This window comes from Actinomadura sp. CNU-125, from assembly GCF_001942465.1.
GTDB lineage: Bacteria > Actinomycetota > Actinomycetes > Streptosporangiales > Streptosporangiaceae > Spirillospora.
Genome location: NZ_MKJY01000566.1, coordinates 1 through 41502, shown reverse-complemented (window position 1 = coordinate 41502; position 41502 = coordinate 1). Strand labels below are relative to the sequence as shown.

Annotated in this window: 43 protein-coding genes, 1 tRNA gene and 1 pseudogene; 29 read left to right on the top strand and 16 right to left on the bottom strand. The window is 73.0% G+C overall.

The features are described from left to right. The 8 genes from BJF79_RS42450 to BJF79_RS42420 form a co-directional block, all read left to right on the top strand. A partial coding sequence (locus BJF79_RS42450; RefSeq protein ID WP_262403414.1) for an alpha/beta fold hydrolase occupies nucleotides 1-1420 on the top strand: 1420 nt, incomplete at its 5' end. 30 nt (nucleotides 1421-1450) lie between these two features. Further along, nucleotides 1451-2623 (top strand): ABC transporter substrate-binding protein, encoded by a 1173-nt coding sequence (locus BJF79_RS42445; protein ID WP_075905948.1) that lies wholly within the window; start codon nucleotides 1451-1453, stop codon nucleotides 2621-2623. Between the two features lie 15 nt (nucleotides 2624-2638). Beyond that, nucleotides 2639-3526 (top strand): branched-chain amino acid ABC transporter permease, encoded by an 888-nt coding sequence (locus BJF79_RS42440; protein ID WP_075905946.1) that lies wholly within the window; start codon nucleotides 2639-2641, stop codon nucleotides 3524-3526. Beyond that, the gene (locus BJF79_RS42435) at nucleotides 3523-4422 is read left to right on the top strand and encodes a branched-chain amino acid ABC transporter permease (protein ID WP_075905944.1); all 900 of its coding nucleotides are present in this window, start codon (nucleotides 3523-3525) and stop codon (nucleotides 4420-4422) included. Before BJF79_RS42440 ends, BJF79_RS42435 begins: the two co-directional genes overlap by 4 nt. Further along, on the top strand, nucleotides 4419-5180 hold the full coding sequence (locus BJF79_RS42430) for an ABC transporter ATP-binding protein (protein WP_075905942.1): 762 nt from the start codon (nucleotides 4419-4421) through the stop codon (nucleotides 5178-5180). The genes BJF79_RS42435 and BJF79_RS42430 overlap by 4 nt, the downstream gene beginning before the upstream one ends. Nucleotides 5181-5202: 22 nt before the next feature. Beyond that, a complete protein-coding gene (locus BJF79_RS42425) occupies nucleotides 5203-5949 on the top strand; it encodes an ABC transporter ATP-binding protein (RefSeq protein WP_075905940.1) in 747 nt (248 codons plus the stop codon). Then, nucleotides 5946-6245, top strand: coding sequence for a hypothetical protein (locus BJF79_RS64290; RefSeq protein WP_262403417.1), 300 nt, complete (start codon nucleotides 5946-5948; stop codon nucleotides 6243-6245). The genes BJF79_RS42425 and BJF79_RS64290 overlap by 4 nt, the downstream gene beginning before the upstream one ends. After that, the gene (locus BJF79_RS42420; protein WP_262403416.1) at nucleotides 6167-7549 is read left to right on the top strand and encodes a class I adenylate-forming enzyme family protein; all 1383 of its coding nucleotides are present in this window, start codon (nucleotides 6167-6169) and stop codon (nucleotides 7547-7549) included. The genes BJF79_RS64290 and BJF79_RS42420 overlap by 79 nt, the downstream gene beginning before the upstream one ends. 31 nt (nucleotides 7550-7580) lie before the next feature. Here BJF79_RS42420 and BJF79_RS42415 read toward each other — a convergent pair whose 3' ends face one another. From BJF79_RS42415 to BJF79_RS42405, 3 genes are all read right to left on the bottom strand, one after another. Then, complete coding sequence (locus tag BJF79_RS42415) at nucleotides 7581-7979, bottom strand: hypothetical protein (protein WP_143220863.1); 399 nt, start codon at nucleotides 7977-7979, stop codon at nucleotides 7581-7583. Beyond that, entirely contained in the window at nucleotides 7976-8356 is a 381-nt protein-coding gene (locus BJF79_RS54660) for a hypothetical protein (RefSeq protein ID WP_143220862.1), read from the bottom strand. Before BJF79_RS54660 ends, BJF79_RS42415 begins: the two co-directional genes overlap by 4 nt. A gap of 535 nt (nucleotides 8357-8891) precedes the next feature. Continuing rightward, nucleotides 8892-9281 carry a VOC family protein gene (locus BJF79_RS42405; protein WP_075905934.1) on the bottom strand — a complete coding sequence of 130 codons (390 nt, stop codon included), beginning with the start codon at nucleotides 9279-9281 and terminating at the stop codon, nucleotides 8892-8894. A gap of 85 nt (nucleotides 9282-9366) precedes the next feature. Here BJF79_RS42405 and BJF79_RS42400 point away from each other — a divergent pair, with 85 nt between their 5' ends. Next, nucleotides 9367-9972: a TetR/AcrR family transcriptional regulator gene (locus BJF79_RS42400; protein ID WP_143220861.1), complete on the top strand. Its 606-nt coding sequence runs from the start codon at nucleotides 9367-9369 to the stop codon at nucleotides 9970-9972. A 298-nt stretch (nucleotides 9973-10270) separates the two neighbouring features. Here the strand turns inward: BJF79_RS42400 and BJF79_RS42395 are convergent. Together BJF79_RS42395 and BJF79_RS42390 are read right to left on the bottom strand one after the other, a co-directional pair. Next, nucleotides 10271-10345, bottom strand: a tRNA-Glu gene (locus BJF79_RS42395). A gap of 71 nt (nucleotides 10346-10416) precedes the next feature. After that, nucleotides 10417-11976, bottom strand: coding sequence for a metallophosphoesterase (locus tag BJF79_RS42390; RefSeq protein WP_083734650.1), 1560 nt, complete (start codon nucleotides 11974-11976; stop codon nucleotides 10417-10419). Nucleotides 11977-12141: 165 nt separating this feature from the next. On the opposite strand from BJF79_RS42390, the gene BJF79_RS42385 reads away from it, so the two are divergent. Both BJF79_RS42385 and BJF79_RS42380 read left to right on the top strand, forming a co-directional pair. Further along, on the top strand, nucleotides 12142-12492 hold the full coding sequence (locus BJF79_RS42385) for a metallopeptidase family protein (protein WP_262403413.1): 351 nt from the start codon (nucleotides 12142-12144) through the stop codon (nucleotides 12490-12492). Nucleotides 12493-12652: 160 nt separating this feature from the next. After that, entirely contained in the window at nucleotides 12653-13891 is a 1239-nt protein-coding gene (locus BJF79_RS42380; protein ID WP_075905930.1) for an MFS transporter, read from the top strand. Here BJF79_RS42380 and BJF79_RS42375 read toward each other — a convergent pair. Beyond that, entirely contained in the window at nucleotides 13888-14205 is a 318-nt protein-coding gene (locus BJF79_RS42375) for a PspC domain-containing protein (RefSeq protein WP_075905928.1), read from the bottom strand. The two genes, BJF79_RS42380 and BJF79_RS42375, sit on opposite strands and share 4 nt — an antisense overlap. Before the next feature lie 171 nt (nucleotides 14206-14376). On the opposite strand from BJF79_RS42375, the gene BJF79_RS42370 reads away from it, so the two are divergent. Then, nucleotides 14377-15402: an aspartate-semialdehyde dehydrogenase gene (locus tag BJF79_RS42370; RefSeq protein ID WP_075905926.1), complete on the top strand. Its 1026-nt coding sequence runs from the start codon at nucleotides 14377-14379 to the stop codon at nucleotides 15400-15402. 36 nt (nucleotides 15403-15438) lie between these two features. Here BJF79_RS42370 and BJF79_RS42365 read toward each other — a convergent pair whose 3' ends face one another. Then, complete coding sequence (locus tag BJF79_RS42365; protein WP_075905924.1) at nucleotides 15439-15657, bottom strand: DUF2277 domain-containing protein; 219 nt, start codon at nucleotides 15655-15657, stop codon at nucleotides 15439-15441. 528 nt (nucleotides 15658-16185) lie between these two features. Here BJF79_RS42365 and BJF79_RS42360 point away from each other — a divergent pair. After that, nucleotides 16186-16959, top strand: coding sequence for a hypothetical protein (locus BJF79_RS42360; protein ID WP_143220860.1), 774 nt, complete (start codon nucleotides 16186-16188; stop codon nucleotides 16957-16959). On the opposite strand, the gene BJF79_RS42355 is transcribed toward BJF79_RS42360, so the two are convergent. From BJF79_RS42355 to BJF79_RS42340, 4 genes are all read right to left on the bottom strand, one after another. After that, nucleotides 16948-18990 (bottom strand): tetratricopeptide repeat protein, encoded by a 2043-nt coding sequence (locus BJF79_RS42355; protein ID WP_075905920.1) that lies wholly within the window; start codon nucleotides 18988-18990, stop codon nucleotides 16948-16950. The two genes, BJF79_RS42360 and BJF79_RS42355, sit on opposite strands and share 12 nt — an antisense overlap. Further along, on the bottom strand, nucleotides 18987-19889 hold the full coding sequence (locus BJF79_RS42350) for an SIR2 family NAD-dependent protein deacylase (protein ID WP_075905918.1): 903 nt from the start codon (nucleotides 19887-19889) through the stop codon (nucleotides 18987-18989). The genes BJF79_RS42355 and BJF79_RS42350 overlap by 4 nt, the downstream gene beginning before the upstream one ends. An 83-nt stretch (nucleotides 19890-19972) precedes the next feature. After that, nucleotides 19973-20149, bottom strand: coding sequence for an FxSxx-COOH cyclophane-containing RiPP peptide (gene fxsA, locus BJF79_RS42345; protein ID WP_158079454.1), 177 nt, complete (start codon nucleotides 20147-20149; stop codon nucleotides 19973-19975). Nucleotides 20150-20154: 5 nt separating this feature from the next. Next, nucleotides 20155-21771, bottom strand: a complete 1617-nt coding sequence (locus BJF79_RS42340; RefSeq protein ID WP_075905914.1) for a chloride channel protein — start codon at nucleotides 21769-21771, stop codon at nucleotides 20155-20157. A gap of 556 nt (nucleotides 21772-22327) precedes the next feature. Between BJF79_RS42340 and fxsT the strand changes: the two genes are divergently transcribed. After that, entirely contained in the window at nucleotides 22328-24844 is a 2517-nt protein-coding gene (fxsT, locus tag BJF79_RS42335) for an FxSxx-COOH system tetratricopeptide repeat protein (RefSeq protein WP_075905912.1), read from the top strand. Between the two features lie 142 nt (nucleotides 24845-24986). Here the strand turns inward: fxsT and BJF79_RS42330 are convergent, their stop codons facing one another. Beyond that, the gene (locus BJF79_RS42330) at nucleotides 24987-26015 is read right to left on the bottom strand and encodes an alpha/beta hydrolase (protein ID WP_075905910.1); all 1029 of its coding nucleotides are present in this window, start codon (nucleotides 26013-26015) and stop codon (nucleotides 24987-24989) included. Nucleotides 26016-26132: 117 nt separating this feature from the next. Between BJF79_RS42330 and BJF79_RS42325 the strand changes: the two genes are divergently transcribed. Together BJF79_RS42325 and BJF79_RS42320 are read left to right on the top strand one after the other, a co-directional pair. Next, nucleotides 26133-26861, top strand: a complete 729-nt coding sequence (locus tag BJF79_RS42325) for an isocitrate lyase/phosphoenolpyruvate mutase family protein (protein ID WP_075905908.1) — start codon at nucleotides 26133-26135, stop codon at nucleotides 26859-26861. A 112-nt stretch (nucleotides 26862-26973) separates the two neighbouring features. Beyond that, nucleotides 26974-27795 carry an oxygenase MpaB family protein gene (locus tag BJF79_RS42320; protein ID WP_075905906.1) on the top strand — a complete coding sequence of 274 codons (822 nt, stop codon included), beginning with the start codon at nucleotides 26974-26976 and terminating at the stop codon, nucleotides 27793-27795. 109 nt (nucleotides 27796-27904) lie between these two features. Here BJF79_RS42320 and BJF79_RS64285 read toward each other — a convergent pair whose 3' ends face one another. Both BJF79_RS64285 and BJF79_RS64280 read right to left on the bottom strand, forming a co-directional pair. Beyond that, nucleotides 27905-28588, bottom strand: coding sequence for a BCCT family transporter (locus tag BJF79_RS64285; protein WP_262403415.1), 684 nt, complete (start codon nucleotides 28586-28588; stop codon nucleotides 27905-27907). Next, a complete protein-coding gene (locus BJF79_RS64280; RefSeq protein ID WP_262403412.1) occupies nucleotides 28507-29622 on the bottom strand; it encodes a BCCT family transporter in 1116 nt (371 codons plus the stop codon). Before BJF79_RS64280 ends, BJF79_RS64285 begins: the two co-directional genes overlap by 82 nt. Nucleotides 29623-29828: 206 nt before the next feature. On the opposite strand from BJF79_RS64280, the gene BJF79_RS42310 reads away from it, so the two are divergent. The 6 genes from BJF79_RS42310 to BJF79_RS42290 are packed head-to-tail and all read left to right on the top strand — an operon-like array spanning nucleotide 29829 to nucleotide 33179. Continuing rightward, nucleotides 29829-30212 carry a hypothetical protein gene (locus BJF79_RS42310; protein WP_075905904.1) on the top strand — a complete coding sequence of 128 codons (384 nt, stop codon included), beginning with the start codon at nucleotides 29829-29831 and terminating at the stop codon, nucleotides 30210-30212. Next, a complete protein-coding gene (locus BJF79_RS42305; RefSeq protein WP_187357140.1) occupies nucleotides 30209-30448 on the top strand; it encodes a hypothetical protein in 240 nt (79 codons plus the stop codon). Before BJF79_RS42310 ends, BJF79_RS42305 begins: the two co-directional genes overlap by 4 nt. 25 nt (nucleotides 30449-30473) lie before the next feature. Then, the gene (locus BJF79_RS42300) at nucleotides 30474-30956 is read left to right on the top strand and encodes an ATP-binding protein (protein WP_075905902.1); all 483 of its coding nucleotides are present in this window, start codon (nucleotides 30474-30476) and stop codon (nucleotides 30954-30956) included. Further along, on the top strand, nucleotides 30937-31686 hold the full coding sequence (locus BJF79_RS42295; RefSeq protein ID WP_075905900.1) for a tRNA(His) guanylyltransferase Thg1 family protein: 750 nt from the start codon (nucleotides 30937-30939) through the stop codon (nucleotides 31684-31686). The genes BJF79_RS42300 and BJF79_RS42295 overlap by 20 nt, the downstream gene beginning before the upstream one ends. 9 nt (nucleotides 31687-31695) lie before the next feature. Then, nucleotides 31696-31830 carry a hypothetical protein gene (locus BJF79_RS64275; protein WP_262403411.1) on the top strand — a complete coding sequence of 45 codons (135 nt, stop codon included), beginning with the start codon at nucleotides 31696-31698 and terminating at the stop codon, nucleotides 31828-31830. Beyond that, nucleotides 31827-33179 carry a hypothetical protein gene (locus BJF79_RS42290; protein WP_075905898.1) on the top strand — a complete coding sequence of 451 codons (1353 nt, stop codon included), beginning with the start codon at nucleotides 31827-31829 and terminating at the stop codon, nucleotides 33177-33179. Before BJF79_RS64275 ends, BJF79_RS42290 begins: the two co-directional genes overlap by 4 nt. On the opposite strand, the gene BJF79_RS42285 is transcribed toward BJF79_RS42290, so the two are convergent. Continuing rightward, nucleotides 33102-34457 carry a hypothetical protein gene (locus BJF79_RS42285; RefSeq protein WP_143220859.1) on the bottom strand — a complete coding sequence of 452 codons (1356 nt, stop codon included), beginning with the start codon at nucleotides 34455-34457 and terminating at the stop codon, nucleotides 33102-33104. The genes BJF79_RS42290 and BJF79_RS42285 overlap by 78 nt on opposite strands. A gap of 45 nt (nucleotides 34458-34502) precedes the next feature. Between BJF79_RS42285 and BJF79_RS42280 the strand changes: the two genes are divergently transcribed. Further along, nucleotides 34503-35138 carry a hypothetical protein gene (locus BJF79_RS42280; protein WP_143220858.1) on the top strand — a complete coding sequence of 212 codons (636 nt, stop codon included), beginning with the start codon at nucleotides 34503-34505 and terminating at the stop codon, nucleotides 35136-35138. A 60-nt stretch (nucleotides 35139-35198) separates the two neighbouring features. Next, a complete protein-coding gene (locus tag BJF79_RS64270) occupies nucleotides 35199-35612 on the top strand; it encodes an AsnC family transcriptional regulator (protein WP_262403410.1) in 414 nt (137 codons plus the stop codon). Nucleotides 35613-35692: 80 nt separating this feature from the next. Here BJF79_RS64270 and BJF79_RS42270 read toward each other — a convergent pair. After that, nucleotides 35693-36193 (bottom strand): annotated as a pseudogene (locus tag BJF79_RS42270) (TetR/AcrR family transcriptional regulator); the annotation flags it as partial. Between the two features lie 218 nt (nucleotides 36194-36411). Between BJF79_RS42270 and BJF79_RS64265 the strand changes: the two are divergent. The 5 genes from BJF79_RS64265 to BJF79_RS42250 all read left to right on the top strand — a co-directional run bounded on the left by BJF79_RS64265 (nucleotide 36412) and on the right by BJF79_RS42250 (nucleotide 41379). After that, nucleotides 36412-37167, top strand: coding sequence for an MFS transporter (locus tag BJF79_RS64265; protein ID WP_262403409.1), 756 nt, complete (start codon nucleotides 36412-36414; stop codon nucleotides 37165-37167). Then, nucleotides 37065-37766 carry an MFS transporter gene (locus BJF79_RS64260; RefSeq protein ID WP_410050215.1) on the top strand — a complete coding sequence of 234 codons (702 nt, stop codon included), beginning with the start codon at nucleotides 37065-37067 and terminating at the stop codon, nucleotides 37764-37766. Before BJF79_RS64265 ends, BJF79_RS64260 begins: the two co-directional genes overlap by 103 nt. 26 nt (nucleotides 37767-37792) lie before the next feature. Next, nucleotides 37793-38302, top strand: a complete 510-nt coding sequence (locus BJF79_RS42260) for a SigE family RNA polymerase sigma factor (protein ID WP_075905892.1) — start codon at nucleotides 37793-37795, stop codon at nucleotides 38300-38302. 223 nt (nucleotides 38303-38525) lie between these two features. Beyond that, nucleotides 38526-39314, top strand: a complete 789-nt coding sequence (locus tag BJF79_RS42255) for a hypothetical protein (RefSeq protein WP_075905890.1) — start codon at nucleotides 38526-38528, stop codon at nucleotides 39312-39314. 88 nt (nucleotides 39315-39402) lie between these two features. Next, the gene (locus BJF79_RS42250; protein ID WP_075905888.1) at nucleotides 39403-41379 is read left to right on the top strand and encodes a phosphopantetheine-binding protein; all 1977 of its coding nucleotides are present in this window, start codon (nucleotides 39403-39405) and stop codon (nucleotides 41377-41379) included. Nucleotides 41380-41502: the final 123 nt, after the last annotated feature.

Sequence of the window (41502 nt, the reverse complement as noted above, 5' to 3'; positions counted from 1 at the left end):
CTCGCGGAGGTCGCGGCGGCGCTGCGGACCACACCGTCGTCGGCCTCGACATGGGCTGCGCGCTCGCCGCCGCCGTCGAGGCCGCGTGCCGGGCTGCCGCGAACTCGTCCAGGTCGACCCCGGCTACCTGGCCGCCGCCCGCGAGACGCCGCCGCCCGACGCGACGCCCCGCGCGGACGGCTCGCACCTGCAGCGGCTGTGGCAGTTCGTCCGCGACGCGCACCTGTTCCCGCCCGGCGCGCCGCGCTCGTCCGTCCCTGGACGGGCGGAACCGCCGACGCCCGCCGCGCTCGACCGGACGGTCGTCGCGTTCGCCGAGCACCCCGAGAGCTTCGCGGCCCTGTGGCAGACGTGGTGCCGCGCGTCCGAGGACCCGTTCGCCGGGGCGATGCCCCCCACCACGACGATCGACCCCGGCACGACCGGCCCGTCCCCGGTCGCCGCATGGCTCGGCCGGACGTCGCGCGCCCACGGACGTCCGGCGGCACCCGCCGTCCCGGCGGACCCGCCCGCGTCGCGGCGCGCGCTGCCGCTCGCGGACGCACCGTCCGGTGCGCCGACGCGGGCTACGCGGGTGCGGCGCGAGTTCGTCACGACGTCCGCCGGGCGGATCCACCTGCGCACGGCCGGGGACCCGGCGGCGCCGCCGCTGATCGCGCTGCACTCGGCGCCCGGGTCGGCGGGGTTGCTCGAACCGCTGATGCGCGGCCTGTCGGGCGACTTCCAGGTGATCGCGCCCGACTACCCGGGCAACGGGGAATCGGACAAGCCGTGGCGCGACCCGATCGACATCGGACGCCTCGCCGACGTGATCGCCGAGATCGCCGAGCGGCGCGCCGCCGGGCCCGTGCACCTGTGGGGCACCCACACCGGGGCCGTCATCGCGCTCGAAACGGCCGTCCGCCGCCCCGACCTGGTGCGGCGGGCCGTCCTGGAGGCGCCGCCGCTGCTGCCGCCCGAGCTCACCGCCGACATCCTGGAGCACTACCTGCCGCCGCTGCGCGCCGACCGGTTCGGCTCCCACCTCGTCCGGGCGTGGGGGATGCGGCGCGACATGTTCCTGTTCTGGCCGTGGTACCGCGACCGCGTCGCCGCGTCCCGCCCGCTGCGCGTCCCGCGCGCCCGCGAACTGCACGACTGGACGGTCGGGCTGCTGCAGAGCGGCCCCACGTACCACCTCAGCTACGCCGCCGCCTTCCGCTACCCCACGCGCGAACGGCTGCCGGAACTCGCCGTCCCCGCGCTGATCTGCGCCGGGCCCGACGACATGCTCGCCGACAACCTCCCGGCGCTGCGCGCGGCCGCACCGGCCGGCGTCCGCATCGAGTCCACCCCCGCGACCTGCTGGTACCCCGACCAGGACCCCGCCGCGGTCAACGCGACCGTCCGGCGCTACATCGAGTTCCTCGCCGCCCGCTGAGGACGCGCGAGCACTGTCCGAGGAGACGCCATGGCACTGACACTCCGCCGCCGGTCGCTGGCCGCGCTGGCCGCGGCCATCGCCGCCGCCACGCCGGCGAGCGCGTGCACCGGCGGGACCAAGGAGGGCGAGGTGAAGATCGGCTTCATCACCGCGCTCACCGGGCCGGTCGCCTTCGCCGGGCGGACCTTCGCCAACGGCATCGAGCTCGCGGTCGACCAGGCCAACCGCGAGGGGTACCTGGGCGGCGGCCGCAAGATCAAGCTGGTGAAGAAGGAGGGCGCGGAGAAGCCGTCGCAGGCCGTCGACCAGGCGCGGCAGCTCGCCGTCGACCAGAGCGTCGTCGGCGCCCTCTGCTGCATCCTGTCGCCGGTGGCCGGCGCGGTGAAGGTCATCACGACCGACGCGAAGCTGCCGCTGAACATCTACGGCGCCACCGACCTCGGCCTCCAGGACCCGCCGTACGTCGTCCGGACGACCACCCTGCCGCAGGTCGCCAACAAGCACCTCGCGCGGTCCGTGGCGGCGGACGCCAAGCCCGCGTCGGTCGCCTACGTGGTCACCCAGGACAACTCCGGGTGGGTCTCGCAGTACGAGTCCTTCAAGGAGGGCTTCGCCGGGACGGGCGTCCGCGACCTCGGGACGGTCAACACGCTCGCCGCGCAGACCGACTTCAGCGGCGCCGCGGGCGAACTCATGGCGAAGAACCCCGAGGCCATCGTCATCTCGACGCTCCAGCAGTCGACGATCTCGCTGGTCAAGGCGCTGCGCGCGCGGGGCTACCAGGGGTTGCTCATCACCACCGAGGTGGTCGGCAGCCCCGGCGCGTTCAAGGCCGCGGGCGCCACGCTCGCGGGCGTCCCGTTCCCCGTGTACTTCTTCGCGGGCAAAGCCGGGCCCACCGGACAGGAGTTCGCGCGCAGCTACAAGGCCGAGTACGGGACGGACCCCGACGCCTACGCCGCGCAGGGCTACATGGCCGCGTACATGATGGCCACCGCCGTCAAGAACGCGGGCGCGGACCCCACCCGCGAGAGCGTCACGAAGGCGCTCTCGGACATCGAACGGCTCGACGACACGATCTACGGCACCGTCCGGTTCCGGGACGGCCAGCTGTACGCGCCCGACAGCATCGTCCACATCGCCTGGACGAAGGACGGGCGGCAGCGCGAATGGGCACCCGCGGGCGCGGGCGCCGCGTGACGGGCAGGTGAAGTGATGCTGTTCCTCCAGCAACTCGTCAACGGGATCTCGCTCGGCGCCGTGTACGCGCTGTTCGCGGTCGGCTTCGGCGTGGTGTTCTCCACGATGCGGATCCTCAACCTGGCCCAGGGCGTCTACGCCACCTGGGGCGCGCTGTTCGCCTACTGGACGATCACCGAGGCGGGGCTGCCGTTCGCGGTGGCCGTCCTCGCGGGCGCGGCGGCCGGTGCGGTCACCGCCGTCGCGGTCGACCAGATCGCCTTCCAGCCGCTGCGCTCGCGCGGCGGCGGCGAGCAGCTCCTCGGCACCATCATCACCAGCGTCGCGCTGTGGATCTCGCTGCGGGAGGCGGCGAGCCTCGCCACCGGCGCCGCGCCGCTCGGGTTCCCGCCGGGCACGGTCCCGAACGACCTCCTGCAGGTCGGCGGCGTCCGGGTGCTGATGACGCAGCTCCTCGCGATCGTGTGCGCGGTCGCGGTGACCGCCGCGATCCACCTGATCCTGCACCGGACGAGGCTCGGTTCGGCGATCCGCGCCGTCGGGCACGACCGGGGCGCCGCGATGCTCGGCGGGGTCGACCCGCGCGTCGCGATCCTCACCGCGGCGGCGCTGGCCGGTGCCGCCACCGGGCTGGCGGGCGTGTTCTTCGCCGCCGGGCAGACGTTCACGTTCGGCCTCGGCGACGGGCTGCTCCTGCACGGCTTCGCGGCCGTCGTCATCGGCGGCATGGGCGACGTCCGGGGCGCCGCGTTCGGCGGGTTCCTGATCGGCGTCGTCCAGGTGCTGTCGGCGCAGTACATCTCCGCCTCGTTCCAGGACGCCATCACGTTCGGCCTCCTGCTCGCCGTCCTCGTCGCCCGTCCGCGCGGCCTGTTCCGCACCGTCGAGCTAGGGAGAGCATGATGTTGGCGACGCAACTCGCCCTGCTTTTCAGCGCCCTCGAATTCGCGCTCGTCGGCGCGATCCTCGCCCTGAGCACGTACGTGACGCTGTGGGCGGGCCTGCTCAGCTTCGCCTCGGTCAGTTTCGCCGCGACCGGCGCGTTCACCGCGACGTACCTGATGACGGAGGCCGGGTTCGGGCTGTGGGCCGCGCTCGTGGCGGGCGGTCTCGGCGGCGGCGTCCTCGCCGCCGCGGCCGGGCTGCTGCTCATCCGCCTCGACAGCCACTGGCTGGCCCTCGCGACCGTCGCGCTCATCCTCGTCACCAGGGTCATCGTGGTGAACCTCGGCGACCTCACCGGCGGCTCCGAAGGGCAGATCGTCCCCGTCAAGGTGGAGCTGTGGCAGCTCCTGCTGGTGCTCGCGCTCGTCTGCCTGTTCCTCGCCCGGCTCGCCCGGTCCCGGTTCGGGACGGCCGCCGTCGCGACCCGCGAGGACCCGACGGCCGCCGCGACGATGGGCGTCCCGGTCCGCCGCGTCCAGATGGCCGCGTTCGCGATCAGCGGCGTGATCGGCGGGATCGGCGGCGTCCTGCAGGCCGGGCTGCTGCGCTACATCGACCCCGACAGCTTCTACATCGACCTGGCCGTCACCGTCATCGCCTGCGTCGTCCTCGGCGGCGCCTACCACTGGTTCGGTTCCGTCATCGGCGCGATCGTCTTCACCGGCCTGCCGGTGTACGTGAACCAGTTCATCGGCCAGGGACAGTCCATCATCAACGGCGTTCTGCTGCTGGTCATCATGATCTGGGTGCCCGGCGGCCTGATCGACCCGCTGCGCTGGCGGCGGCTGCGGGAGCGGCGGGCCGCCGCGCCCCCGGCCGGGACGGCGCGCGAGGTCGCGGAGGTGCGGTCATGAGCGGCGACGCGCTCGTCATCGACGGGCTGGCCAAGCGGTTCGGCGGGCTGAGCGTCCTCGAATCGGTGGCGCTGACCGTCCCGCGCGACACCATCTTCGGCGTCGCCGGGCCGAACGGGGCGGGCAAGACCACCCTGCTCAACATCATCAGCGGGCTGCTGCCCGCCGACGGCGGCACCATCACCCTGTTCGGCGAACCCTGCCACCACCTGCGCGCCACCGCCCTCGCCCGGCTGGGCGTCGCCCGCACCTTCCAGAACATCCGCCTGCTGCGCGGCCTCACCGTCGCCGAGCAGGTCCTCGCGGGCGGCTACCGGCTCCGGCGCGTCGGCGCCGCCCGCGGCCTGGCCGCCACCCCCCGCGCCCGCGCCGAACTTCGCGACCTGCGGGAACAGGCCCTGGACGTGCTGGACGCCGTCGGCCTGCGCGACCGCGCCGACCGGCTCGCCGAGACGCTGCCCTACGGCGACCAGCGGCGGCTGGAGATCGCGCGGGCGCTCATGTCCAAGCCGCGGCTGCTGCTCCTCGACGAGCCGACCGCCGGGATGAACGCCGCCGACTGGGCCGGGATCGGCGAGCTCGTCGCCGGGCTCCGGCACACCGGCACCGCCGTGGTCGTCGTCGAGCACAACATGCGGCTCATCCAGGAGATCTGCGACCAGGTCGCCGTGCTCGCCTCCGGCGAGGTCATCGCCTGCGACGAACCGGCGCGCTGCCTGCGCCGCCCCGAGGTCCGCAAGGCGTACTTCGGCAAGTGAGCCCGACAGGAAGGGAATCGGCATGCTGACCGTCGAGTCGCTCGAAGTGACCTACGGGTCGATCCGCGCCGTGGCCCGCCTCGACCTCGCCCTCGGCGCGGGACGGGTCGCCGCGCTGCTCGGCGCCAACGGCGCGGGCAAATCGAGCACGATGAAAGCCGTCGGCGGGCTGCTCCGCCCGTCCGGCGGCCGCGTCCTGTTCGACGGCGCCGACATCACCGGGATGCCCGCGCACCGCGTCGCGCGCCGCGGCCTCGCGCTCGTCCCCGAGGGCCGGATGGTCGTCGGGTGCCTCACCGTCCAGGAGAACCTCGACCTGTCCGCGTACGCGCGCGGCCGCCGCCGCAAAGCCCTGGCCGACGACGTGTACGACCTGTTCCCCCGGCTCGCCGAACGCCGCCGGCAGACCGCCGCGCTCATGTCGGGCGGCGAGCAGCAGATGCTCGCCATCGGCCGCGCCCTGATGACCGCCCCGTCCCTGCTGCTGCTGGACGAACCGTCGATGGGCCTGTCCCCGGCGCTCGTCGACACGGTCTTCGGGGCGATCGCCGAGATCCGCGCCGCCGGAATGACGATGCTCCTCGTCGAGCAGAACGCCGCGCTCGCGTTCCCCCTCGCCGATCACGCCTGCCTGATCCAGCGCGGCGCTATCGTGGCCGAGGGCACACCGGACGAACTGGAGAAAGACCCCGCGACGATCGCCCGCCACCTGGGCATCGACGAGGAACCCGCGCAGGACGACGGTGCCCGGAGAGGGGTCGGCACGTGAACTGGCGGAACCTGTACGGCGCCGGGGTGCCCGGCGAGATCGAACCCGACGCGGGAAGCGTCCTGCAGATGTTCCGGATCCGCGCCGGCAGGCGTCCGGACGCGCCGCAGCTGCACTACTTCGGCACCACCCTCGACCGCGCGGCCGTCGACCGGCTCAGCGACGCCCTCGCCGCCGGGCTCGAACGGCGCGGCGTCGGCCCGGCGACCGCGTCGCGATCGCCCTGCAGAACACGCCCGTCTGCGTCCTCGCCGTCCTCGCCGTGTGGAAGCTGCGCGCGACGGTCGTCCCGGTGAACCCGATGTACAAGGAGCGGGAACTCGGCCACCTGCTCGCCGACTCCGGCGCCCGCGTCCTCATCGCGCACCCCGCCGCCGCCCCGACCGTCGCCGCGCTGCCCTCGGGCGCCCTCGACCACGTCCTGTACTCCCGCACCGGCGCGCTCGCCGCCGACGCCGCCGGCCCCTGGCCGGACGAGGACCGCGACGACGTCCAGGCGATCCTCGACGAGGGCGGCGCGCCGCGGAAGGCGACGCTCAACCGGCCCGACGAGCCCGCGCTGCTCAGCTACACCTCCGGCACCACCGGCCCCGCCAAGGGCGCCATCAACACCCACCGCAACCTCGCCTACCAGGTCGCCGCGTGCCGCGCCTGGATCGGGCTCGGCGAAACCGACTCGATCCTCACGATCGCGCCGCTGTTCCACATCACCGGCCTCGCCATGCACCTCGCGCTCGGCCTCGGCGCCGGGCTGCCGCTCGTCCTGACCTGCCGGTTCGAGCCCGCGACGGCCGCCGCGCTCGTCGAGCGCTACCGCCCCACCTTCACCATCGGCTCCATCACCGCGTTCATCGCCCTGCTGGACGAGCCGAGCACCCGCGACCGCGACCTCACCTCCCTGACGAAGGTGCTCAGCGGCGGCGCGCCCGTGCCGTCCGCGACCGTCCGCCGCTTCGCCGACGCCTTCGGCGTCTACGTCCACAACGCCTACGGGCTCACCGAGACGACGTCCGCCGCCGTCGCCGTGCCGCTCGGGACGCCCGCGCCGGTCGACGAGGCGTCCGGGACGCTCGCGATCGGCGTGCCGCTCCCGAGCGTCCGCGTCGAGATCCGCGGCGAGACCGGCGAGCCGCTCCCGCCGGGCGAGGTCGGCGAGCTCGCCATCGCGGGCCCGCAGGTCGCCGCGGGCTACTGGCGGAACCCGGAGCAGACGAACGCGTCCTTCCCCGACCGCACGCTCCTCACCGGCGACGTCGGGTTCATGGACGCCGACGGCTGGGTCTACCTCGTCGACCGGAAGAAGGACATGATCGTCGCCGCCGGGTACAAGATCTGGCCGCGCGAGGTCGAGGACGTCCTGTACGAACACCCCGCCGTGCGCGAGGCCGCGGTCGTCGGCGTCCCCGACCCCTACCGCGGCGAGACCGTCCGCGCCCACGTCAGCCTCCGCCCGGGCGCCGCCGCCACCGGCGACGACCTGCGCGACCACTGCCGCGGCCGCCTGGCCGTCTACAAGGCGCCCGCGCAGGTGGTGATCGAGGACGAGCTGCCGAAGAGCGTGTCCGGCAAGATCCTCCGCCGCGAACTGCGAGGCCATTGACCTTTCTCCACCACCGACCGCTGCCGACCGATCACTGGTAGCACGTCCAGAGGAAGCCGTTCTGGCGTGCCGCCAGGTCGCGTTTCTGGTACTGCCAGCCGCACGCCAGGCTCTTGTCGATGGTCGTCTGGCATGCCCATGTCGTGCCGTTGGCCAGAGCGACCTCGACGTCGGCGCTCATGGGGAAGCGGTGATGGCAGTAGCCGTTCATGTCGCGGATTCCGCCGACGGGCTGCCCCTTGGGGTTGACGCAGCTCGTGCTGTAGGGACCGGACTCCTGGACGGCCCGGTGCCCGGGTGCCCGATGCTGCCAGTTGCAGGCTTCGGCCAGCGAGATCCGCTGAGAGCAGCGGTCCGCGTCGTTCGACTCGTATCCGTACGACTTGCAGTAGGCCGCCAGGTCGAGTCCGCCTATCTCTGAATTCTTCACGAGTTTTCCGATATCGGCCACCTGTGCCATCGCGATGGCGACGGCCACGAAGAACACGGCGGCGGCGACGATCCGGGCCGGCCGTCCGCGCAGCATCGCCATGCGGTCTCGCAGCGGGCGCGTGCAAGCAGGCGGGTGATCCGGTCGAGGAATCCCGTGAGGACGGTCGTGGCGGCGAAGATCACCGTGAACAGGGCCATCGCCAGCAGGAACGCCGCCCAGCTCCGGGCGTCCTGCGGGGGGAGCGTCCGGGGGACGAGGGCTTCACCGACCACGCTGCACAGACCGATGATCACGGCCGCCAGGGCGACGATCGCGGCGGCGTACCGCCTGCTCCGCCGATCCCGCTCGTCCCCGCCGTTCTCCTGGTCGCTCATGCCGCACCGTCCCGCGAAGGCCGGGGAGATCGATTCGTGAGAGGCACATATCCCGCAAAAGGGAGTAGCCGAAAAAAAGGGGGTGATCTCACCGGCATGTGTTAGATGTCACATCATGCATACCACGGCCATGGTCGCCAGTGAGTTCAATAATGGCCGCCGAGTGGTGGAATGCCGCCCGGATCAGTGGTAGTGCTCAATGGCCTAATGAGGTCAGCCGACGCGGCGACCAAGGAACTACTCGCCCAAGCGGCGGCTCCCTTCGGGTTGATGGGGCCCGCCTGGGCGCGGCCTTGTCGGGATCGCCCGGTTGTTCGCCGTGGCTGTCGAGGTCGGCCTGCCAGACGGGGGCGATGAGCCGTTCGTACACCCGGCCTGGATCACGCCGCGCACCCCGGCTCGGCGTAGCGCGGCCACCACCAGTTCGTCCAACGGCTCGTGCGCCGCGATGACCACCTCGTGCCCCGCCTCTTGCAGGCGAGCGCCCAGGCCCGTGTACGGTGCCACGTCAGGCGCCCTCGGCGTGGGCGGCGGGTCAGTGTGCGGGGCGATCCCCGTAGGGCACGGTCATGATCTCCATGCTGTGGCCGTCGGGGTCGTCGAAGTACACGCCCCGTCCGCCGTAGTTGTGGTTGATCTCGTTCGGCCGGTCGTGCACCGGCCCGGCGTAGTAGTCGAGGCCGGCCGCGCGGATCCGGGCGAACGCCGCGTCGAACTCGGCGTCGCCCATGAGGAAGGCGTAGTGCTGCGGCTGGATCTGTACGGGCGCGTCCAGGTAGTCGAGCGTGATGCCGTTGGCCAGCGGCAACGGCACGAACGGGCCCCAGCGGTCCTTGACCGGCATTCCCAGGATGCCGCCCAGAAACGCCGCCGAGGCGCCCGCGTCGCGCGCGTGGACGATGGTGTGGTTCAGTTCGATGCCCATGCTGACGGTCCTCTCTCGGGATGTCGTCGTCCACCATGCTAGAACGTCCATCCATAAAATGGAACAACGTTCCAACGGAGTTAGCGTGACCGAAGACCTGCCGGGCATCGTCCGGCTCCGCGACCGGCGCGAGGCGCTGACGCTGCGCACGATCCTCACCGCCGCGCGCCGTCTCTTCGCCGAGAACGGCTACGCCCGCACCCCGATACGCCTCATCGCCAAGGAAGCCGGCGTCTCACCGCAGACGATCTACGCGCACTTCGGCTCCAAAGCGGGCGTCCTGAACGGCCTGGTCGACCTGATGGACGACGAGGCCGGCGTCCCCGACCTCATGGCCGAGGCCGCGGGCCCGCACGACCCGGCCGATCTCCTGGGCCTGGTCGCCAAAGCGAGCCGCCAGATCAGGGAGCGCTGCGGCGACATCGTCGCGATCCTCGGCTCCGGCGCCGCCGTCGATCCGGACATCGCCGCCACCCGCGCGGAGACCGAACGACGCACCCGCCTGGGCATCGAAATGATCGTCGACCGCATCCGCGACACCGGCCGCCCGGTAGACCCCCGGGCCTCCGACATCGCGGTCGCCCTGATGAGCCACGGCGTCCACGACTCCCTCGTCGTGGACGCCGGCTGGTCCCACGACGATTACGAGGACTGGCTCAAACGCACCCTCATCACCGCCCTGCTGCCGTGAGTCGAGCGGCAGGAGAAGGACTCCGCAGCCGAACTGCTCGACGCTGGGCACCATCAGAGCCAAGACGGCCGGGACCCTCGACGACCTGGCGCGGCTCGCCGGTCGGCTGCGAACCGGGCTCGAAGGCCGAGGCGTTCACACGGAGATCATGGTCTTCCATGCCGTCTTCGAAGCAACCCAGGGCCTGGCCGGACGCATACGCCGACCTGCTCAAGGGAGTCTTCGGCCGCACGGGTCATCTACCGGGGACGGCACGAGGGGCGACGGGACGGCGCCGGCGATCGTGCAGCCGTGCGCTTGGTACCCCCTACCGGATTCGAACCGGCGCTACCGCCTTGAAAGGGCGCGTCCTAGGCCGCTAGACGAAGGGGGCCCGGTGCCGTGGCGCGTGCGCCACTCAACCGTGACAAGTGTAGGGGACAACCCGGGTCGCCGCACAAACGGTTAACGCCGTCCGGACGGCGACGGGGTCGGGGGCGAGCCGAAGCCGGACGGCGACGGCGGCGGCGACGGGGTCCGGGACGGCCAGTCCGACGGCCATTCGGACGGGAACGGGGAGGTCGGGGAGGACGGCGGCGCGATCGCGGGCGGCCGCGGCTCGATCGGGTGGTCGGGGTCGGGTTCGAGTTGCCGCTCGATGTGCGCGGAGGTGAGCCCGAGGCCGCCGAGGCGCAGATCGTCCCAGCCCTGCAGGCGTTTCGTGGAGCGGTTGAAGTACAGGACGGACAGTTCGAACGGGGTCGGCTCGTCGTGTTCGAGTCCGCGCAGGCCCGCGGCGCCGGTGGAGCCCTGGACGAACAGCCGCGTGCCGGTCGGGAGGAGTTCGGTCGACCGGGTGTGGGTGTGGCCGGACAGGACGAGCGGGGTCAGCCCGGAGAACGCCTTGCCCTCGGTGGGGTCGTGGACGACGGCGATGTCGGGGTTCGCGCGGTCCGCGCGGAGCTTCTCGGCGAGGACGGCGCCCTGCGCGTAGAGCTGGTCGCCGCCGACGGCGTCGTCGCGGGTGGACTTGTCGGGGGTGAACCGGGGGTCGCCGACGCCGTAGATCCGCAGGCCCTCGACCGTGCGGGTCTCGTCGTCCAGGACGATCGCGTTCTCCTGGTCGGCGACGGCCTCGGCGGTCGCCTCGGAGTCGTGGTTGCCGCGGACGTACACGTAGTGGACGCCGAGGTCCTCGATGGAGTCGGCGAACTCGTTCTCGGCCTCGCTGCCGTGGTCCATCAGGTCGCCGCTGTCGATGATCAGGTCGACCTGGAACTGCGTGGCGACCGACTTGATCACGTTCCACGCCGCCGGGTTCAGGTGGACGTCCGAGACGTGCAGCACCCGGATCGTGGACGGGTCGGGCTCGTAGACGGGCAGGGTGGACGTCGCGGCGTACAGCTCGGAGACGTTGCCGACGAGGCGGGCGAGCTGCTCGCGGTAGGCGGAGAACCGGTCGACGAGGTTCTGCGCGTCGCCGACGACCTGCGGCGCGTTCGCGAGCAGGCCGGTGTAGCGGGGCTCGCTGATGGCGCGCGGGTTGAACGTCGACAGCGTCAGCACCAGGACGGCCGCGATGCCGGTGGCCGCCGACCCCATGCCGAGGAGGGCGCGCCGCCACGACCGGAACAGGACGAGCGTCGCGACGAAGCTCGCGGCGAGCGCGAGGAGCGTGGCGCGGATCAGCAGGTCCTTGACGCCGTCGCGGAGCTCGCCCGCGATCCGGTCGGTCAGCCGGGTGAGTTCGACGTCGTTCTCGATGAGCCGCTGCGCCTCCTCGGGGCGCACCTCGGTGAGCCGGGCCTCCAGGGCCAGCGGCCCCCAGTGCGTGTCGAGCCGCAGCGCCCCGATGGGCGGCAGCTCCAGGGCCGTCCCGCCGTGCAGGGACGGCTGCAGGGACAGCTGGACGCTCGTGGGGCCGACGGGGGTGACGACGCGGCCGCCGAGCAGCAGGCCGACGTACCCGGCGGCGAGCCCGGCGAGGACGATGTACAGCACGCGGGACGGGCGGCTGCGCAGCACCGTCCGGTGCGCCGGCGCCCGCGGCGGTGCGGCGGGCGGCGGGGGCGAGGGCGGTGCGGGTGCGGCGGACGGCGGGGGAGCCGCCGAGGGCGGAGGCGAATTTGGAACGGGTCTGGGCCATCGAGGCGCGGACCTTGCGCACGGGTCCCCTTCCGGTCGAGCAGAATGGCCGGTGTGATCGAGTTGTCGCGAGACGAGTTCGAGGACCTGGTGGGCGAGGCCCTCGACGGCATCCCGTCCGAGCTGACCGCCCACATGCGCAACGTCGTCATCGTCGTCGAGGATGACGCGCCCGAGCGCGGACTGCTCGGTCTTTACCAAGGCGTACCCCTAACCGAACGCGGCGACTGGTACGGCGGTGTACTGCCCGATCACATTTCGATCTACCGTCGGGAGATCCTCCGGATCTGCGAGACGCAGGAGGACGTGGTCGAAGAGGTGCGGATCACCGTGGTCCATGAGATCGCCCATCATTTCGGCATCGACGATGACAGACTGCACGAGCTGGGCTACTGATCGCGAATAAGTCACGTCAATCGCGCACTGTAGGTCACATAACTGCCACGCAGCGTGAGTTAATAGGAGGGTCGCCCAACCCGGGGCGGCCCGACCTGGAGAGTGCGTGGCGGGAAGGCGGAACGGCAGGGAGACCGGCAGGCACCGGCGCCCTCCGGAGATGCAGGCGACCTACCGCGAGGTGTTCGCGGTACGGGAGTTCCGCGCGCTCTGGCTCGCGCAGGCCCTGTCGTTCATCGGCGACCAGCTCGCGCAGGTGGCGCTTGCCGTCCTGGTGTACGACCGCACCGGGAACGCGCTGCTCACCGCCGCCACCTACGCGCTGACGTACCTGCCGCCGATCGTGGGCGGCCCCCTCCTGGCGGGCCTCGCCGACGTGTTCCCGCGCCGCACCGTGATGATCGTCTGCGACGTGCTGCGGGCGGTGCTGGTAGCGCTGATGGCCGTGCTGGCGCTGCCGTTAGGGGCGCTGTGCGTCCTGGTGTTCCTCACGGTGCTGCTGGGGACGCCGTTCACGGCGGCGCGCGCGGCCGTCATGCCGGACGTCCTGGAGGGCGACCGGTTCGTCGCCGGGACGGCGATCAACAACATCACGCACCAGGTCACGCAGATGCTGGGGTTCCTGGCGGGCGGCGCGATGGTCGCGATGGTCGGCGCCCGCGGGGCCCTCGCCCTGGACGCCCTGACGTTCGGCGCGTCCGCGCTGATCCTCGTCGGGGGGCTGCGGCGGCGCCCCGCCCCGAAGGACCGCCAAGCGCAGTCCCTCGGCCTGTGGCGCGGTATGCGGGACGGCGCGCGCCTCGTGTTCGGCGACCCGACGCTGCGCTCGCTCGTCCTGTTCGCGTGGCTGTGCGCCTTCTACACCATTCCGGAGGGCCTCGCGGCCCCGTACGCGGCCGAGTTCGACAACAGCGCGGTGACGGTCGGGCTGCTGATGGCGTCGATGCCGACGGGAATGGTGATCGGCGCGTTCCTGTTCAGCCGGTTCGTCCGTCCGGCGCGCCGGCTGCGCTCGATGGGGTGGATGGCGATGCTGGCGTGCCTGCCCCTCGTCGGCGCCGGGCTGCACCCGCCGCTGTGGGGCGTGGTCCTGCTGTGGGCGCTGTCCGGGGTGGGCAGCGCGTACCAGCTCGCGGCGAACGCCGAGTTCGTCGCGCTGGTGCCGCCCAGCGGACGCGGCCAGGCGTTCGGCCTCGCCCAGTCGGGCATCCTCGCGGGTCAGGGCGTGGGCATCCTGGTGGGCGGCGCGGTCGCGCAGGTCCTCGGCCCGCAGACGGTCGTGGCGCTGGCGGGCGTCCTCGGGCTGTCGGCCGCCGCGATGCTGACGCTGGCGTGGAACCAGGCCCGCGACGCGGGCTCGGCCGAACGGGTCGCCCGCCGGTCCGCTCCCGCCGCCTAGACGGACGTCTTCTTCTTCGACCCGACGGCGTCCTTCGCCTTCTGGACGGCGTCCTGGAACGCGGGCGAGTCCCCGGCCTTCTTCGCGAGGTCCTCGGCGATCGACTTCGGCGCGCCCTCGTCGGGGATCAGCAGCCAGCCGATCGCGTAGAGGGCGATCCCGGCGCCGCCGAACAGCGTGAACACGGCCAGGGCGAGCCGGACGATGTTGGCGTCCACGCCCACGAACCGTGCGACGCCCGAGCAGACGCCCGCGACCAGGCGCCCGTCGTGCGTCCGTCTGAGTGACTTGCTGGTGCTCTTCTCCATGTCCATACCCCCGATCATGCCCATCGGGGGAGAAGTCTGACATCCGGTTTCGCCCCTGATTCACCCCTGAGACGTCCCTGGTCCGGTAGGGGGAGACGAAACCGGCTTGAACGCCACTTGGAGGCGTTGCGTAGGGTAAATGGCTGAGACGCAGGTCAAGCGATCGTAGGGAGCCGCATGAGAATCGGGATCGTCGGAGCCACCGGCCAGGTCGGGGGCGTGATGCGGGGGATCCTCGCCGAACGAGCCTTCCCGGCCGACGAGCTGCGCCTGTTCGCGTCCGCGCGGTCCGCCGGGCGCAAGCTGCCGTGGGGGGACGGCGAGATCACCGTCGAGGACGCCGCCACGGCCGACTACGCCGGCCTCGACATCGTCCTGTTCTCCGCGGGCAAGGGCTCCTCGAAGGAACTCGCGCCGAAGGTCGCCGCCGCCGGTGCCGTGGTCGTCGACAACTCGTCCGCCTGGCGGGGCGACCCGGACGTCCCGCTGGTGGTGTCGGAGGTCAACCCGCACGCCGCCGCGAACCGTCCGAAGGGCATCATCGCCAACCCGAACTGCACCACGATGGCCGCCATGCCGGTGCTGCGCCCCCTGCACGCCGAGGCGGGCCTCGAAGCCCTCGTCGTCTCGACGTACCAGGCGGTGTCGGGCAGCGGCCTCGCGGGCGTGTCGGAGCTGCACGAGCAGAGCCGCAAGGTCGTCGAGAACGCCGACAAGCTCACCCACGACGGCGCCGCGGTGCAGTTCCCCGAGCCGAACGTGTACGTCCGCCCCATCGCGTTCAACGTCCTCGCGATGGCCGGTTCGATCGTCGACGACGGCCTCAACGAGACCGACGAGGAGCAGAAGCTCCGCAACGAGAGCCGCAAGATCCTCGAGATCCCGGACCTGAAGGTGTCGGGCACCTGCGTGCGGGTGCCGGTGTTCACCGGCCACTCCCTGCAGATCAACGCCCGCTTCGCCCGTCCGATCTCCCCGGAGCGCGCCACCGAGATCCTGGCGGACGCCACGGGCGTCGAACTGAGCGACGTCCCCACCCCGCTGCAGGCCGCTGGCCAGGACCCGACCTACGTCGGCCGCATCCGCCGCGACGAGACCGTGGAGAACGGCCTGTCGCTGTTCTGCTCGGGCGACAACCTCCGCAAGGGCGCGGCCCTGAACACGGTCCAGATCGCCGAACTGATCGCCGCCGAGAAGCACTGACCCCGACACGGCCCGCGCACCCGGGTGCGCGGGCCGTCAGGCGCTGCGCGCCCCGCGCACCTCCAGCGTCTCCAGCAGACGCGCGGTACTGGCGGCGACCTCCTCGACGGCCCGCTCGAACGCCTCCGCGTTGTGCGCGGCCGGCGCCCGGAACCCGGAGATCTTCCGGACGTACTGAAGCGCGGCCGCCCGAACGTCCTCGTCGGTCGCGTCCTCGGTGAACGGCGGGCGGAGCGTTTTGATACTGCGGCACATGCCCCCAGTCTGCCCCCGCCCCCCGACATTCCGAACCCACCCACCCCGGGAAGCCCCAGGTGACGCCCCAAGCCCTCCGGGCGAGCCGGAGCGATGCGGCAATCACAAAAAGCAAGAGGCTGTACGGGACGGGCCGAGAAGTTCGTCCCGTACAGCCTTCCTTAGGCGAGCCCTGCACACAGGGGCTCGCCGCGCGGCCGGGCGGGGGTCGGCCGCGCTCCGCGCACCGTCCGGAGCGGGTTGGACGTGCGGTGGACCCGCCCTCGGGATCGCGGTCGTCGTTGCGGACGTGCGCCGCGACCGGGAGGGCCGTCCCAAAAAGGACATCGCGGGGACGTGTCCGGTGTCAACGAGTCCAGCCGGTACTGGATTTTCAATCCTTGTGAAAGAAGGTTCTGAAACTACTGAAACCGGTGGACGACCTGCGCGGACGCGTGGTCGGGGCGGAGACGGGAAACCTCGTGCGTTCGTCGGTGCGGCGCGATAGAACGGTGAGGGCGGACGTGAACTCCGACGAGGGCGGTGTGGATGCGCGCGACCCTGCGCAGGGTGGCCCGGGACGTCCGGTGGCTGCGGCAGCTCGACGCGTATGCGATCTCGGCGCTGGCCCTGGTCCTCGCCGTGCTGACGGTGATCGGCGACGTCGTGTCGGAGAACGTGCGCTGGGCGGTGGCGCTGGCGGCGCTCGCGGCGCTCGTCTACCGGAGCACGCTGCCCGGCCCGTCCCGTAGCGCGGCGGAGACGCTGCTGGGCGACCGGAACTCGCTGACGGACCTGGACGTCGCCGGACGGCTGCGGCGGGCGCGCACCGTGTGGCTGTACGCGCCGTCGGGCGTCAACTTCCTCACTCCCGAACGGTGCGACGCGCTCCGTACGGGGGTGCTCGCCCGTCCGGACGGGAAGGTCCGGATCGTGGTGCTCGATCCGGAGGAGGAAGCGGCGGTCGCGATGGCGACCTGGCAGCTGGACGATTCGCGGTTCTTCCCCCTGCAGTACCTGCGGCCGTCGCTGACGACGGTCCTCGACCGGCTGCGGGCGATGCGGAGCTGGCGGGTCGCGGGCGCGTTCCGGTACCGGCTGCTCGCCTACAACCCGGGGTTCAGCCTGCTGGTCATCGACCCGGAGGCGGGCGACGGTCTCGTCATCGCGGAGATGCACGGGTTCGGCGGGGAGTCGACCACGTCCCGGATGCACGTCCGGATCACCCGGGACGAGTCGGAGCGCTGGTTCGCCTTCTGGGTCGACCAGTACAAGGCGCTGTGGCGGGCGGCGCGCAACGAGAACGGTGGTTCAGCCTCGTGAGGAGATCCTGCGCTCCAGGTCGTCGGCCGCGCCGTTCTGGTAGGGGAGCAGGCCCGGGTCGTTGACGCGGCGCGCCTCCCGCAACTGTTCCAGGGCCTCTTCGGGCCTGCCCCGCAGGAGTTCGGCTTCTCCGCCGCGCAGGTGCGTCCGGGCGTTGTGCGGGTTGGCTTCGATGGCGGCGCGCAGTTCCTCGGCGGCTTCGTCGCCGCGGCCGAGCTGCGCCAGGGCGAGCGCGCGCGCGGACCGCAGGTCCTCCAGGCGGGCCGGGTCCGGGCCGAGCGCGATGACCCGCTCCAGGTCGCTCATCGCTTCCCGGGGATGCCGCAGCTCCGCCAGCAGCTCCCCGCGCGCCGCGAGCGCCGACACGTTGCCCGGATCGGTCTGCAGGATCCGCTCGTAGGCGGTGCGGGCGTTGGCGAGGTGCCCGAGGTGCCACTGCGCGCGGGCGTACCCCTCCAGCGCGTCCAGGTCGGACGGCTGCCTGCGCACCGCCTGCTCGTACTCGACGAACGCGTCCTCCACGCGGCCCTGGGCCAAAAGCACGTCGCCGAGGCCGGTCAGGACCCGGGCGACCGCGGCGCCGTCCCGCAGCGTCTCGTAGATCCCGATCGCCTCGCCGAAGTGCGTCGCGCTCGGCGACGTCGCCGCGCAGCCCGGCGACCTGGCCGAGCAGGTACCGGCCCTCCGCCTCGGTGCGGCGGTCCGCCGCCGTGCGAGGCGGCGTCGATCGTCTGCCGCGCCAAGTCGGCGGCGTCGCCGGTCGCGCCGACGACCAGGCCCGGTGCGCGGCGCGCAGCCGCAGCGCGCGTCGGGCTCGCGGTCCGCGGTGCCGGCGGGCTCGTCCGCGGACCGTCCGGCCTGCCGGATCGCCGCGATGAGCCGGTCGTGCTGCAGCTCGTACCAGCGGGCGTTCAGCCGGTGCTCGGCGCGCAGCAGGTGCCGGGACGCCAGCGCGCGGACGATCTCGTTGTGCAGGCCCGCGGTCTCCCCGGCGCCCTCGCACACCATGCCCCGGGTGCCCATGTCGGTGATCAGGTTCCGTTCGATCCAGCCGCGCAGCTCGTGCCCCGGCATCCCGTGCTCGGCGGCGACGTCGGCGACCGTCCGGGTGTAGAAGCGGGCGAGGGACCGGTCGGGGTCGCCGTGGGCGCGGACGTCCTCGGCGGTGATCGTCCGGACGGACTCGGGCAGCGCGGCCCACAGCGTCGAGCAGACGATCTGGAGCTGGACGGGTTCGACGTGCTCGTCCGGGACGGCGGCGACGCCCGGTTCGTCGGGGTGCCGCGCGGACCGCAGGTCGTCGACGAGGTACTCGGCGGCGCCCGGCCCGAACGTCCGGGACGTCTCCCGCAGCGGGCCGGTGACGGCCTTGAGCGCCGCGTCGGCGGTGAGGGCGCGGACGGCGAGGCGGCGGCGCGGCGGGGGCGACAGCCGCCGTTCGAACGGCAGCAGCGCGGCGACCGCGTCCTCGCGGATGGAGATCAGCAGCCGCAGTTCGAGCTGGTCGGCGAGCGCGGCGGACAGGTCGTCGACGAAGTGGTCGCGGTGCCGCCACAGTTGCGACGGCGCCATGAACAGTTCCTCGAACTGGTCGATCGCGACGAGGAACGGCAGCGGATCGTCGAACCGGTCGACGCGGCCCGCGCGGTCGCGGAAGAACTCGCGGAGCGTCAGGTCGCGCAGCGATTCGGGGCTCGCGCTCGGATTCCACGACGACAGCAGCGTGAACGTGAACGGGTTCCCGCCGGCGGCGGGTTCGGCGAACGGCGCGGGGAACACCCGTCCGACGGGAAGCCGGTCGACCTCGTCGCCGAGTTCGCTCAGCACCCCGGCGTTCAGCAGCGACGATTTCCCCACTCCGGACGGACCGAAAAGGATCGTCAGCCGGTTCGCGAGCCACAGCGAGCGCAGATCGCGGATCTCCCGGTCGCGGCCGAAGAACAGCGGGCCGTCGGACTGCCGGAAGGCGCGGAGCCCCGGATAGGGGCCTTCTCCGATGGCAGGGTTGGCGGTGGCGCCGGGAGAACTCACGGTGTACCCCCAGCGCGCCGATTGAGCTCGCGGAAAAAGTCCCTCGCGCTACCCCAATATACGGACACCTTGAGATCCGCGAAATAGCGGTTCAGATACTCCTCGGCATCGCGCCGCTGGACGTCCGTGGCGCTGTCGGGCAGGGGGAGCATCTGCACGCTGATGTGGGAACGCCGGTGCGTGGTCGGCAGGCCCTTGACGAGCCCCTGCAGCAGCACCTGGAACGTCCAGTCGCGGAGGCTGTAGCCGACGAACAGCAGCGGCCGCCGGGCCAGCGCCTCCTGGACGGCCGGGGGGATCAGGCTGACCCGCGCGGAGGTGTCCTCTTCCTTGTTGCGGTCCTCGATGAGGGCGACGAGGAACTGGATGTAGTCGTCCTCGGTCAGGACGAGCGACTCGGGGTGGCCGGTGTGGCCGTGCAGGTGGTAGACGACCGGTTCGTCGGCGGCGGCCCCGCCGGGCGGCGGGAGGAACGCGTCCGGATCGTAGGGCGCCCCGTCGTACCAGGGGCACAGGACGCGCCGGGGCGCGCGCCCGGCCCGCTTGAGCGCCTGGACGAGGAGATCGTCGTAGTTCGTGGTCAGGTAGAGCGGGAGCGGGAAGCGGGCGAGCGCGACATGGGGGTCGTCGGGGTCGGTCGGCGGCGGGATGTTCGTGAAGTGCTTCTTCAGGAACTCCCCTTTGACGTACGTCAGGTCGCCGTCGGTGACGGCGACGTACCGCATGACGCGCGCCAGGTCGAAGCGGTCCTCGAAGGGGTAGTCGTACTCGTCGGCCCACCGGCCGGCGAGCGTCCCGGCCATCTCCAGGGTGCCGTGGCATGCGCCCGCACCGAGGAACGGGGCGACCTGACCGGCTTCGAGCTGCCGGATGAGCCGGTCCCAGTCTCTGTCTTCCAAGCGGTTCTCCGGGGGTTCGCCGGCCGGCGGGGGCCTGTCCGGCTGAATCGTTCTCGGCACCATGACGTGAGCCTTCCGGCGGCCTAGTCGATGACCGCGTTGAATCCGGCGACCGCGTCGTCCGCCGATCCGGACTCGGCGGCTATTCTGCGCAGGCAGTCGTGCAGGGCCGAGCCGGGCCGCGCGTCGAGCTGTTCGAGGGGCAGCCCGCCGAGGTCGGGCAGCCCGCCGAGGACGCCCCCGGCTTCGTCGTCGTCCATCGTCGTCACTTCCTCGTCGGCTCCGGTGTCGTCCGGCACGTCCCGTCGTCGTCCGGAGGGGCGGGATCGTTCAGGGCAGGTTCGGGCGGCTCCGGCGCGGACACCGACGCCGACGCCGACGCCGACGCCGGCGCGGACGCGGGCACGGGGACGTCCGGGACGGCGCGCCCTCGACGGAGGCGGGCCGCCGCCGACGACAGGACGTCCCGCAGGCCGCGCTCGTCGCGTTCCCGCTGGCTGCGGTAGAGCGTGTGGTCGCCGACGACCAGGTAGGCGAGCGCCATGGCGAGGGCGATGGGCAGGGCGAGTTCGGGGGTGCGGGTGCTCTCCAGCACCAGGACCGCGCAGCCGAACGGGGCGTGCACGATCGCGCCCAGGCAGACGGCCATGCCGACGATCACGAACGGGGCCGGGCCCGCGCCGGACGCGCCGAGGGGTTCGGCGACGCGCCACACCGCGGCGCCCGTCGCGGCGCCGATCACCAGCCCGGGCCCGAAGACCCCGCCGGATCCGCCGGTGCCGATGGACAGCGAGGTGGCGGCGATCTTCAGCAGCGGCAGCAGCAGGACCAGCCAGACCGACATGCCCAGCAGCGCGGACTCGTCGAGTTCCTGCTGGATGACGCCGTAGCCGGGGCCGAGCACGGCCGGGACGGCGAGCCCGAGCAGGCCGACGGCGAGGCCGCCGAGCGCGGGCGGCAGCCAGCGCGGCACCGTCCGGCGCCGCGGGCCCGCCGCGGGCCGGGTGAACCGCCCGGTCAGCGCGCCGACGCCGTGCAGCGAGAAGGCGTAGCACCGGCCGAGGACGCCGCAGAGCACGCCGAGGACGGCGAACGCGGCGACGTCGCGTCCGGCGAAACCGGCGGCGGGGGACACGTCGCCGAACATCGGCCCGTACCCGAGGAAGATCCCGAAGACGCCGAACGCGACGAACGACGCGGGCAGCGCCGCGGGCATCGCGCGCCAGCCGAACCCGCGCAGGAACATCAGTTCGGCGGCCAGCAGCGCCCCGCTGAGCGGCGCCTGGAAGATCGCGCCGACGCCCGCGCCGAGCCCGGTCATCACCAGCGTGCGGGCCTGCGTTCCGGTGAGTCCCGCGCGGCGCGACAGGATCGAGCCGAGGGCGCCGCCGATCTGCGCGATCGGGCCCTCGGTCCCGCCGGATCCGCCGGAGCCGAGGGTGAGGCCCGCGGTGATCGTCTTGATCGCGGGGACCCGGCCGCGCGTCCCGTTCGGGTCGGCGTGCGCGGCGTCGATCGCGGCGTCGGTGCCGTGCCCGGCGGTCTCGGGGGCGGTCCGGTCGACGATCAGGCTCGCCAGCAGCGCCCCGCCGCAGGTGATCAGCGGCAGCGCCCACGGACGGTCGAACCCGGTCCAGCCGTCGACGTGGCCCTCGGTGACGGTGGTGGCGGGCTCGAATCCGGCGAGGCCGCCGAGCAGCCCGTGCGTCAGGAGCCGGAGCAGGGCGACGAAGATCGCGGCGGCCAGCCCGGCCGCGAACCCGGTGGCCACCGCGAGCAGGAGCCAGCGCGCGCCCGCGAGGGCGAGCCGGGCGGGAGCGGGGCGCCGCCGGGGCGGTCCGGGCCGGGCCTGCGGTATGGCGGGTTCGGCGGGTTCGGTCAACGTTCCTCCGCACGGACGGACGCCGGGGCGCGGACCCGCGCGCCGTCGTTCACCGGCTTGGGACGGGAGCGGCGGAAACCCGCGGACGGGCGCCCGGCCGTACGGTCCGCTGACCGGACCGCCCCCGCGGCAGGGCCGACTCCGTTTCCGTCGATGTCGAGTTCCGTCGCTCTCGACGTTGTCGAAGCCAAAATAACCGTCCTGTCCGGGCCGGTGCCATATCTCTGGCGGACACCGGTCACTGGCTTGCGGAGCCGCGGTTTCGTGACGAAAATGGCGAGATCGCGGCAGGAAGTTCGACAGTTACGGACATGTCATTAATGTCCGTAACGCGCCCTCCGGTATGCCGATCATGTTCCGATCATAGTCCCGACCGGAGATCATTCGCATGGGGGCTCGGATGGAACGTTCCCATTCTCATGTTCGTTCCCTGTAGGTCGCCCGCCGGACACATCGTCCGGGTCATCGGACACAGAAAATTTATGCTTCGGCAGATAGGCTGTAGCAGGAAGGCAATCCTCACCGCCCTTTTCGTTTCCGTCTCCCCGGAGGCCATATGTCTGCGACAGGCGGGCAGCCCGAGATCTGGGGTTCCGTCCCCAGGCGCAACCCCCACTTCACCGGTCGCGAGAGCACGCTCGACCGGTTGCACCGGGAGCTGTCGGCGTCCACGGACGGGACGTTCGTCCTGCAGGCCCTCCAGGGGCTGGGCGGAATCGGCAAGACCCAGCTCGCCACCGAGTACGCCCACCGGTACGCCTCCGACTACGACGTAGTGTGGTGGGTGCCCGCGGAGAGCGACCTCGTCGCCCGCGCGGCGCTCGCCGCCCTCGCCGAGGCGCTCGGCGTCGGCGGCGCCGACAGCGCCGTCGCGGTCCGCAACGTGCTCGACAGCCTCCGGCTCGGCCGCCCCTACCCGCGATGGCTCCTGATCTACGACAACGCCGTCGGCCCGGACGAGATCGCCGGCTTCCTCCCCTCGGGCGGCGGGCACGTCATCATCACCTCGCGCAGCACCCAGTGGCGGCACGGGGCGCGCAACCTCGAGATCGACGTCTTCGACCGCGCGGAGAGCACGTCCTTCCTCGTCCAGCGGGTGGCCGGGCTGGACGGCGGCGCCGCCGACGAGATCGCCGAGGCGCTCGGCGACCTGCCGCTCGCCCTCGAACAGGCCGCCGCGTTCCAGTCCGAAACGGGCATCGCGGCCGAGACGATGCTGCGGGAGTTCCGCGAGCGGGCGCGCGAGATGCTCGACGCCTTCAACGAGAACCCGCCGGTCGGCTACCCGCTCACGCTCGCGACCGTGTGGGCGACGTCCGTCCTGCGGCTGCGCGGGCAGAGCCCGGACGCCATGGCGCTGCTCGACCGGCTCGCCCTGTTCGGCCCAGAACCGATCCCGCTCGACACCTTCGCCGAGGCGCGGCACGTCCTCGGCGGGCCGTTCGGCGAGATGCTCACCGACACGCTCCGCCTGCAGCGCGCGCTGCGCCACCTCGGCCGGTACTCGCTGGCGCGCGTCGAGACCGTCAACAACACCATCCAGGTGCACCGCCTGATCCAGGCCGTCACCCGCGCCGAACTCACCGACGACGACCGGGAGCGGGCCCGCCGCGACGTGCACGTCCTGCTCAGCGCCCGCGCGCCCGTCGACCCCGACGACCCCGACAACTGGGCCGTCTACCAGGGGCTCCTCGGGCACGTCCTGGAGTCCGGGGTCGTCGAGTGCGAGCTGCCGGAGGTGCGCCGGTTCTGTGTGCGTTTCGCCCGCTACCTGTACGTCCGCGGCGACTACGAGGGGTCCCGCGCGTTCGCCGAGAGCGCGATCGAGCACTGGACGCGCGCGCCCGCCCCCGGCGTCGAACCCGAGTCCGACGAGCACGTCCTGTCGATGCGCATGGTCCTCGGCGTGGACCTGCGGCTGCTCGGCGAACTGCGGGCCGCGCACGAGCTGGACGAGGCGACGCTCGCGCGGATGACCGAGGTGCTCGGCCCCGAGCACGAGGAGACCCTCCGGCTGCTGAACAGCTACGCGGGCGACCTGCGGTCCCTCGGCCGTTTCGGGGCGGCGATGGAACACGACGAGGTGTCCCTCGACGCGCACCGCCGCGTGTTCGGCGCGGACGACCCGTGGACGCTCATGGCGGAGAACAACCTCGCCATCGACTGCCGGCTGTCCGGCCGCTACGAACGCGCCCTCGAACTGGACGAGGAGACGCTGGCGCACCGGCTGCGCGTCTACGGCCGTCCGACCAACCACTGGGTGCTGTTCACCCGCAACCAGGTCGCCCGCGACCTGCGCGAACTCGGCGAGTACGAACGGTCGGTGCGGCGGCAGCGGGAAGTCGTCGCCGACTACGAGCAGGCGCTCGGCCCGGAGCACCCCAACCTGCTGCGGGCCCGCAAGAACCTGTCGGTGTCACTGCGCAAGGCGGGCTACTTCGCGGAGGCGCGGGAGCTGGCCGAGCAGGTGAGCGAGCACTACGAGCGCCGCTTCAGCCCCACCCACCTCGACACGCTCGCTGCCCGCTGCAACCTCGTCAACGACCTGCGGGTCACGGGCGAGCCCGAGGAGGCGCGCGCGCTGGGCGTGCAGACTCTGGAACGGTTCACCGAGACGCTCGGCGCCGACCACCCGTTCACGCACGGCTGCGCGGTGAACCTCGCGGTCGTCCTGCGCCGCCTCGGCCGGCACGCCGAGGCCGCCGAGCTGAACGAGCGGGCGTGGCGGACGCTGTCCGCCGCCATCGGCGCGGAGAACGACTACACCCTGATCGCCCTGGCGAACCTGGCGAGCGACCGGTCCGCGGCGGGCGACTCCGCCGCCGCCGCGGAGACCGGCGGCCGGGCGCTGGCCGGATTCCTCGCCACGTTCGGCGCCGACCACCCGCTCACCCTGCAGTGCGCGGTCAACCTGGCCGCCGACGTCGCCGCCGCGGGCGGGGCCGGCGCCGCGGCGGTGGAGGGCGACCCGGTGCGCCGACTCGCCGAACGCCTCGGCACAGACCACCCCGTCGCCCGCGCCGCCGCCCGCGGCGAACGCCTCGACTTCGACTTCGAACCCCCGCCCGTCTGACCGACCCCCGGGAGCGAACCGCCCGCAAACTCACCCGAACAGCGCCCGCGCGGCGGCGTGGCGCGGGACGGGGCACGACCGGTTGTTCGCGCTGCTCAGTGCGGTGAAGGCCCAGCTCGACCGGTTGCTCTAGGGGTGCCGGTCACGGGGCGATTCGGCGGGCGAGCCAGGCGAGGGCCATCGGGTAGCGGTAGTCGATGGCGCCGTGGCCCGCCTCGAACAGCTCGAACCGGACGACGTCGTCCGGGACGCCCGCGTCCCGCAGGGCCGCGCGGAACGCCTCGGCGCCGACGTCGAGGTACCACTCGTCGCGGGTGCCGCCGTCGATCCAGATCGCCCGCTGCGAGCGCATCGCGTCGGCGTGGGCCGGGACCATGCGGACCGGGTCCCAGGCGAGCCACCGGTCCCAGACGTCCTGCCGGAGGACGCCGGTGACCGGGTCGAACGGCAGCTCGGGCGTGCCGTCCTCGCGGGCGGAGTAGCAGACCGCCATGCCGAGGAGGTTCAGGAGCACCATGTCCTCGGGTTCGGTGAACGCGACGCGCGAGTGGAAGGCGTCCCACCAGCGCATGATGTCGCCGCCGTACTTGCGCAGGTGCCGGACGGACTGCGGGAACTCGGGCAGGTAGCAGTACTCGAACAGCGCGTCGCCCGCGTGCGTGGCGAGGGCGCCGAACAGGTCGGGACGCAGCATCGGGGTGATCATCGCGCCGTAGCCGCCGCTCGACTTGCCGCTGATGGCGCGGTGTTCGGGCGCGTCGAGCGTCCGGTAGTGCGCGTCGACCCACGGGACGATCTCGTCGCACATGTACGAGTGGTAGCGGCCGGTGCCGGGCGAGTCGACGAACTGGCTGCCGCCGTGCGCGGTCCACGCGTCGACGAACACGACGATCGCGGGCGGGGCCTCGCCGCTCGCGAACACCGCGTCGGCCGTCTCCGGGAACGGCTGCCGGTACGGCATCCGGTTCCGCCAGAGCCCGGTGTGGCCGGTGAACCCCTGGATGACGTAGACGGACGGGTAGCGGCGTTCGGGTTCGTCGTCGTAGCCGGGCGGTGTGTAGACCAGCAGCGGACGTTCGTGCGGGTCGCCCAGCGGGTTCCCGCGCAGCAGTTCGCTGCTCACGACGTGTTCGTGCAGGCTTCCGGCGAGTTCCGCCGACCACGGCAGCATGTGCACCCCTTCGTGCGGACTGATGATCGACTTCGAGGGTACGCGCCGGATGTCACACATCACGGGACCGTGGCGTCCTACGTGCAGACGAGCACCCGGAAATCGAGGGAGAAGGCAATGACCGATGAGGCGGTACGGCTGCGGGAGCTGCACCGGCCGGGGGACCCGCTGGTCCTGCCGAACGTGTGGGACGCGGCGAGCGCGCGGGTCGTCCAGGAGGCGGGGTTCCCGGCGCTGGCCACCGCGAGCGCCGCGATCTCCGCGATGCTCGGCTACCCGGACGGCGAGGGCGCGCCGGTGGACGAGATGTTCGCGGCGGCGGCGCGGGTGATCCGGGTCGCGGAGGTGCCGGTCACGGTGGACGCCGAGGCGGGGTACGGGCTGCCGCCCGGCGAGCTGGTCGCGCGGCTGCTGGAGATGGGCGCGGCTGGCTGCAACCTGGAGGACAGCCGCGACGGCGGCCTGCTGGACCCGGAGCGGCAGGCCGCGTACCTCGCCGAGGTGCGGGCGGCGGCGGGGGACGCGCTGGTGATCAACGCGCGGGCGGACACGTTCATCCGGCAGGCCCCGGATCCGCTCGACGGCGCCCTCGCGCGCGGGCGCCGCTACCTGGCGGCGGGCGCGGACTGCGTCTACCCGATCATGGCGCCCGCGGACGCGGTGAAGGCGCTGGTCGACGGGCTGGCGGGGCCGGTCAACGTGAACCAGTTCCCGGGCACCTCGCTGGGTGAGCTGGCCGCGGCGGGGGCGGCCCGGGTGTCGTACGGGCCGTTCCCGCACATGCACGCGATGGAGTCGCTGAAGGAGTTCGCCGGACGGCTCCGCGCGGGCGAGGATCCGGCGTAGCGCGGCGGGACGCTCGCGCCCGTGCGGGCGTCCCGCTTGCAAGTAATCACTTACTGCGGCACAGTGGTACGGAGATCGCGCTTTCGTTCCCCCGGGAAGTGAGGCCCTCCGTATGACCGTGACTCAGGAGCAGCCGCCGAAGGTCGTCGCAGACGCCATCAGCGGGCTGGCGCTCGCGGCGGCCGCCGCGAACGTCGTCATGCAGCTCTCCCGCCTGCCGGTGGGGCATGGCGTCGCCAAGAGCACGGTCGACAGCGGCCGGATCGACAAGCACCCGATCAAGCGGGCCCGCACCACGCTCAGCTACATCTCCGTCGCCATGCTCGGCGGCGAGGACGAGCGGGCGGCGATGCGCCGCGAGGTCAACCGCTCCCACCGGCACGTCAACGCGAAGGAGCCGGTGGCGTACAACGCGTTCAACCGCGAGCTGCAGCTCTGGGTCGCGGCGTGCCTCTACATGGGCACCGAGGACATCTACCGCATTCTGTACGGGGAGCCGACCGGGGAGCAGCGCGAGATCCTCTACCGGTACGGCGCCCGCTTCGGCACCACCCTGCAGATGACCGAGGACATGTGGCCCGCCGACCGGGAGGCGTTCCAGAAGTACTGGGACGCCTCGCTGGCGGAGATCGAGATGGACGACCTCACCCGCGGCTACCTGCGCGACCTCACCGAGATGAAGTTCATGCCCGCGCCCGTCCCGCAGCTGTTCGGCGGCGTGAACCGCTTCCTGACGGTCGGCTTCCTGCCGCAGCCGTTCCGCGACGAGCTCGGCGCCCGCTGGACGGCCCGCGACCAGGCCCGCTTCGACCGGCTGATGCGCGTCCTCGGCCGGGTCAACCGCGCCCTGCCGCGCCCGGCCCGCGAGTTCCCGTTCAACGTCTACCTCTGGGACGTGCGCCGCCGCATCAAGGGCGGCGTCGCGATCGTCTGACCGCCCCCGAAAGCCGGGGACCCGCGGCGTCCGGCAACCGCGCCCGCCGGACGCCGCGGGTCCTCTTCTCAACGGACGGACGCGAAGAACGCGCGGAGATCGTCGACGTTCAGCTCTTGCGGATGCCGGGCCGTTTGCTCGCGTCCTCGTCGTCGCCGTTGCCGTTGCCCGCCGGACGGGTCGCCAGTTCGAAGTCGCCCTGGTGCTCGCGGACGCCCGTGACGACGGCCCCTTCGAGGACCTCCTCGCCCTTGCGCTGCCGCCGCATCATCGGATCGTCCCGCAGGTCCTTCGCGAGGGCGACGCACAGGACGATCAGCACGATCGTGAACGGCAGCGCCCCGATGAACGTGATGTTCTGGATGCCCTGCAAGGCTTTGTCGCCGCCGATCACCAGCATGATCGCCGCGACGGCGCCGGTCACCGCGCCCCAGAAGATCACGATCCAGCGGGAGGGATGGACCGAGCCGCGCTGCGACAGCGTGCCCATGACGATGGACGACACGTCGGCGCCCGCCACGAAGAAGATCGCCACCAGGATCATCACGATGACCGCGGTGACGCCCGCCCACGGCAGGTCCTTCAGCACGTTGAACGTGATCTGCTCGGCGTCGCCGCTGCCGTAGGGGTTGTTGCCGTTCTGCTGGTCCCGGATCGCGACCCCGCCGAAGATCGAGAACCAGAGCAGGCTGACCGCGCTCGGCACCACGATCACCCCGGCGACGAACTGCCGGATCGTCCGGCCGCGGCTGATCCGGGCGAGGAACATCCCGACGAACGGCGACCAGGAGATCCACCACGCCCAGTAGAAGATGGTCCAGGTGGAGAGGAACTCCTGCATCTCTTCGCCGCCGGTGCGCCCGACCGGGACGCCATCTGCCCGAAGTCCTGGATGTAGATGCCGACCGACGTCGGGATGAGCTCCAGCATGAACACGGTCGGGCCGACGACGAAGACGAAGAACGCCAGGATCACCGCCAGCACCATGTTGATGTTGGACAGCCACTGGACGCCCTTGGCGACGCCCGACACCGCGGACAGGATGAAGCAGATCGTCAGCACCACGATGATCAGCACGAGCACCGTCTTGCTGAGCGACTCGATCCAGCCCGCCTCCTGCATGCCCGACTGGATCTGCAGCGCGCCGAGCCCCAGCGACGCCGCCGAGCCGAACAGCGTCGCGAACAGCGCCAGAATGTCGATGATCTTGCCGCCGGTGCCCTCGCCGCGTCCCTTCGGGAACAGCGGCGCGAACGCCGAGCTGACGAGCTGCTTGCGGCCGCGCCGGTAGTGCCCGTACCCGATGGCGAGGCCCAGCACCGCGTAGATCGACCACGGATGAAGCGACCAGTGGAAGAGGGTGGTGGCCATCGCCGTCTCGATGGCGGCCTCGCTCTGCGCCGGGTCCGTGCCGGGGGGCGGGTCGACGAAGTAGGTGAGCGGCTCCGCCATGCCGAAGAACATCAGGCCGATCCCCATGCCCGCGCTGAACATCATCGCGACCCATGAGACGGTGCGGAACTCGGGTTCGTCGTCGTCGCCGCCGAGCGGGATCCGCCCGTACTTGCTGACCGCCAGCCAGAGCGAGAACACCACGAACCCGGTCGCGGCGAGGACGAACAGCCAGCCGATGTTCGCCAGCAGCCAGTCGAGCACGCGCTGCGAGACGTCGCTCAGGTTGTCGGTCCAGGCGACTCCCCAGACGACGAACGCCAGCGCCACGGCCGCGCTGACGCCGTAAACGACCCAGTCGGTCCGGGGGCGGCCCTCGCCGGAGCCCGGCGGTGCCCCGGGATCCGGTCCTCGATCGGTCCCGTGATCGGTCATCTCCATGCCCCTGGCTTTTCCCGAGAATCTACGTTCTCACTTGAACGCGTTGGTAAAACGTTCCCGCCCGCGAGGTCAGGCTCCTCGAACCCGTCCCACGGCGTGCGGTGCGGGCGTCTACTACAGCCCGCTGTAGTGCCCGGCGGAGGTCGGCGGCGGACAATGATCTCCACACCGGCACCACGACGGGCAGGAGGAGACGCCGCATGCGTGACCGTGCGCTCTCCGGCTCGGCCTACCTGCTGGGCACGCTGGCCACCGCCGTGGCCACGGTGCTCGCGCTGCCGGTGCTGTTCGTGCCGACGGCGGCGCGGCGCTGGGCCGACCTGCACCGTCGGCGGGCCGGCAGGCTGCTCGGCGTGCCGCCGGACGGACGGCGGGTCGGGCGGCGGGTCCCCGCCTGGGCGCTCGCGCACGTCGCGGTCGGGTTCCCGTTCGGGCTGGCCGCCCTGCTGTGCCTGGGCAACGTCCTGGTCGCCGCGGTCGCGCTGCCGCTGTGGTGGGCGCTTCCGGTGCTGGCGCGGCTGCACGCGCGGCTGTGCCTGGCGGTGCTCGCGCCGTCGGCCCGCGAGCGGCTCACCGAGAAATGAACGGCGAGGCCCGGATCGTCGTGTTCTCGGCGCTGCTGTTCGGCCTGCTGGCGACGATCCCGCCGCTGATCGGGATGAGCCGCGCGCTGACGAGGTCGCCCGTCCCCACCGTTTCCGTCGTCGGCCTTCTCGCGATCGTGGCGGTCACCATCGTGCTCGCCCGGGGCGCGATCACGGTCGCCACCCGGTTCGCGATGCGCCCCGCGCCGGTCGACGCGATCGGCACCCGCGACTGAACCGCCGGGCGGGCATCCTTGGGGGGTGAGCGAGGTCGCGGTGTTCGTGGGGTTGCAGGCTTCCGGGAAGACGACGTTCTACCGGGCGCGGCTCGCGGCGACGCACGTCCACGTGAGCAAGGACCTGTTCCCCAAGGCGCGCCGCAAGCAGGCGCGGCAGCTGCGGCTCGTCGCCGAGGCGCTGGAGGCCGGACGGGACGTCGCCGTCGACAACACCAACCCGTCGCCGGACGAGTGGGCGCCGCTCGTCGAGGTCGCGCGGCGGTTCGGGGCGCGGACCGTCGCGTACTGGTTCCCGCCGGACGTCGCGCTGTCGATGCGGCGCAACGCGCTGCGCCCGCCGGAAATGCGGGTGCCGGACGTCGGCGTGTATGCGACGCTCAAGCGGCTGCGCCGTCCGGGACCCGGCGACGGGTTCGACGAGCTGTGGACGGTGCGGCCGGACGGGCGCGGCGGGTTCGCCGTCGCGTCCCTGGAAGGCGGGGCCGATGCGGAACGACGACCTTGAGACGCGGATGCGCGACCGCGAGCGGTTCCACTCGCTGACCCTGCATCCGGGCGCGTGGGCGATCGTGCGGGTCGACGGCCGGGCCTTCTCCAAGTACACCGAGACGCGCTTCGACAAGCCCTTCGACCCGCGGTTCTCCGAGCTGATGGCGGGTGCGGCGGAGGCGCTGCTGACCGAGCTCGGCGGCCGGTACGCCTACACCGAGAGCGACGAGATCTCCGTCGTGCTCGACCCCGCGCACGAGATGTTCGGGCGCAAGGTCGAGAAGCTCGTGTCGCTGTCGGCGGGCATCGCCACGGCCGCGTTCACGCACGCCGCCGGGGAGCCCGCCGTGTTCGACTCCCGGGTCTGGACCGGCACGAACGTGGACGAGGCCGTCGACTACCTGTCGTGGCGGCAGGCCGACGCGGCGCGGTGCGCGCTCAACGGGTGGACCTACTGGACGCTCCGGAAGGAGGGGCGCAGCCCCCGGCAGGCCACGCGCGAGATGCACCGGACGTCCGTGTCGGACAAGAACGAGCTGCTGTTCGCCCGCGGGATCAACTTCAACGACGTTCCCGCCTGGCAGCGTCGCGGGGTCGGGCTGTGGTGGGAGACGTTCGAGAAGGCCGGGCACGACCCGGTCACGGACGTCCCGGTGACGGCGACGCGGCGGCGCGTGCGCGTCGGGCGCGAACTGCCCATGCGGGACGAGTACCGGACCTTTGTCCGCGAGCTGCTGATGCGGTAAGGAAGCGACATGGTGCATCTTCGGCGTGATGTCCGGCTTGCCGTGTTTCCCGAGGCGTTGCTCGACGAGGTCGTACGGCCGATCCTCGACGCTGCCGAGGCCTCGCGATCGGCGGCGACGGGCTGCACGTCGGCGACGCCGTGATCCCGCACGCGCGGCTCGTCCAGGGGCGGCACCTGGTCGCCGGGTCCCGGTACCGGGTGGAGTTCCCCGGAGACGATGGGGGAGTCGCGGAGATCACCGTCGGCTCGTGGGACCGCGCCCGCCGGATCCGACTGGAGGGGACGTTCGAGCGCGACGGGCACGCCGCGACGGTGTCGCTGCACGCCGACCTGACCGGACGCCGCGTCCGGTCGGTCCGCGTCACGGGCGGCTACCGGGCGACGAAAGGGCGCCTGCGGTCGCTGCGGCGCGCGACCTGGGAGGGCGAGGTCCGGTTCGGGGACTGGACGGGCGCGCCGGAGATCTCGCTCCGGGTCGTGCACCGGCTGGGGGCGGCGAGCGGGCGGGTCGAGCCGAAGGGCCGGCAGCGCGGGGAGTGGAAGGCGCGGGTGGCCGGGGGCGGGCGAGGACGCGGCGTCCTGCGCCCGTTCGCGGCGGTGGGGCTGCTGATCGCCCGGCGGAAGCTCCGGACCGGGTTCGCCGAAGGCGTGGACGGGTTCGCCGCCCGCTGGAACAAGGTCGTCCCGACCCTGGACGAACACGACCTGCACGCGCCCCTCGTCGCGCGTCACACGGTCGCCGTGCGGGCCGTCGACCGGGAGTGGACGGACGCGTTCGTCGCGGGCCTGCGCGCGGCGGTCGAGGGGCTCGACTTCAAGCGCGGACGGCTCGTGCACGACGGCTCCGCGACGAAGGACGTCCGGCTCGCCGCCGGGAAGCACCTCGCGCGCGGCGCCCGCTACCACCTGGCGAAGGCCCACCGGGACCCGGTCGAGGCGACGGTCGCCGCGTGGGACGCCGACCGGGTCCGCGTCGAGTTCCGGACGGACGACGGCGCCCGCACCGGCTCGTTCGAGTCGCGCGGCGCGTCCGTCCGGGTCGAGTACGCGAGCCGGGGCCCCGAGGGCTGGGAGGCGCTCGGCGCCGTCACCGGCGAGATCGACGCGGACGTGCACGGGTGGACGTCGGGCACGCCCGTCACGCGCAGGCTCGGCTACGCGTTCGGGACGGAGGTCCTGTCGCTGACCTGCGCTCCGGACGGGGACGGGTGGGCGGTCACCGTCACCGAGACCCACGCGCCGTCCGACTGGCTGCGCCCCCTGTACTCCGTCGCCATCGCGCTCACCCCGACGGAGGACGCGTTCCGAGAGCAGGTCGCGACCGCCGCCGACCGCTGGGACGGGGTCGTCGGCGGAGCCGCCGACCCGGCCGGGGCCGCGGCCGAACTGGTGGACGCCGTCCTGATGCGCGGGCTACTTGAGGACTTCCGTCTTCTCGGAACGCCCGGGGAAGACGACGAGGAGATGCCGCTCGGCGGGGTACGGCCATGAGTCGGCCTCGTCGCGTCCGGACACGTGCAGGCGCAGCCGGTAGTGCCCGTCGCCCGCGGCGGTGACGGCCGGGAAGCCGGGCGGCGAGTCGATCTGCTCGATCGTCGTCTTCCCGTCCGGGCTGTCGAAGCCGACCTCGACGACGTGGTCCCAGCCGCCGAGCGCGGGCGGCGGTTCCCGCCGGTACGCCCGGACGGTCAGGCAGACGCGGTCCTCGGTGTCGGTCGTGACGAGCGCGGCTCCGCCGTCCGCGACGACCAGCTCGTCCGGAACCCCTTCGTCGTACGGCGACCCTTCGGCGAGTTCGCCCACGCTGTAGGCGCGCATGAGGCCGCCCCAGAGGACCCTGGTGTACTCCCGAACGGGACGGACGTCGGCGTCCGGCACTTTACGTTCGCAGAACGCCTCGATCTTCGCCTCTACCCGTTCGGACTCCGCGGTGGCCTTCGCCTGCGCGCGCTGCATCTCCGCCTGCTGAGCAGCCGCGACCTTCGGGCACAGGTAAACGTAAACCTGCAATGACGGCTGCCGGGCGGGCCGTATCCGGGTTCGCCGCTCGCCGTCGCAGGCGCGGCGTCCATCGTCCAAGAGGATCGCATCGGATGGTTGGTCGGGGAATGCGCGTCGGGGAGGCGACCCGGGATACAGGCTGTTGTAGTCACGCATCGCGCACAGGTAGGCGAGCTTCCTTTCGCGTTCCGGCATGTTTTCGACGGACCGCGCCGATATGTCGTCATCTCTCCGGAAGAGGTTTGCGGCGTCCTTGCACGCCTCCGGACTCGACAGCGGGACCGGGGCGCCCCGGTCACCGGCGGCGGCGAACAGCGGCACCGTGACGGCGAGCGCGGCGGCCGTCCGGACCACGACCGGCCCCGGACGGTACGTCGCCGCGAGGACGAGCGCGAGCGGCAGCAGGTCGTACACCTGCCAGAAGACCTCGCCCGCGCCGAACGTGTACCAGAGCTCCACGCACGTTCGCCCCCACCTCGCGACGTCGTAGGCGAACAACGCCGGTTCGGCGAGGAGGAGCGGGGTCAGGAGCGCGACGGTCGTCCAGCCGACCGCGCGCCGCTTGACGAGCAGCCACACGAGGAACGCCGGCAGGACGATCGCCCACGGCCGTCCCTGGAGGAGTGTGTACCCGGGCACGGACCACAGGTCGGTTTGCCGCATCCAGCCCTGGCATTGCCCTGTGGGAATGATGCCCATGCCGACCTTCACGGACGGTCCGCCGAACAGCGAGTAGCCCAAGGCCAGGACGAGCGGTGCCGCGCTCACCACGGCGGCGGTGGTCCATAAAACCTTTTGCGTGCGGGGGGTCCATTGCGACATGTTCGCAGGAGCGTAGAGGACGTCTACGACAAGTCGCACCTGGGGGCGCGGAGTTGGCGCTGGGGATCGAGTTCGCGAACGTGGATTTCCCGGCTGAAATGGGACATCGACGAATTCGCGGTCGCCCAGCACAACTACATCGAGGATTCGCACCTTTTCCGCGTCGGGTTCATGAGCACCGGCGAAGCCCTCGATCTCCTCGGCGCGCTGCCCGACGGGGCGGCGGCGCTCGTGACGTCCGACGGGCCCCTCCCCGGCTGGCTGCGGCGCGGCGAGGTCGACGGCCTGCACGCCGTCTGGCACGCCGGGCACAAGCCGGGACCGGTCGTCCCGCCCCTGCAGGGCGTGCTCCTGCAAGGCCCGTCGCGGGCACGGGACGTCCTCGACCGCGACGCCGCGACGACCGTGCGGCGGCTGGACCCGCCGGACCGCACGGGGCACGAACGGCTGGAGGTCGTCCGGTACTGGGGGCTGGTCGATCTCGAAATCCTCGTCGTCCCGAACGGCACGCGCACGTCCGTCTTCCGGGCCTCCCGCCGCCCCGAACGGAACCGTCGCTGCCGCCCCGACATCGCGCTCCTGCAGTGGCTCGACCGGACCCTCCGCGCCGCGGGGGCGCACGGCTGACCGGACGTCCGGGACGACCGGGCCGTCCGGCCGGGAGGCGCGGGGTGCTGTGATGGGGCAATGGCCGGAGCCGACGGGACGATGCTCGACGAGGTGGACCTCGCGCTGATCGACGCGGTGCAGGCGAACCCGCGGGCGGCGTGGTCGGAGCTCGGCCCGGTGCTGGGGGCGGCGCCGATGACGCTGAGCCGCCGCTGGCGGCGGCTGACCGATGCCGGGCGGGCGTGGTGGCGGGGCCGACGGCACCGAACCGGCCGTGGCCGTCCTGCCGTCCTCGCCGCGCACGACACCGCCGTGATGATCGTCAACCACGCGATGGCGGAGGCCGACGTCGAGGCCGTGCTGCGGCACCCGCGCAGCGCCGTCGCGAGCGACGGCTGGGTGCTGGAGGCGCCGGGCGACGGGCACCCGCACCCCCGAAACTTCGGGACGTTCGCCCGCGTCCTCCGCCGCGCCGCCCCGTCACCCGGGTAGGGCGGCGACCGACCGTTCGACGCTCGCGCGCGCTCGGCGTCCGGGTCGGTGACGCCGATCAGGACGTAGTAGGCGAGGCCCTCGGCGTGCGCGATCAGGTCGACGGCGGCGGTCTCGGGGTCGGCGGCGCCGCCGCGGCGCAGCACGTCGGCGACCTCGCCGTGGAAGCGCGCGTACTCGGCGCGCATGCGCGCGGCGATCGCCTCGTCGGCGAGGGCCAGCGCGGTGAACGACTGCCGGACGCGCATGTGCGCGCGCGTCTCGGCGTCGCGGGCGATCAGCTCGGTGAGGACGACCGTGAGGACGTCCCGGGGCGGGGCGTCGGCGAGGTCGCGGCCGATCCGCGCGCGGATCCGCGCGGCGCTCAGCGCGTTGCCCCGGTCGAAGGCGGCCTCGATGAGCCGCTGCTTGGCGGGGAAGTAGTGCTGGACGCGTCCGGGCGAGACGTCCGCGCGCGCCGCGACCTCGGTCAGCGACACCGCCGCCAGGCCGCGCTCGGCGACGATCGCCAGGACCGCGTCGGCGATCTCGTTCCGCCGCTCCTCGTGCCGGACCCCGGGCCCGCGCGTGCGCCGCTCCATCACTCTCTCCCCGTTTTCCGATGCGCTCGCATCGGATTGCCCTCCTATGAGTCTAGCGCGGCACCTCAGGGCTTCCCGGTTTCCTTGCCTCGGCGGAGGTTTGTGGGCGCCGCGTCGGGCGCGTAGCCTGCGAGTCGAGCAAAGCAATGTGACCGCATCGGTTTGTGGAGGTGGCGATGGGACGGGTCGTCCTCGCGCTCGCGTGCGCCGCGCAGTTCATGGTCGTCCTGGACGTCTCGGTGGTGAACGTCGCGCTGCCCGCCGTCCAGGACGACCTCGGCGTCGCCGCCGCCGACCTGCCGTGGGTCGCGGGCGCCTACACGCTCGCGTTCGCCGGGTTCCTGCTGCTCGGCGGGCGGCTCGCCGACATCGCCGGGGCGCGCCGGACCTTCCTGGCGGGCCTGCTGCTGTTCTGCCTGCCCAGCCTGGTCGGCGGCCTCGCCACGGCGCCCGGCACGCTGATCGCCGCGCGCGCCGCGGCGCGGATCGGCGCGGCCGTCCTCGCCCCCGCCACGTTGACGATCATCACCACGACGATCCCGGAGGGGACGCGGCGGACCCGCGCCCTCGCCGTCTGGACGGCCGTCGGCCTGGTCGGCGGGGCGGCCGGGAACCTCGTCGGCGGGCTGCTCACCGAGGCGCTGTCGTGGCGGTGGATCCTGCTGGTCAACGTGCCGGTCGGGCTGGCCGCCGCCGTCCTGGCCCGGCGCGTCCCGGACGGGCGGCGCGGCGGCGCCCGCCGGCGCTCGACGTCCCCGGCGCGGTCGTCGCCACCGCCGGGCTCGCGCTGCTCGCCTTCGGGATCATGCGGGCCGGGTCCGCGGGCTGGACGGACGCCGGTACGGCCGGGACGCTCGGCGGCGCGCTCGTCCTGCTCGCCGCGCTCGCCGTCATCGAGACGCGCGGCGCGGCCGACCCGCTCGTCCCGCCGCGGCTGCTCCGGTCCCGCGCGATCGGGCTCGGCAACGTCCTGATGCTGCTCGCGGGCGGCTGCTTCCAGGTGCCGATGTGGTACTTCCTCACCCTCTACATGCAGGACGGCCTCGGCTACTCGGCGCTGGAGACCGGGCTCGGTTTCCTCCCGCACACGCTCCTCACCATGCTCGTCGGCCTCCAGGTCACGCCGCGGCTGATGCGGCGCGCGGACGACCGCGTGCTCGTCGCCGCGGGCTCGGCCGTTGCGGCGGCGGGGTTCCTGTGGCAGAGCGCGGTCGCGGCGGACGGCGGCGGGACGTACGCGGGGGACGTCCTCGGCCCGGCGGTCCTGGTGTCGGTCGGCGGCGGCCTGCTGAACACGCCGCTGACCACCACGGTCACCGCGGGCGTCGCCGGAGCGGACGCGGGCGCCGCGTCCGGCCTGCTGAACACCGCGAAGCAGGTCGGCGGGGCGGTCGGCCTCGCGGTGCTCGCCGCCGCCACCGGCACGCACGGTGCCGCCTTCCTGGCGATGGCCGTCATGCTGGGCGTCGTGGCGGCCGCGTCCCGGGCGCTGCCCGCGCGCCGCGACGCGCCGCCGCCACCGGACGTCCCGGGACGGTCCGGGCAACCATCCGCGGGGTCCCGGCGGTACTAGTCGGCAGGAAACCACCGGGAGGACGGATGCGGGACCGGCCGGACTATTCGGCATACGTGGCGGAGCGGTCGCCGCGGCTGCTCAGAACCGCCTACCTGATGTGCCGCGACTGGGGCCAGGCGGAGGATCTGCTGCAGACCGCGCTGGTCAAGGCGTGGCGGGCGTGGCGGCGCGTCGGCGCCGACCCCGACCCGTACGTGTACCGGATCCTCGTCAACACGCACGCGTCGTGGGCGCGGCGCCGCTGGCGCGGGGAGCGTCCGACGGAGGCGCCGCCGGACGGGCCCGACGGGGCGGACGCGTTCGGCGCGGCCGACGACAAGGCCGTCCTGTGGGCGGCGCTCGGCCGGTTGCCGCAGGGGCAGCGCGCGGTGATCGTCCTGCGGTACTTCGAGGACCTGCCGGAGGCGCGCGTCGCGGAGATCCTCGGCTGCTCGGTGGGGACCGTGAAGAGCCAGGCCAGCAAGGCGCTCGCCAAGCTCCGTATCGACCCGGAGATCGTCGCGGCGGCGCCGCGGGGAGGGACTGACCGATGAGCCGAGACCTGAAGGACCTGCGCGAGGTCATGGAGAGCCGCACCGCCGGGGGGAGCGTCCCGCCGGACCTGCACGACCGGCTCCGCGCGATCCGGCGCGCCGCCGGATCCGGCTCGCGGCGGGGGCGGCGGGGGCCGTCCTGGCGGCCGGGGCGATCATCCCGGTCGTCGCCGATCTGGGGGCGGGACCGGCGAAGCCGGAGCACGCGCCCGTCCTCGCGGGCGTGCCGAACGACGCGTTCGCGTCCTCGAAGCCCAAGTACGGGATGGAGCCGCTGGCCGAGATCCGGTACGGGTCGATCGGGCGGACGGCGGAGATCACCTACACGCCGACCGGGCCGCACACGGTGATCGAGTACCGGTGCGCGGCGCCGTCCAGGGTGTACCAGGTGTCTTCGGACGGGACGCTTTCGGGCGGTGGCTGCGATGAGAACGGCAGCTTCGAGAGCTACCGGCAGAACGACGAGGGCGGCGGCGCGGTGACGTACCGGGCGGTCGTGGTTCCCCGGGACGTCGAGCCGCGGACGGCAGCCGAACTCGACCGGTACGTCGACTCGCACTCGGCGGCGCCCGGCCGGTGGAGCGTCCGGATCTACAGCGGGAAGTGCGAGATCCAGACCTGCTACGGGCTGCCCGAGAACGACGATGTCCTGCCCGTGAAGGGCCTGGAGCGGCTGGCGGAGGCGAAGGGCACGGGGGACGGACGCGTCCGCACGGTCTCGTTCGTCCCGACGGGCGAGACGGTGCGGCTGCGGGTGACGTGCCTGGACGGTGCGGCCGTCGTGGTCGTGAAGTCCGGCGGGCGTCCCGCCCCCGTCGACTGCGAGGTGGCCGAGTTCCGCGGCGTCGTCTGGGACCACCGGGTCGTGCCCGGTGAGCGGACGGAGGTGGACGTCGCCGTGCTCCCGGCCGAGGCGGGCGCGCCCGCGTCCACGGGCGCCGGGGCCGTCGCGAAGGCGATGGAGGGCGTGCGGCCGGACGGGACGTGGCGGCTGGAGGTCTTCGCCCGCTGACCGGACGCCGATGATCCCCGGGGTTCCGTCCGGTATGCCCGCCATGCAATGATTTCGATAACGGTTTTCATTCACGTGGGGGTGGGCGATGCGATCCACGGTCGACGGCACGGAGTCGGTCACGGAGTCGGTCACGGCGGAGCTGGCGGCGATCTGGGGCGAGCTCCTCGATCTCGAACCGGACGACGTCCCACCCGACGTGAGTTTCGTGCGGCTCGGCGGCGACTCCGTCTTGACCGTCCGGCTGTCGGCGCTGGTCCGCAGCAGGCTGGCCGTCGAGCTGGCGCTGGCGGACGTCACCGTGGAGATCACCCTCGACGGCCTCGCCGACCTCGTGCGGCGGCGCACCGGCGGCACGGCGCGGGCACTGCCAGTCGACATCGAGCGGCGCGCCGACCCGGGCGCCCCGTTCCCGCTGATGCCGCTCCAGCAGGGCTACTTCATCGGCCAGCAGGGCGCCTGGGAGCTGTCGTACGACTCGGCGCACTTCTACGCCGACGTCGCCCTCACCGGCATGGACGGCGACGAGGCCGCCGAGGCGCTCGAAGACGCGCTGCGGCGGCTCGCCGTCCACCAGCCGATGCTGCGGGCGCGCGTCCTGCCGGACGGCACCCAGCGCGTCCTGCACCCGGACGAGCCCGGCGCCGTCCCCGTCCCGCGCCTCTACGACCTGCGGGACGCGGACGGCGCGACGGTGCGGGACACGCTCGCCGCCCTCCGCGACGAGATGAGCACCGCCGGGCCCGACCCGCAGCACGGCCCCGGCGTCGACGTCCGGCTGAGCCTGCTGCCCGGCGGCCGGGGGCGGCTGCACACCGCGATGAGCCTGCTGACCCTGGACGGCTGGTCGGCGACGCTCCTCAACCGCGAGCTGCTCGCCCTCGCCGCCGACTGGAACGCGGTCCCCGCGCCCCTCGAAGTCGACTTCGGCGACTACGTGACCGCGCAGGACCGGCTGCGCGACACCCCCGCCTGGGCCGCCGACCGCGACTGGTGGTGGGCGGCCCTCGACGACGTCCCGGGCGCCCCCGCGCTCCCGCTGCGCGCCGACCCCCGCGACGTCCGGCCGACCCTGATGGGCACCCGGTCGGCGCACCTGCCGGCGTCCCGCTGGGCGGCGCTGCGCGAGCACTGCACCGCCCGCGACGTCACCCCGTCCGCCGCGATGCTCGCCGCGTTCGCCGTCGTCCTCGCCCGGTGGGGCGGGCACCGCCGGATGCTGCTGAACTCCCTGCAGCTCAACCGGCTGCCGCTGCACCCGGACGTCCACCGGGTGTTCGGCGCGTTCGCCGCCACGATGCTGCTGCCCGTCGAGCCCGAGCCCGGCCGCCCGTTCGCCGACCTCGCCCGCGCCGCGCAGCGCACCCTCACCGAGGCCGCCGCGCACAACCTGATCTCCGGCGTGGAGGTGTCGCGGGAGCTGGCGCGGCGGCGCGGGACGACCCGTCCGGTCGGACCCGTCGTGTTCCAGAGCACCCTCGGGATGGACGCGGCCGTCGGCGCGGAGCAGGTCGAGTCGGCCGGGCCGCTCGGCGACCTCGACTTCGCCGACTACCACCACCAGCTCCGCACCCCGCAGGTCGCCCTCGAAGCCCGCTTCTACGAGCTGCACGGCGAGATGGCCGCCGTGTTCTCCCTGGTGGACGAGCTGTTCGACCCCGCCGAGGTCGACACGGCCTTCGCCGGGCTGCACGCGCTCATCGGAGCCCTCGCCGACGGCCCCGGCTGGGACGAGCCCGTCGACCTGCCGTCCGCCCGCGACCCCGGGCCCGCCTCCGGCCGCACCCTCGACCGGCTGCCCGAGGGCGCGGCGGAGGCGGCCGGCGGCCCGCCCCGCGACGACCTCGAACAGCGGATCTGCGCGCTGTGGGAGGACGTCCTCGGCGTCCCCGTCCTGGACCGCGCGACCACGTTCTTCGCCCTCGGCGGCGACTCCCTCCTCGCCGTCCGCGCCCTCGCCCGGCTCGCGGGCGACGGCCCGGTGCCGACCGTCCGCGAGTTCCTCGACGCCCCGACCGTCGCGGGCCTCGCCGCGTCCGTCCGCGCCCGGACGGACGCCGCGTGACGGTCCGGGCGGCGTCCTCGGCGGCGCGGGCGCGGTCAGCCGCGCCGCGCGCGGCGGCTCGCCGGGCTGGGCGAACTCCGCATCGGCGGCCGCGACCCCGGCCGGGCCGCGACCTGGGCGTGC

Bases quoted from the DNA above. Each gene is read 5' to 3' on its own strand.
- BJF79_RS42445 (WP_075905948.1), top strand. From the start codon at position 1,451: ATGGCACTGACACTCCGCCGCCGGTCGCTGGCCGCGCTGGCCGCGGCC.
- BJF79_RS42440 (WP_075905946.1), top strand. From the start codon at position 2,639: ATGCTGTTCCTCCAGCAACTCGTCAACGGGATCTCGCTCGGCGCCGTG.
- BJF79_RS42435 (WP_075905944.1), top strand. From the start codon at position 3,523: ATGATGTTGGCGACGCAACTCGCCCTGCTTTTCAGCGCCCTCGAATTC.
- BJF79_RS42430 (WP_075905942.1), top strand. From the start codon at position 4,419: ATGAGCGGCGACGCGCTCGTCATCGACGGGCTGGCCAAGCGGTTCGGC.
- BJF79_RS42425 (WP_075905940.1), top strand. From the start codon at position 5,203: ATGCTGACCGTCGAGTCGCTCGAAGTGACCTACGGGTCGATCCGCGCC.
- BJF79_RS54660 (WP_143220862.1), bottom strand. From the start codon at position 8,356: ATGAGCGACCAGGAGAACGGCGGGGACGAGCGGGATCGGCGGAGCAGG.
- BJF79_RS42405 (WP_075905934.1), bottom strand. From the start codon at position 9,281: ATGGGCATCGAACTGAACCACACCATCGTCCACGCGCGCGACGCGGGC.
- BJF79_RS42385 (WP_262403413.1), top strand. From the start codon at position 12,142: ATGGCCGGTGTGATCGAGTTGTCGCGAGACGAGTTCGAGGACCTGGTG.
- BJF79_RS42380 (WP_075905930.1), top strand. From the start codon at position 12,653: ATGCAGGCGACCTACCGCGAGGTGTTCGCGGTACGGGAGTTCCGCGCG.
- BJF79_RS42375 (WP_075905928.1), bottom strand. From the start codon at position 14,205: ATGGACATGGAGAAGAGCACCAGCAAGTCACTCAGACGGACGCACGAC.
- BJF79_RS42370 (WP_075905926.1), top strand. From the start codon at position 14,377: ATGAGAATCGGGATCGTCGGAGCCACCGGCCAGGTCGGGGGCGTGATG.
- BJF79_RS42365 (WP_075905924.1), bottom strand. From the start codon at position 15,657: ATGTGCCGCAGTATCAAAACGCTCCGCCCGCCGTTCACCGAGGACGCG.
- BJF79_RS42360 (WP_143220860.1), top strand. From the start codon at position 16,186: ATGCGCGCGACCCTGCGCAGGGTGGCCCGGGACGTCCGGTGGCTGCGG.
- fxsA (WP_158079454.1), bottom strand. From the start codon at position 20,149: ATGGACGACGACGAAGCCGGGGGCGTCCTCGGCGGGCTGCCCGACCTC.
- fxsT (WP_075905912.1), top strand. From the start codon at position 22,328: ATGTCTGCGACAGGCGGGCAGCCCGAGATCTGGGGTTCCGTCCCCAGG.
- BJF79_RS42330 (WP_075905910.1), bottom strand. From the start codon at position 26,015: ATGCTGCCGTGGTCGGCGGAACTCGCCGGAAGCCTGCACGAACACGTC.
- BJF79_RS42325 (WP_075905908.1), top strand. From the start codon at position 26,133: ATGACCGATGAGGCGGTACGGCTGCGGGAGCTGCACCGGCCGGGGGAC.
- BJF79_RS42320 (WP_075905906.1), top strand. From the start codon at position 26,974: ATGACCGTGACTCAGGAGCAGCCGCCGAAGGTCGTCGCAGACGCCATC.
- BJF79_RS64280 (WP_262403412.1), bottom strand. From the start codon at position 29,622: ATGACCGATCACGGGACCGATCGAGGACCGGATCCCGGGGCACCGCCG.
- BJF79_RS42310 (WP_075905904.1), top strand. From the start codon at position 29,829: ATGCGTGACCGTGCGCTCTCCGGCTCGGCCTACCTGCTGGGCACGCTG.
- BJF79_RS42305 (WP_187357140.1), top strand. From the start codon at position 30,209: ATGAACGGCGAGGCCCGGATCGTCGTGTTCTCGGCGCTGCTGTTCGGC.
- BJF79_RS42295 (WP_075905900.1), top strand. From the start codon at position 30,937: ATGCGGAACGACGACCTTGAGACGCGGATGCGCGACCGCGAGCGGTTC.
- BJF79_RS64275 (WP_262403411.1), top strand. From the start codon at position 31,696: ATGGTGCATCTTCGGCGTGATGTCCGGCTTGCCGTGTTTCCCGAGGCG.
- BJF79_RS64270 (WP_262403410.1), top strand. From the start codon at position 35,199: ATGGCCGGAGCCGACGGGACGATGCTCGACGAGGTGGACCTCGCGCTG.
- BJF79_RS64265 (WP_262403409.1), top strand. From the start codon at position 36,412: ATGGTCGTCCTGGACGTCTCGGTGGTGAACGTCGCGCTGCCCGCCGTC.
- BJF79_RS42260 (WP_075905892.1), top strand. From the start codon at position 37,793: ATGCGGGACCGGCCGGACTATTCGGCATACGTGGCGGAGCGGTCGCCG.
- BJF79_RS42250 (WP_075905888.1), top strand. From the start codon at position 39,403: ATGCGATCCACGGTCGACGGCACGGAGTCGGTCACGGAGTCGGTCACG.